The organism is Pantoea sp. ACRSC (assembly GCF_022346785.1).
Lineage (GTDB): Bacteria > Pseudomonadota > Gammaproteobacteria > Enterobacterales > Enterobacteriaceae > Pantoea > Pantoea alvi.
The window spans coordinates 1-54,642 of the sequence record NZ_JAKRNN010000004.1 but is presented as its reverse complement, the minus strand read 5'-3'; the positions used below and the strand labels follow the sequence as shown (position 1 = coordinate 54,642).

Sequence of the window (54,642 nt, the reverse complement as noted above, 5' to 3'; positions counted from 1 at the left end):
TTGGCCGCGCCGAGCGTAAGGCGATGGCGATGGCGCTGGTGGATCGCGCGCTGCAAACCCGCGAGCACGACGAGCGCGTCACCAGCCCGGCGCAGGACGAGGAGTTTGTGCTGGCGCACGCCGATAACGTCGAGGCCGCCGGCTTCGTCTCTCACCTTAAACTGCCGCACTACGTCGATTTTCAGGCGGAGCTGGCGCTGCTGAAGCGCCTGCGTCAGGAGCACGAGGAGCGCAATCATGGCTGAACTGAGCGGCTATAACCCCGGCTATCTCGACGAGCAGACCAAGCGCACCATCCGCCGCGCCATCCTGAAAGCGGTGGCGATCCCCGGCTATCAGGTGCCGTTCGCCGGACGGGAGATGCCGATGCCCTACGGCTGGGGCACCGGCGGCATTCAGATCACCGCCAGCGTTATCGGCGACGCCGACGTGCTGAAGGTGATCGATCAGGGCGCGGACGACACCACCAACGCGGTGTCGATCCGCCGTTTCTTTCAGCGCGTCAGCGGCGCGGCGACCACCGAGCGCACCACCGACGCCACCCTGATCCAGACGCGCCACCGCATCCCGGAGACGCCGCTGGCGGAGGATCAGATCCTGATTTTCCAGGTGCCGATCCCTGAACCGCTGCGCTTTATTGAGCCGCGCGAAACGGAAACCCGCACCATGCACGCGCTGGAGGAGTATGGCGTGATGCAGGTGAAGCTCTATGAAGATATCGCGCGCTACGGCCATATCGCCACCACCTACGCCTATCCGGTCAAGGTTAACGATCGCTACGTGATGGACCCGTCGCCGATCCCGAAATTCGATAACCCGAAGATGCATATGATGCCCGCGCTGCAGCTGTTCGGCGCAGGCCGTGAAAAGCGTATCTATGCGCTGCCGCCCTATACCAAAGTCGAGAGCCTCGACTTCGAGGACCACCCCTTTACCGTGCAGCAGTGGGAGGAGCCCTGCGCCCTGTGCGGTTCGCGCCACAGCTATCTCGACGAAGTGGTGATGGATGATCGGGGCACGCGTCTTTTTGTCTGCTCCGACACCGACTTTTGCCATCAGCAGCAGGAACAGCAACATGCACAGTGAACAGCCGCTGCTTGCGGTTAATAACCTGACGCACCTCTACGCGCCGGGCAAAGGCTTCGAAGCCGTGAGTTTCGATCTCTATCCCGGCGAAGTGCTGGGCATCGTCGGCGAGTCCGGCTCCGGCAAAACCACGCTGCTGCGCAGCCTCTCCGCGCGCCTGACGCCGCAGCAGGGCAGCATTCTCTACCGCCAGCGCGACCTCTACGCACTGTCGGAGAGCGATCGCCGCCGCCTGCTGCGGACCGAATGGGGCGTGGTGCATCAGCACCCCCTTGACGGGCTGCGCCCCCAGGTCACCGCGGGCGGCAATATCGGCGAGCGGCTGATGGCGGTAGGCAACCGCCACTACGGCGATATCCGCGCCCAGGCGGGCCGCTGGCTGCAGGAGGTGGAGATCGCCGCCAGCCGCATCGACGATCTGCCCACCACCTTTTCCGGCGGCATGCAGCAGCGCCTGCAGATCGCCCGCAACTTGGTTACCCAGCCGAAGCTGGTGTTTATGGACGAGCCGGCCGGCGGGCTGGACGTGTCGGTGCAGGCGCGCCTGCTCGATCTGCTGCGCACCCTGGTGCGCGAGCTGAATCTGGCGGTGATTATTGTCACCCACGATCTCGGCGTGGCGCGCCTGCTGGCGCACCGGCTGCTGGTGATGAAGCAGGGCCGCGTGGTGGAGAGCGGCCTGACCGACCGCGTGCTGGACGATCCTCACCATCCCTATACCCAGCTGCTGGTTTCATCGGTGCTCAACTAATGACGGATAACCCCATGAACATACAACTGCGCGTCGAGAATCTGTGCAAAACCTTTGTGCTGCACAACCAGGGAGGGGCTGAACTGCCGGTTTTGCAAAACGCTTCGCTTGAGGTGGCTGCGGGGGAAGTGGTGGTGCTGCACGGCCGCTCCGGCAGCGGCAAATCGACGCTGCTGCGCGCGCTCTACGGCAACTATCAGGCCAACAGCGGCCATATCTGGCTGCGCCACGACGGCGCATGGATCGATATGGCGCACGCCCCGGCGCGTCAAATGCTGGCGATGCGCCGCGACACCCTCGGCTGGGTCAGTCAGTTTCTGCGCGTGATCCCGCGCGTCCCGACGCTGGAAATCGTGATGCAGCCGCTGCTGGAGCGCGGCGTGGCGCGCGCCTTTTGCGAGAAGCGCGCAAAAGAGTTGCTGACGCGGCTTAACGTGCCGTCGCGCCTCTGGTCGCTGGCCCCCTCGACCTTCTCCGGCGGTGAGCAGCAGCGCGTCAATATCGCGCGCGGCTTTATCGCCGACTATCCGGTGCTGCTGCTGGACGAGCCGACCGCCTCGCTGGATAAGACCAACAGCACAGCGGTGGTGGAGCTGATCGAGCAGGCGCGCGCGCGCGGCGCGGCGATTGTCGGCATTTTTCACGATGAAGCGGTGCGCGAACGGGTGGCGGATCGCCTGCACGTTATGCAGCCGGTTAACAGCGGAGCGGAAGCATGATTATCAACCATGTTCACCTGATTCTGGAAAATGAGCTGGTGGCGGGATCGCTGGAGATACGTGACGGCCTGATCGCCAGCTTTAGCGAAACCCCGAGCCGCCAGCCCGGCGCGCTGGACGGCGAGGGCGGCTATCTGCTGCCCGGCCTGGTGGAGCTGCACACCGACAATCTCGATAAGTTTTTCGCCCCGCGGCCGAAGGTGGACTGGCCCGCCCACTCGGCGATGAGCAGCCACGACGCACTCATGGTGGCCAGCGGCATCACCACGGTGCTGGACGCCATCGGCGTCGGCGACGTGCGCGACGGCGGCCATCGTCTCGATAACCTGAGCAAAATGATCAACGCCATCCGCGACAGCAACCGCAAAGGGTTGAACCGCGCCGAGCATCGGCTCCACCTGCGCTGCGAGCTGCCGCATCACGCCACGCTGCCGCTGTTCGAGGCGCTGATGAGCACCCCGGAGCTGTCGCTGGTGTCGCTGATGGATCACTCGCCGGGCCAGCGGCAGTACGCCTCGCTGGAGAAGTACCGCGAATATTACCAGGGCAAATACGCGCTCAACGACCAGCAGATGGATGCCTTTGAGCAGGAGCAGCTGACGCTGGCGGCACAGTGGTCGCAGCCGAACCGCGAGGGGATCGCCGCGCTCTGCCGCGCGCGCAATATCGCCATTGCCAGCCACGACGACGCCACCGAGGCGCACGTTGAGGAGTCGCACGGCGTCGGCAGCGCCATCGCCGAGTTTCCGACCACGCTGGCGGCGGCGCGCGCCTCGCGCGCCAGAGGGATGCAGATCCTGATGGGCGCGCCCAATATCGTGCGCGGCGGCTCTCACTCCGGCAACGTCGCCGCCTGGGCGCTGGCGGCGGAGGGGCTGCTCGATATTCTCTCCTCCGACTACTATCCGGCATCGCTGCTCGACGCGGCGTTCCGCCTCGCCGCCGACGAGCGTAATCCGCTTATGCTGCCGCAGGCGTTGGCGCTGGTGACGTGCAATCCGGCGCGCGCCCTCGGCCTGACGGATCGCGGCACGATCGCCGAAGGCCGCCGCGCCGATCTGGTGCTGGCGCATACCGACCACGGCCATCCGCATATTCGTCACGTCTGGTCGCAGGGCAGGCAGGTCTACTGATGGCGCGCCTGATCTGGCTTATCGGGCCGTCAGGCTCGGGCAAAGACAGCCTGCTCAACGCGCTGCGCGAAGCGCCGCCGCCCAATCTGCTGATCGCGCATCGCTATATCACGCGGGCGGCGGACGCGGGCGGCGAGAACCATATCGCCCTGACCGAAGCGGAGTTTACGCGCCGCGCGGCGCAGGGGCTGTTTGCCCTGCGCTGGACGGCGCACGGCCTGCACTACGGCCTCGGGCTGGAGATCGACCTCTGGCTGGCGCGCGGCCACCAGGTGCTGGTCAACGGCTCGCGCCACCATCTGCCGCAGGCGCAGGCGCGCTACGGCGCGCGGCTGCTGCCGCTCTGCCTGACGGTGGCGCCGGAGGTGCTGGCGGCGCGTCTGCGCCAGCGCGGGCGGGAGAGCGAGAGCGATATCGCGCGGCGGCTGGATCGCGCTGCGCACGCGCCGCCGGCGGGCTGCTACCTGCTGAACAACAACGGCGCGCTGTCGCAGACCCTGCTGCAGCTGCGCCAGCTGCTGGAGCCGCTGCCATGAAGCTGACCTTTCTTGGTACCGGCGGGGTGACCGCCGCGCCGCTTTTCGGCTGCGACTGCGCCGCCTGCATGCGGGCGCGCGCCGACGCCAAAAGGCGACGCGCCCCCTGCAGCGCGCTGATCGAGGTGGGCGGCGAGCGCATCCTGCTCGACGCCGGACTGCCGCTGCTGGCGGAGCGCTTCGCGCCCGGCGAGCTGTCGCGCATTTTGCTGACCCACTACCATATGGATCACGTACAGGGGCTGTTCGCGCTGCGCTGGGGGCTGGGGGCGGCGATCCCCGTCTGGGGGCCGCCGGACGAGCGGGGCTGCGACGATCTCTTTAAGCATCCCGGCCTGCTCGATTTTCGCCCGTCGCTGACGCCCTTTGTGCCGCATCTTTTCGGCGCGCTGCAGGTGACGCCGCTGCCGCTGCAGCACTCAAAGCTGACGCACGGCTACCTGTTTGACTGGCACGGCGCGCGGCTCGCCTGGCTGTGCGATACCTGCGGCCTGCCGCCCGACACCGACGATTTTCTCACCGGCCAGCGCATCGATGAGCTGGTGATCGACTGCAACGATCCGCCGTCGCCCGCTGCGCGCAACCATAACGATCTGACGCGCGCGCTGGCGATTGTCGAGCGGCTTGCGCCGCGGCGCGCCTGGCTGACGCATCTGTCGCATCAGATGGATAACTGGTTTGCAAACAATCCTTTGCCTCCGTCTCTCTTCGCGGCTGCCGACGGCCTAACGCTGTCGCTGAGCGCGGACGACCCTGTCACCGTTTGATCATCTCGCTGTCATCAGAGAGTCATCACGCCGGGCCGTAATAGGCGTCAACTTACACCTTGTCAACGCATACGGAGTGAATCATGGCACAGGCACTGTTAAGAACCGTGGTGGACAACAGCAGCGCGCCCCTTAGCCCGCCAGCAGAGAAGGTGCTGTCGGTGCAGGGGCTGGGCAAGCGCTGGGGCGAGAACCGCGTGCTGGACAATGTCAGTTTTGATCTGCATGCGGGAGAAATGGTCGCCGTAATCGGCCGCTCGGGCGCAGGCAAATCGACGCTGCTGCATATGCTTAACGGCACCATCGACGCCTCTGAAGGGGCGGTTTACAGCCTGCGCAACGGCGAAGCCGAGCGCAACCTGCTGACCCTCAGCAGCCGTCAGCTGCGGCAGTGGCGCAGCGAATGCGGCATGATTTTTCAGGACTTCTGCCTGGTGCCGCGCCTCGATGTGCTGACCAACGTGCTGCTGGGCCGTCTTAGCCAGACCTCAACGCTGAAATCCTTTTTTAAAGTCTTCTCTGACAGCGACCGCGCCCATGCTATCGAACTGCTGCAGTGGATGAATATGCTGCCGCAGGCGCTGCAGCGCGCCGAGAACCTGTCGGGCGGGCAGATGCAGCGCGTGGCCATCTGCCGCGCCCTGATGCAGAACCCGAAAATCCTGCTGGCCGACGAGCCGGTGGCGTCGCTCGATCCCAAAAATACCAAACGCATCATGGATGTGCTGCGCCAGGTCAGCGAGCAGGGCATCAGCGTGATGGTAAACCTCCATTCGGTTGAGCTGGTGAAAAGCTACTGCACGCGCGTCATCGGTATTCAGCGCGGCAAAGTGCTGTTCGACGGCCATCCGGCGCACCTGACCGACAGCCTGCTGCAACAGCTCTACGGCGATGAAATCAATCAGCTTCACTAACCTCCACGGCAAGAGACAAAACTCGAATGAAACTGACTTTATTAGCATTACTGACCAGCGTAGTGACCTTTGGCGTGAACGCAGCGGATGCACCGAAAGAGCTGAATCTGGGCATTCTCGGCGGGCAGAACGCCACCCAGCAGATTGGCGATAACCAGTGCGTGAAGGACTTTTTTGATAAGGAACTCAACGTCGACACGAAGCTGCGCAACTCCTCCGACTACGCCGGCGTTATTCAGGGACTGCTGGGCGGCAAGATCGATATGGTGCTGAGCATGTCGCCTGCCTCTTACGCCTCGGTCTACCTGCAGGATGCCAAAGCTGTGGATATCGTCGGCATTCTGGTGGATGACAAAGATGGCTCGAAAGGCTATCACTCGGTGGTGATTGTGAAAAACAGCAGCCCCTATAAGAAGCTGGAAGACCTGAAGGGCAAATCCTTTGGCATGGCCGACCCGGACTCCACCTCCGGCTTCCTGATGCCGAACCAGGCGTTTAAAAAGCAGTTCGGCGGCAGCGTGGATGACAAGTACAACGGCTTCTTCTCCAGCGTGACCTTTTCCGGCGGCCACGAGCAGGACATCCTCGGCGTGCTGAACAATCAGTTCGACGGCGCGGTGACCTGGAGTTCGCTGGTGGGCGACTATAACAGCGGCTACAGCGCTGGCGCCTTTGGTCGCCTGATCCGCATGGATCACCCCGATCTGATGAAGCAGATCCGCATTATCTGGCAGTCGCCGCTGATCCCCAACGGCCCGCTGCTGGTGAGCAATAAGTTGCCCGCCGATTTCAAACAGAAAGTGGTCGAGACGATTAAGAAGCTGGATAAAGAGCAGCACGCCTGCTTCGTGAAGGCCGTGGGCGGCGCGCAGCATATTGGCCCGGCGTCAGTGGCGGACTATCAGAATATTATCGATATGAAGCGCGATCTGGCGAAAGGGCAGCGCGGCTAAGGGCGTTACCCGGCGCTGATGCGGGTAACAGGGTGAGATCGCAAAGACGCAGGGGAGGGCATCCCTGCCGGCCAGGCCCGCGCGGATACGCACCTCATCCTTGAGGTGCGCCCGTTACCGGGCCAGCGCGCTGCGCTGTTCAACAACGCTCGCGGCGTTTTTGTCCCTGCGCGGGCCGCGTTGCTCTTCTCACCCTGTACCCCGCTGAGTAAGCCGATCTGCGGCCTGAGAATCTGCCTGTTGCACGCTCAAAATTCTTTTATTACGCAGGAATCTACTTTTGACTGACTTCGAACGCTACTACCAACGCATCCGCAGCCAGCAGAAACGCGACACGCTGCTCTGGTCGCTGGTGCTGGTGACGCTCTACCTCGTCGCAGGCAACCTGTCAGAGTTCAGCCTGACCACGCTGTGGCTATCGCTGCCGCACTTCTTCGACTACCTGTGGCAAACCCTGCCGGTGCTGCACGTCGCCACGCTGTTCGACGGCGTGAAGACCGAAGGATCGCTCGCTTACTGGGGCTACCGCCTCCATTTCCAGCTGCCGCTCATCTGGGAAACCCTGCAGCTGGCGCTGGCATCCACCGTTGTGGCGGTCTGTATCGCCGCCGTGCTGGCCTTTTTTGCCGCCGATAACACCCAAACCCCGCCTGGTTTGCGCGTTGCCATTCGCGCCTTTGTCGCCTTTTTGCGCACCATGCCGGAGCTGGCCTGGGCGGTGATGTTCGTGATGGCGTTCGGTATCGGCGCCATTCCCGGCTTCCTCGCGCTGGCGCTGCACACCATCGGCAGCCTGACCAAACTCTTCTACGAGGCGATTGAAAGCGCCTCCGATAAGCCAGTGCGCGGGCTGGCCGCCTGCGGCGCCAGCAAGCTGCAGCGCATGCGCTTCGCCTTCTGGCCACAGGTGAAGCCGATCTTTCTCTCCTACAGCTTTATGCGGCTGGAGATCAACTTTCGCTCATCAACCATTCTGGGGCTGGTGGGCGCGGGCGGCATCGGCCAGGAGCTGATGACCAATATCAAACTCGATCGTTACGATCAGGTCAGCATCACGCTGCTGCTGATTATCCTGGTGGTGTCGCTGCTGGACAGCTGTTCCGGCCGGCTGCGCCGCCGCGTCGTGGAGGGAGCATCATGATGTCGCTGGCGCCGGATATCGGCAAAATCAGACGGGAAAATGGCGCGCTGTTCGCCGCGCAGCCGCGCTATTTGCGGCGACTCGCGCTGGCGGCGGCGGCCATTCTGCTTTACTACCTCTACTTCTTTGAGTTTTACGGCATTGAGTGGAGCCGCGCCGCGCTGGGCGCCCAGCAGCTGGGACGCTATTTTCTGCGTATGTTCGTCTGGCACGATTTTGTTAACTGGCCGTTTGGCTACTATTTCTCACAAATCGGTATCACGCTGGCGATCGTTTTCGCCGGGACGCTGACCGCGTCCCTTATCGCGCTGCCGCTCTCGTTTTTCGCCGCGCGCAACGTGATGCACGACCGCGCCATGCGGCCCATCGCCTGGGCGGTGCGTCGCCTGCTCGATCTGCTGCGCGGCATCGATATGGCGATATGGGGGCTGATTTTTGTGCGCGCCGTCGGCATGGGGCCGCTGGCGGGCGTGCTGGCGATTGTGATGCAGGATGTCGGCCTGCTGGGCAAGCTCTACTCGGAAGGGCACGAGGCGGTAGAGCGCTCGCCGAGCCGCGGTCTGAGTGCGGTCGGCGCCAACAGCCTGCAGAAGCACCGCTTCGGCATCTTTACCCAGTCGTTTCCCCATTTCCTGGCGCTCAGCCTCTATCAGATCGAATCCAATACCCGCTCGGCGGCGGTGCTGGGCTTTGTCGGCGCGGGCGGCGTCGGGCTGGTCTACGCCGAGAATATGCGCCTGTGGAACTGGGACGTGGTGATGTTTTTAACCCTGATCCTCGTGGCGGTGGTGATGATTATGGATGCGCTCTCCAGCCGCCTGCGCAAGCGCTATATCAGCGGCAAGCCGGTGCCGCTCTGGCAGCCTGCCGCGCGCGACTGAGACGCTCGCTGCGCTGCCAGGCGCGCGCCAGCGCCTGCGCCAGCTGCGCGCTGCGCCAGGGTTTTGCCAGCCGCTCGCACAGCGGCAGCGCCACCGGCTGCAGGCGCAGATCCTGCCCGCTGATCAGCAGCGTCGCCAGCTGCGGCCACTGCTGCTGCGCCTGGCGGATCACCTCGGCGCCGTTCAGCCCGCCGGGCAGCATCAGATCGCTGATCAGCAGATCGATATCGGGGGTCTGGCGCAGCAGCGCCAGCGCCTCTTCGCCGCTGGCGCACTCCAGCGTCACGTAGCCAAGCTGGTGCAGATGCTCGCACAGCGTCTGGCGCACCGCCGGTTCGTCATCCAGCACCAGAATCAGCTTATCGCACGGGGCGGATGGCACCACCGGCGCGGCTGGCGCGGGGGCGACGGCGCTCTCTGGGGCGCGCGGCAGCAGCAGACGCACGGTGGTTCCCTGGCCGGGCGCGGTGTCGATCTCAATCTGGCCCCCTGACTGGCGCACAAAGCCATACACCATCGACAGCCCCAGCCCGCTGCCGCTGCCGGTCTCTTTGGTGGTGAAAAAGGGCTCGAACACCTGTGCCCGCACCTCTGGCGTCATGCCGCAGCCCTGGTCGATCACCTCAATCACTACGCGCTCGCCCTGTTCGCGCTGCTGGCTGGCGATGCGCAGGCGGATCTCGCCGCTTTTTTGCTGCATGGCGTCGCGCGCGTTCACCACCAGATTCATCAGTGCGTTCTCCAGCTGACTGGCGTCGATCCAGGCGAGCCAGCCGGGCCGCGGCGCCTCGACCGTCAGGCGCTGGCCGGGCAGCAGCGAGTGCTGCAGCAGGTTCTGCAGCTCCTCCACCAGCTGCGTCACCGACACGGCGCGCGGATGCAGCGCCTGCTTGCGCGAAAAGGCCAGTAGCCGCTGGGTGAGCAGGGCGGCGCGATCCGCTGCCTGACGGGCGCGGTCGATGCGGCTCGCCAGGCTGCCCGGCGGCAGCTGCCCCTGGGTCAGCGCCAGGCTGCCGATAATCACCGCCAGCAGGTTATTGAAGTCGTGTGCGATACCGCCGGTCAGCTGGCCAACCGCTTTCATCTTCTGGCTGTGTACCAGCGCCTCCTCCAGCGCCTTGCGCGCGGTGCGCTCCAGCACGGTATTGACGATGCCGCGACGCGGCACCGGGCTAAAGCGCAGCTCCAGCGTGCGGCCATCCGCCAGCCGCACCTCCTGCGGCTCGCCCGGATGCTGCAGATCCACGCCCACCCGCTTCAGCAGCTGGCGATAGTGCAGGCCGCGATGCAGCGCCTGCTCGGGCAGCCCCAGCAGCTGGGGATACTGCGCATTCCACACCACCAGCTGGCCGTGGTTATCAAACAGCGCAAAGCCGTCGCGCATCGCCAGAAAGGTGGACTCAAGCTGACTGCTCTTCTCTTTGAGCAGGCGGGAGGTGTGCGCCAGCGACGCGGTATTGCGGGCGAAAACGTTAAAGGCGCGCGCCAGATCGCCCAGTTCGTCGCGCCGCTGCAGACCCGGCACCGCAACGCGCTTCTCTCCCTGCGCCAGCCGCGTCATGGCGTCGGCGATGGCGGTCAGGCTGGAGCCGAGATTGCGGTAGATATAGATCCCGGCATAGCCGGTGATCGCCAGCGCCAGCAGGGCGAACAGCGCGATAAACAGGATCACCGAGTTGAGTTCGCGGTGGGTTTCCGCGCTGCGCATTTCGCTCTGCTGCGCCACCTGCTGCACGCAGGCGGTGATGTCGTCGTTGAGCGCCGCCACCAGCGCTTTGATGCGGTAGGTGGAATAGGCGATAGCCAGATCGTTCTCCGCCAGCCGATCCGCCAGCGGCCGCAGCGACTGCTGGGTCGCGATCAGGCGGGCGATTTTCTCATCCAGCACCACCTCGCCCGCCTCTGGCCGCCAGGCTGCCATCACCTGCTGCAGCTGATCGACCACCGCAACCGGGGACGGGGTGCGGATCGCCGCCGCCAGCAAGCGCTCGGTCTGCTGGCGCAGCGCCGCCGGAGGGCCGCGCCGCACCGCGAGCTGGTTAATATGGTCAAGCAGCAGCTGCGACTGCCACAGGCCGCTGAGCAGGGCGTTGCGCTGCAGGTGGCGCTGATGGCCGTTGATCAGCAGCTGCGTGATGGTCTGCTCCAGCATCAGGCTGCGCGCGCGAATGCGCGCCACCCGCGCCGTCTGACGCGCGGCAAGCGGCGCCGAGGCAAGCAGCGACAGCGACTGCTGCAGCGCCTGTTGCGTCTGCTGCAGTCGCTGCGATTCGCTCTGATACTCAAGCGCGCCCACCACCTGCGACAGGCGCACCGCCGCCGTGGCGACGCTGGCGGTATCGCGCGCCAGCGCCAGGCTGGCGCTCATATCGCTCAGGGTTTGCGCCTGCGCCTGCTCCTGAATGCGCCCGGCGTGGCGAAAGCCGAGTATCGCTACCGCACTCACCATCAGCGTGACGCACACCACCAGCAGGTTAAACAGCAGCAGGCGGCCGCGCGCGCCCGCCTGCCAGAGATGTTGATGCCGCATATCGCGCCTCCGCCCGCCCTCAGTGAGGCGAGTATAGGGCGCGGCCCGGGCGCATTTATGACAAATATGAACGGCCGCTGACATTTTCCATTTATCTGGCGTTGCTTTACTCAGCCCTAACCACGGTTATCTGGAGCGGCCCATGACAGCCACACCGATTCTGCAAATGCGCGAAATCACGCGGCGCTTCGGCCAGTTTTATGCGCTTAAGGGCGTCGATCTGACGGTCTATGCTGGCGAAATCCACGCGCTGATGGGGGAGAACGGCGCAGGCAAAAGTACCCTGATGAAGATCCTCGCCGGCGCCTACAGCGCCACCAGCGGTGAGATCCTGATCGACGGTCGCCCCTGTGTGATCAGAGGGCCGAAAGAGGCGCTGGCGGCAGGCATTACCCTGATTTATCAGGAGATCAATCTGGCCCCCAACCTCACGGTGGCGGAGAACATCTTTCTCGGCAGCGAAATCACGCGCGGCGGGCTGATTCGGCGTCGCCAGATGGCCGAGGAGGCGCAGCAGGTGATCGATCGGCTCGGCGCGCAGTTTAGCGCCACCGACCGCGTCAGCCGCCTCAGCATTGCCGAACAGCAGCAGGTTGAGATCGCCCGCGCGCTGCACCGCCACAGCCGCATTCTGGTGATGGATGAACCCACCGCCGCGCTGAGCAACCGCGAAACCGAGCAGCTGTTCGCGCTCATCAAGCGCCTGCGCGCGGAAGGCATGGCGATTATCTATATCAGCCATCGTATGGCGGAGGTCTATGAGCTCTCCGATCGCGTCAGCGTGCTGCGCGACGGGCAGTATGTCGGCAGCCTGACCCGCGACACGCTTAACGCCAGCGAGCTGGTGCGCATGATGGTGGGCCGTCCGCTCAGCGATCTCTTTAACAAGGATCGCACCATCCCGTTCGGCGATATTCGCCTGGCGGTCAATCACCTCACCGACGGCGGCAAGGTGCGGCCGAGCAGCCTGGCGGTGCGCGCCGGCGAGATCGTCGGGCTCGCCGGGCTGGTGGGTGCAGGACGCAGCGAGCTGGCGCAGCTGATTTTTGGCGTGCGTAAGCCGAGCGGCGGCGAGATCTGGATTGACGGGCAGCAGGTGACAATCCATTCGCCGCGCGACGCCATTGCGCGTGGCATCGGCTTTCTCACTGAAAACCGCAAAGAGCAGGGGCTGTTTCTGGAGATGGCGGCGCAGGAGAACATTGTGATGGCGACGCTGGAGCGCGACGCCAGCTACGGGCTGCTTAACCGACGCAAAGGCAGAAAGATCGCCGGCGACGCCATCGCCACGCTTAACATCCGCGTGCCGCATGCGCAGGTGCGGGCGGGGGGCCTCTCCGGCGGCAACCAGCAGAAGCTGCTGATTTCGCGCTGGGTATCGATTGGGCCGCGCATCCTGATCCTCGATGAGCCGACGCGCGGCGTCGACGTCGGCGCCAAAAGCGAAATCTACCGCATGATGAACCAGATGGCGCAGCAGGGGGTGGCGATCCTGATGATCTCCAGCGAGCTGCCGGAAGTGGTCGGCATGAGCGATCGGGTTTATGTGATGCGCGAAGGCACCATCGCCGGTGAGCTGGATAAAGAGCAGATCAGCCAGGAAAACATAATGACGCTGGCCACCGGGGCGCATACCGCCTCGCCGCTGGAAATATAAGGAGAAGAGAGCGATGACAGAAACCACGCGGGCGAAACCGCCCACCGTTAAGCGGGCGCTGATAGGCGACATGCTGCAAACCGTCGGCATTCTGCCGATTCTGGTGCTGATTGTGGTGGTGTTCGGCTTTGTCGCGCCGAACTTCTTCACCGAGGGCAATCTGCTCAATATTACCCGCCAGGCCTCGATTAATATCGTACTGGCGGCCGGTATGACCTTTGTGATCCTCACCGGCGGCATCGACCTTTCGGTGGGCTCAATGCTGGGCACCACGGCGGTGGTGGCGATGGTTGCCTCGCTCGATCCCATGCTCGCCGGCATGACTATCCCCATGGCGCTCGGCGCTGGCCTGGTGATGGGGCTGTTTAACGGCATACTGGTCGCCTGGGCCGGCTTGCCGCCTTTTATCGTTACCCTTGGCACCTATACGGCGCTGCGCGGCGCCGCCTATCTGCTGGCAAACGGCACCACGGTGATTAACTCCGATATCAGCTTTGAATGGATAGGCAACGGCTATCTCGGCCCGGTGCCCTGGCTGATCGTTATCGCCTTCGCGGTGATCGCCGTCTGCTGGTTTATCCTGCGCCGCACCACGCTGGGCGTTCATATCTACGCGGTGGGCGGCAATATGCAGGCGGCGCGTCTCACCGGGATTAAAGTCAGCGCGGTACTGCTGTTCGTTTACGCCATGAGCGGGCTGCTCTCCGGGCTAGGCGGGCTGATGTCGGCGTCGCGTCTCTATAGCGCCAACGGCAACCTCGGCGTCGGCTATGAACTGGACGCCATCGCCGCGGTGATCCTCGGCGGCACCAGCTTCGTCGGCGGCATCGGCACCATTACCGGCACCCTGATCGGCGCGCTGATTATCGCCACGCTCAACAACGGCATGACGCTGATGGGGGTCTCCTATTTCTGGCAGTTGGTGATCAAAGGCGCGGTGATCATTATTGCGGTGCTGATCGACAAATATCGCACCCGGCACCACGTCTCCTGAGCGCGGCGCCCTCTTTTTACCCTCCGCCATTCAGCCGTTGGCGATTCTAATAACAGCAGGAGAAGGTCTATGCGTTTTAATCCGATCGTAACCGGGCTGCTGGCGGCAACGCTGTTCAGCGCCTCCTTCGCCCAGGCGAAAGATCTTAAATCCATCGGCGTCACCGTCGGCGATCTCGCCAACCCGTTTTTCGTGCAGATTACCAAAGGCGCGGAGATGAAAGCGCGTGAGCTGGCGGGCGACAAGGTCAACGTGACGCTGGTCTCCAGCGGCTACGATCTGGGCCAGCAGGTGGCGCAGATCGATAACTTTATCGCGGCGAAAGTCGACATGATTATTCTGAACGCCGCCGATTCCAAAGGCATCGCGCCGGCGGTGAAACGCGCCCGCGACGCTGGCATCGTGGTGGTGGCGGTCGACGTGGCGGCTGACGGCGCCAACGCTACCATTACCTCAGACAACACCCAGGCGGGGGAGATGGCCTGTAAATATATCGCCGATCGCCTGAAGGAGAAGGGCAACGTATTGATTATCAATGGCCCGCCGGTTTCCGCCGTGCAGAACCGGGTTGAGGGCTGTATGACCGAGCTGAAACGCCATCCTGAGATCAAGCTGCTCTCCTGGAACCAGAACGCCAAGGGCAGCCGTGAAGGGGGGCTGGAAGTGATGACGGGTCTGCTGTCGGCCAATCCGAAGGTGGATGCGGTGTTCGCTATCAACGATCCCACGGCGATCGGTGCCGATCTGGCGGCGAAACAGGCACAGCGCAACGAATTCTTTATTGTCGGCGTCGACGGATCGCCCGACGGCGAAGAGGCGCTGAAGCGTAAGAACTCGCTGTTCGTCGCTACGCCGGCGCAGGATCCACAGGTGATGGCGGCAAAAGCGGTGGAGATCGGCTATGACATTCTGCAGGGCAAACCGGCACCCGATAAGCCGGTGCTGATCCCGGTTTCCCTGATCGATCGCGACAATGTGGGCAGCTACAAAGGCTGGACGGTGAAATAGCGCCGGGCGCGCGCCCGGCTGTTCGCCCCGTCAGGCGCTCAGCCGGACGGCTTCCGGACGCGTCACATCGGCGGAAAAGACATAGCCGAGGCCGCGAATAGTGCGGATCAAACTGGGCTGATGCGGATTCGTTTCGATTTTGCGCCGCAGCCGCATTATCAGCACGTCGATGGTGCGATCGAAAACGTCCAGGCTTTCGCCGTGGGTCAGCTCCAGCAGCTGATCGCGCGTCAGCACCTTGCGCGCGTGGCGCACCAGCGCGCGCAGCAGCGCATATTCGCCCTGCGTCAGCGGCACCGCTTCGCGCTGCGGATTGAGCAGCTGACAGCGCGCCTCATCCAGCTGCCAGCCGTTAAAGCGCCAGCCGCTCTCCACCGTCTCCGGCGATATCAGCCGTCCGCCGCGCCGCAGCGCCGCGCGCGCTCTCGCCACCACCACGCGCGGATTAAAAGGCTTGGCGATATAGTCATCCGCGCCCATCTCCAGCCCGACCACCATTTCCGCTTCGGAGCCCATGCCGGTCAGCATGATCACCAGCAGATCGGGGCGCTGGCGCTGCAGCTGTTGCAGCACCAGCAGGCCGTTGGTATCGGGCAGCATCATATCCAGCATCACCAGCGCGATATCGCCGTGCTGCGCCAGCAGCGCCGGCGCGTCCCGGCCATAGTGGCAGCAGTAAACGCTAAACTGTTGCGCATTCAGCACATCCTGCAGCAGTTCGCAGACGGCTTTATCATCATCGATAACCAGAATGGCGGGCTTCATGCAGGGCGACCTCAAGGTTAAAAAAAGGTTAACAAGAGTGTACACGGCGCGATTTGCGCCGCCCTGACAAGCGATGGAAACGTGAGCGATATCGCCCTCGGCTTTGCTGAAGCGTGCGTTGGCGCAGAATTTTGCGCAGCGCAGAGGGGGCGATGAAAACGATTGCGCGGAAGCGGGGCAATGCACCATAATCGCGCCTTGTTTTGGTTCAGATTTCTCTTAGAAAATGCCGGGCCTGGCGAGGTAAACGATTGCGTTTCCCGCTGGCATAGCGCTTGCTATGACTTCAGGCCTTATGGAGATTCAGGGCGTGACGACAGCGTCCGTCAGCATGCAGCGGCGCGTCGTGCGGTACCACAATAATCAGCATGTAACCCACACTGGCAAGTGAGAACGCGCATTCGTGCCGTCTCCGCTCTTGAGAGATGATGATGTTAGAAAAACTATTCAAGCTAAAAGCGCATAACACGACGGTTCGCACCGAAGTGGTCGCCGGGATCACCACCTTCCTGGCGATGGCCTATATCCTGTTTGTTAACCCCAGCATTTTGGGCGCAACCGGGATGGATAAAGGCGCGGTGTTCGTTGCCACCTGTCTGGCGGCGGCGATCGGATCGGTACTGATGGGGCTGATCGCCAACTACCCGATCGCGCTGGCGCCCGGCATGGGGCTGAACGCCTTCTTCACCTATACCGTCGTGCTGCATATGGGTTACACCTGGCAAATCGCGCTGGGCGCGGTGTTTTTGTCGGCGGTGATCTTCTTCGCACTGTCGATTTTTAAAATTCGCGAGTGGATTATCGCCAGCATTCCGCTGCCGCTGCGCGCCGGGATTGCGGCGGGCATCGGGCTGTTCCTGGCGCTGATCGCGCTGGAAGGCGCGGGCATCGTGGTGGATAACCCGGCAACGCTGGTTGGTCTGGGCGATCTCACGAAGCCGGGCCCGCTGCTGGCGCTGCTGGGCTTTGTGGTGATTGTGGTGCTGGAGGCACGTCGCGTCACCGGCGCGGTGCTGATTGGCATCCTGCTGATCACCTTTATTTCGATGGGCATCGGCCTGTCGCCCTTTGCTGGCATCTTCTCCGCGCCGCCCTCTATCGCGCCTACCTTTATGCAGCTGGATATCGCCGGCGCCTTTAACGTCGGCCTGGTTAGCGTGATTTTCGCCTTTCTGTTTGTCGACGTGTTCGACAATACCGGCACGCTGCTGGGAGTGACTAAACGCGCCGGGCTGGCGGACGAGCAGGGCAATATCCCGAAGATGGGGCGCGCGCTGGTGGCCGATAGCGCCGCGGCGCTGTTTGGCTCGCTGCTCGGTACCTCGACCACCACCAGCTATGTGGAATCTGCAGCTGGCGTGAGCGCGGGCGGACGCACCGGCTTAACGGCGGTCGTGGTCGCTATCCTGTTCCTGCTGGCGCTGTTTTTCTCGCCGCTGGCGGGCAGCGTTCCGGTCTACGCGACGGCGCCGGCGCTGCTGTTTGTCGCGGTGCTGATGACCTCCGGGCTGGCGGAGATTGACTGGAAAGATATTACTACCGCGGCGCCGGTCACCGTTACCGCGCTGACCATGCCGCTGACTTACTCCATCGCCAACGGCATCGCCTTCGGCTTTATCACCTGGACCGTGGTGAAGCTGCTGAGCGGCCGCACGAAAGAGATTAATGCGGCGCTGGTGATCCTTTCACTGCTGTTCGTGATCAAGCTGGGCTGGCTCAGCGCCTGATAGCGATCGCCGCGCCGGCGCAGGCTGGTGCGGTTTTATCCTTTTACTGCGCGCAAGACGTAAACCGTCTTGCGCGCATTTTTTTGTCCTGCTCCTGTATGTTTGCGTAGCGGCTTCCAGAATGGGTCAGAAAGGGTGTTAACTCTGCTGGCGCAGCGCTACCCTGCCAGCGCTAATTCGAGAGGCGCATCAATCGCCATTTATAACGGAATTAGCGGAACGGGGAATGTTTACTGGGCGGTAATCTGGTTAAATACCCAGCAGTCTGGGGACGCACCGGTGACGTGACTGTAAGGCGTAACAGGGAAAGGAGAGAATAGTATGGAACTGCCGTTAAGCCCTCTTCCGCGCAGGTTTGCCTGTCCCCTCATCCCTCTTCAGCAATCAGGAGGCGATCCTGTGGAGCGATTGACCAAACGCGTTGAGCGGCTTGAGCTGGATACGCAACAGATAAAAACAGACCTGGCGGTACTGACCGAACGTTCGCAACATTTCGCCACGAAAACGGATGTTGAAGGCCTGCGTACCGAACAGTTCAGGATGCGATGTGAAATGCTTGAAGGCTTCGCCCAGACGGCAGCCCAGTTTGCGCGTATTGATGAGAGGTTTGCGCGCGTCAGTGACTGGAGCGGGCAGGTCGACAATAATTTTGCCGCCATTGACAAGCACTTTGAGCGGATTCATCAACAGTTCGAACGCGTTGACAAAAAGTTTGAGCGTATTGATGAAAGGTTTGAGCGGGTCGACGAAAAGTTTGAACGTATGAACGAGAAGTTTGAGCGCCTGGACGGAAAGTTTGAGCGCGTCGACGAAAAGTTTGACCGCCTTAACGATCGCATTACCTGGACGCTGATGGTGCCAGCTGTGCTCGCCGTGCTCGGCTGGCTGGCGAGAGAATTCTGGATGAGGTAGAGAGACGAAACCTGCTGCGTCTCTCTACATCGGGTTAAGGCAGAGCACGAGCGGTGGTCCCCGTGCTCTGAACCATTAACGGAACGGCGGTTCGTTAAAGGTACGCAGCTTGCGTGAATGCAGCTTATCTCCTTCGGCGCGCAGCAGCTCTACCGCGCAAATGCCGATTTGCAGATGCTCTGAAATCGCCCCTTCATAAAAGCGGTTTGCCTGCCCTGGCAGCTTGATTTCGCCATGCAGCGGCTTATCCGAGACGCAGAGCAGCGTGCCGTAAGGGACGCGGAACCGATAGCCCTGTGCTGCAATCGTGGCGCTCTCCATATCCACCGCCACCGCGCGGCTCAGGTTAAAGCGCAGCGCCGAGGCGGAGTAGCGCAGCTCCCAGTTGCGATCGTCCGTCGTTACCACGGTGCCGGTGCGCAGACGCTGCTTAACCTCTTCTCCCGGCATATTGCTCACTGCTTTGGTAGCGTCATAGAGCGCGCGCTGCACTTCCGCGATGCTTGGCACCGGAATATCGGGCGGTAAGACGCTGTCGAGCACGTGGTCGTCGCGCAGGTAGGCGTGCGCCAGCACATAGTCGCCGATGCGCTGGCTTTCGCGCAGGCCGCCGCAGTGGCCGATCATCAGCCAGGCGTGCGGTCGCATTACCGCAAGGTGATCGCAGATGGTTTTGGCATTGGACGGGCCGACGCCGATATTTACCAGCGTGATGCCGCGGCGGCCAGGCGAGGTGAGATGCCAGGCGGGCATCTGATGCTTTTTCCACGCCAGATCCAGCATCGCCGCATCGCTCTCCGCCGTCTCGGCGGTGATCACCGCGCCGCCCGCGCAGGCCAGGCTGTCATAGTCGCTGGCGGGATCGCGCACCTGCTCTGTTGCCCAGCGAACAAAGTCATCCACATAGCGCGTGTAGTTGGTGAACAGCACAAACGGCTGGAAATGCTCTACCGAGGTACCGGTGTAGTGGCGCAGGCGTGCCAGAGAGAAGTCGGTGCGCAGCGCATCGAAGTGAGACAAAGGGAAAACCGCGTCTGGATTAAACAGGCCGTCGGCGGTTTCATCGCCGATCTGTGACAGCTCAGTGGTCGGGAAGTGACGCGCGATAGTGGCGCTCATGGTGCGGTCCAGCGACAGATCGGAACCGTCGATGACGTAAGGATAGGGGATCTCCTGGCTGGACGGGCCGACCTGAATCTCAACCTCATACTCTTTTTCCAGCATCGCCAGCTGTTCGCTGAGATAGTGACGCAGCAGCGCCGGACGCGTGATGGTGGTGCTGTAGCTGCCGGTATGGGTAAAGCGTCCCCAGGCGCGCGTGCGGTTTTGCTGCGGCCCTTCGCCGCGCCAGGTAATGCGCAGCTCGGGGTAGACAAAGAGTCCCTGGCGACGCGCTTCCGCCTCGGGGAGCGTGCCCTGTTCGGTATAGGTTTTTATCGCCGCGCGCAGCGCGTTCACCGCGTTGTCGTACAGACGCTCCAGTTCATCCAGCGCCTGCTGGCGGGTAAGGCCGTTCCGTTGTGTAGGCATAAGCTCTCCTGATATTAAGCGATCCTTCCCCACAGCTTAGCGGGTTTGCCGCCGCCGCAAAGCAAGAATCTGTGATCGACCGCATTATGCACCAACAGGGTGCTGGCGTGTTGCCAAACCCCGCCTACGTTTAAATGAATCAGAAGGTGACGTCGTGCGCTGTCGCTGGCGTTGCCACCTTCCTTTGGCGAAATCCCGCCGCCCGATTGGTTCTGGCGAGATTCTTGCTTGCGATTAATAGCGGCCTTCAGCGCCGCGCGTAGCATTCCCGAACCGAATTAAAAAACATTCACCGCTCCTGCGCCGTGGTCTGGCGAACGCAAACTAACTGTGTCGAGGATAGACAGCATGTCTCAGAAACTGATCAAGTTGTCGTTAAACGTCGTAATTGCAGGTTGTTTCGGCGCTGCGCTGAGTGCGCAGGCCGATATAAAAATCGGCGTCGCCGGGCCGTTCTCTGGCCCCAACGCCACCTATGGCGCGCAGTACTGGAAAGGGGCGACGCAGGCAGCGGAGGATATCAACGCGGCGGGCGGCATCAACGGCGAGAAAATCGTGCTGGTGCAGGGAGACGACGCCTGCGAACCCAAACAGGCGGTTGCGGTGGCGAACCGACTTGTCGATCAGGATAAGGTGATGGCGGTCGTCGGCCATTTTTGCTCCTCCAGCACCATGCCCGCCTCGGAGGTCTACGACGACGCCGGCGTGCTGTCGATTACGCCGGGATCCACTAATCCGCAGATCACCGAGCGCGGCATGAAAACCCTGTTTCGCATGTGCGGGCGCGACGACCAGCAGGGCGCCATCGCCGCCACTTTTATGCTCGATAAGCTAAAAGCGAAAAAGGTCGCGATTATCCATGACAAAGATACCTATGGGCAGGGGCTGGCCGACGCCACGAAAGCGGCGCTGGAGAAGCGCGGCGTAAAAGAGGTGATGTATGAGGGCCTGTCGCGCGGCGAGAAAGATTTTAACGCGCTGGTGACCAAAATCGCCCAGGCGAATCCCGACGTGGTCTATTTCGGCGGCTGCCACCCCGAGGCGGGCCCGCTGGTGCGCCAGATGCGCGAGCAGGGCGTTAAAGCTAACTTCTTCTCCGGCGACTGCATCGTGACGCAGGAGCTGGTCACCGCCGCGGGCGGGCCGCAGTACACCAACGGCATCTATATGACCTTCGGCAACGATCCGCGTCAGATCGCCGACGGCAAAGCGGTGATTGAGACATTCCGCAAAGGGGGCTTTGAACCGGAAGGCTATACCCTCTACGCCTACGCCTCTGTTCAGGCGCTGGCTGCCGCCTATAAAGGCGCGGGCAAAGACAATGAGAAAGCCAGCGAATGGCTGAAATCTCACGATGTGCCCACCGTTATGGGTAATAAAGCCTGGGACGGCAAGGGCGATCTGAAAGTGTCCGATTATGTCGTTTATCAGTGGGACGACAAGGGTAAATATCACCAGCTGTAAGCCTGAGCCCGCCCTGCACAGCGCAGGGCGTTTCCTGTCCGGACCGCCCGGTTGCGCGGTCCGCTTTGCGCAGAGACTTCGTTATGGACGCCTTTTTACTTCAGCAACTGATCAACGGGCTGACGCTGGGCGCGGTATATGGCCTGATCGCGATCGGCTACACCATGGTGTACGGCATTATCGGCATGATTAACTTTGCGCACGGCGAGGTCTATATGATCTCCGCCTATCTTTGCGCCATCGGCCTGGCGCTGCTCTCTTTTTTTGGCGTGCACTCTTTTCCGCTGCTGATTTTCGGCACGCTGCTGTTTACCGTGGTGGTGACGGCGGTTTACGGCTGGACCATCGAGCGTATCGCCTACCGGCCGCTGCGCCACTCGACGCACCTCGCGCCGCTCATCTCCGCCATCGGCATGTCGCTTATCTTGCAAAACTACGTGCAGCTGAGCCAGGGACCGAATCAGCAGGGCGTGCCGACGCTGCTCACCGGCGTGCTGCGCTTCGAGTTTGACGGCGGGCTGGTGCAGATCACCTGGACCAAGCTCTTTATTCTCGCCGCCGCCTTCTGCGGCATGGCGCTGCTCACCTGGATTATCCAGTACACCCGCCTCGGCCGTATCTGCCGCGCGGTGCAGCAGGACCGGCGCATGGCGGCTATTCTCGGCATCAATACCGATCGCGTTATCTCGCTGGTCTTCGTGATCGGCGCGGCGATGGCCGGGCTGGCCGGGGTGCTGGTGACGATGAACTACGGCACCTTCGACTTTTACGCCGGGTTTATCATCGGCATCAAGGCGTTCACCGCGGCGGTGCTGGGTGGTATCGGATCGCTGCCTGGCGCGATGCTGGGCGGGCTGCTGCTCGGCGTGGCGGAGGCGCAGTTCGCCGGGCTGGTGAACTCAGACTACAAAGACGTTTTCTCCTTCGCGCTGCTGGTGGTGATCCTTATCTTCCGCCCGCAGGGGCTGCTTGGCCGTCCGCTGGTGGCGAAAGTGTGAGGGCGCAATGATGAGTCGATCTATCAGTGTGTCTCAGGCGCTGCGTGAAACCCTGCTGGCCGGGCTGATTGCGGTGGTGGTGTTCGGACCTGTCGTCGGCGTGGTGCTGAAAGGGTACGCCTTTACGCTCGCCCCCATGCGCGTGGCGCTGCTGGTGGCGGTGGTGATGGCGGGACGGCTACTGCTCAGCCTCTTTTTGCAGACCGGGCGCGGGCGGGCGCTGCTGCGACGCTTCGAAGGTGCGGACGACGGCGTCTACGTGCGCGAACCGGGCTACCGCTCGCGGCTGCGCTGGATCCTGCCGCTGCTGCTGGCGGTGGCGCTGCTGTTTCCCTTTCTCTCCAGCAAATACTTGCTGACCGTGGCGATCCTCGGGCTGATCTACGTGCTGCTGGGACTGGGGCTAAATATCGTGGTGGGGCTGGCGGGGCTGCTCGATCTCGGGTACGTCGCCTTTTACGCCATCGGCGCTTACGGGCTGGCACTCGGCTATCAGTATCTCGGGCTGGGATTCTGGAGCATGCTGCCGCTGGCCGCGCTGCTGGCCGCCTTCGCCGGGGCGCTGCTCGGCTTTCCGGTGCTGCGCATGCACGGCGACTACCTGGCTATCGTTACCCTGGGGTTCGGCGAGATCATCCGCCTGGTGCTGACCAACTGGCTGAGCTTCACCGGCGGGCCGAACGGCGTCTCCGTGCCGTCGCCAACCTTTCTCGGCCTGGAGTTTGGTCGGCGCGCGCGCGAAGGCGGCGTACCTTTTCATGCGTTCTTTCACCTCGACTACAACCCCAATATGAAATTTATCTTTCTCTACGTGGTGCTGGTTCTGGTAGTGACGCTGGTGCTGTTTATCAAGCACCGCCTGACGCGTATGCCGGTCGGACGCGCGTGGGAGGCGCTGCGTGAAGATGAGATCGCCTGTCGCGCGATGGGGTTAAATCATGTGCTGGTGAAGCTGTCGGCCTTTATGCTCGGCGCCTCGACGGCGGGCATCGCGGGCGTCTTTTTCGCCAGCTATCAGGGATTCGTCAATCCGACCTCGTTTACCTTCTTCGAGTCGGCGCTGATCCTCGCCATTGTGGTGCTGGGCGGTATGGGATCGACGCTCGGCGTGGTGCTGGCGGCCTTTGTGCTGACGGTGGCGCCAGAGCTGCTGCGCAGCTTTGCCGAATACCGCGTGCTGCTGTTCGGTATGCTGATGGTGGTGATGATGATCTGGCGGCCGCGCGGACTGGTGCGCACCAGCCGCGTCGGCGTCGCGCCGCGCAAAGGAGTTCGCCATGAGTGACGCTATCCTTCAGGTCGATCATCTGATGATGCGCTTCGGCGGCATCAGGGCGCTTAACGACGTCAGCCTGCGCGTGCAGCGCGGTTCGGTTACCTCGCTAATCGGCCCCAACGGCGCGGGCAAAACCACGGTCTTTAACTGCCTGACCGGCTTCTACCGCGCCAGCGGCGGCCGCATTTTGCTGAACGCCCAGTCGCGCAGCACCGATGTGATTCAAATTCTCGGCCAGAAAATCGAGCCGCAGGACTGGCTGCGGCCGACGCAGCTGGGTTCACGGCTCTGGTACAAGATGTTCGGCGGCGCACACCTGGTGAACCGCGCCGGGCTGGCGCGCACCTTTCAGAATATCCGCCTGTTTCGCGAAATGTCAGTGATTGAGAACCTGCTGGTGGCGCAGCATATGCTGGCGAACCGCAATTTGCTGGCGGGCATTTTCAATACCCGCGGCTATCGCGAGGCGGAGAGCCGCGCGCTCGATCGCGCCTTCTACTGGCTGGAAACGGTGGATCTGACGCAGACGGCCAACCGGCTGGCCGGCACGCTCTCCTATGGCCAGCAGCGGCGGCTGGAGATTGCGCGCGCCATGTGTACCCAGCCGGAGCTTATCTGCCTCGACGAGCCGGCGGCGGGACTCAATCCCGTGGAGACCGAGGCGCTGAGCGCAATTCTGCACCGTCTGCGCGCTGACCACCGTATCAGCGTGCTGCTGATCGAGCACGACATGCCGATGGTAATGGCAATCTCTGACCATATCGTGGTGCTCGACCACGGCGACGTTATCGCCCAGGGCGCGCCGCGACAGATCCAGCAGGACCCGCGCGTGATTGCCGCCTATCTTGGCGCAGAAGAGGAGGATGTTGATGGCTGAACCGATGCTGAAGTTTGACGCGGTCGATCTCTATTACGGCCCGGTGCAGGCGCTGAAAAAGGTGTCGCTCAGCGTGCAGCCCGGCGAGACCGTGGCGCTGATCGGCGCCAACGGCGCCGGCAAATCGACGCTGCTGATGTCGATTTTCGGCCAGCCGCGCATCGCACAGGGTGAAATCTACTTTCAGGGAGAACCTGTCAGCCAGCGCTCGACCCATTTTATCGCCGCCCGCGGCATCGCCCAGGCGCCGGAAGGGCGGCGGATTTTTGCCGATATGACGGTTGAGGAGAATCTGCAGATGGGCACCATCGCCATCGGCAGCGCGCATCAGAAAAGCGATCTGGCGCGGATGTATGAGCTCTTTCCGCGCCTGCTGGAGCGGCGCAGGCAGCGGGCGATGACCCTTTCCGGCGGCGAGCAGCAGATGCTGGCGATCGCCCGCGCGCTGATGAGCCGGCCGAAGCTGCTGCTGCTCGACGAGCCGAGCCTCGGGCTGGCGCCGATTGTGGTTAAGCAGATCTTCGCGATTCTGCGCGAGCTGACGCAGCAGGGCATGACGCTGTTTCTGGTCGAGCAAAATGCCCGTCATGCGTTAGCTATCGCCGATCGCGGCTATGTGATGGCTAACGGCGAGATCCGCCTCAGCGGCAGCGGCCGGGAGCTGCTCAATAATGAAGAGGTGCGCAGCGCCTATCTGGGCGGCGCGGCAGCCGCTGCGGTAAACGACGAGAAAAGAGTGTAATAATGATTGAAAAATCAGGGAAACGCTTTGCATAAATAGATAAGCGGACTCATCATTAGAACTCCTGTCCAATCTGTTCTGATTTGGTTATTCCCTTGCAAAATCCTGGCGTAGCAGTGATGCAGGCGATAAAGCGCACCGCGTGGTATCCCAAACGACGCTTTTATCGCACGCTGTTCTGGCGTGAGATCACGCCACTGGCGGTGCCCATTTTCATCGAAAACCTGTGCGTGATGCTGATGGGGGTATTAAGCACATTTCTGGTGAGCTGGCTGGGCAAAGAGGCGATGGCGGGCGTTGGGCTGGCGGACAGCTTCAACATCATCATTATCTCTTTCTTTGCCGCCATCGATCTCGGCACGACGGTGGTAGTCGCCTTTAGCCTGGCGAAGCGCAACGGCAAGCGCGCCCGCGCGGCTACGCGTCAGTCGCTGGCGCTGATGACGGTGCTGTCGCTGGTGCTGGTGTTCGCCATCGAGCTGTGGGGGCATCTGATCATCGATCTGATCGCCGGCGGCGCGGAGCCAAAAGTCAAAGAGCTGGCGCTGAGCTATCTGCAGACCTCGGCGTGGAGCTATCCGGCGGCGGCGATTGCGCTGATCGGCAGCGGCGCGCTGCGCGGCGCGGGGAATACCAAAATCCCGATGCTGATCAACGGCGGGATGAATATCCTGAATATCGCCATCAGCAGCGTCTTGATCTACGGCGCCTTCTCCTGGGAAGGGCTGGGCTTTGTCGGCGCCGGGCTGGGGTTGACCATCTCGCGCTATATCGGCGCTATCGGCGTAATTTACGTGCTGATGATCGGTTTTAACGCCTCGCTGAAGATCAGCCTGCCGAGCTATTTCCGCCGCTGGGATTCGAAAATCCTGATGGAGGTGCTGGGTATCGGCGTCCCGGCGAGTATCGAATCGGTGCTGTTTAACGGCGGCAAGCTGCTGACCCAGGTGTTTGTGGCGGGCATGGGCACCGACGCTATCGCCGGCAACTTTATCGCCTTCTCTATCGCCTCGCTGATCAACCTGCCGGGCAACGCGCTGGGATCCGCCTCGACCATCATCACCGGCACTCGGCTGGGGCGCAATCAGGTCTATCAGGCGGAGCGGCAGATCAGGCATGTCTTCTGGCTGGCGAGCCTCTGTCTCTGCGTGCTGGCGTTTATGACCGTGCCGCTCTCCGGCGTGCTGGCGCGCTTCTATACCCGCGACCCGGACGTAATCAGCGTGACCCAGCATCTCATCTGGCTGAACGCCGCCTTTATGCCAATTTGGGCCGCCTCCTGGGTGCTGCCTGCCGGGCTGAAGGGGGCGCGCGACGCCCGTTACACCATGTACGTCTCGATGTTCAGCATGTGGGGGGCGCGCGTGGTGGTCGGCTACGTGCTGGGCATTATGCTCGGCATGGGGGTGGTCGGCGTCTGGCTCGGCATGTTCCTCGACTGGGCGGTGCGCGGCGTCTGCTTCTGGTGGCGGCTGAAGAGCGGCAAGTGGCTGGATAATTACCGCAAGATGGCGGCGAAGCAGCCGTAGCGCCAGGCTGACCGGCGCGGTCCACCGTTATCTGTTTTTCAGCAATAAAGCGCAGAAATTGATGGTTCAGTTACGGCTGCGCAGAGGGTTTACTGAATGCCTGACTGACGGAGGCTGAACCCGATGAAAACATTACTGCAGCTGTGGAAACAGCGCGTCGATGCCTGGCTGGCACCCCAGCACGACGCGCGCGTCGAGAGTGAGTTAAGCCTGGAGCAGGAGCTGTTGCTTCCCATTAGCCAGCTTTACGGCTTTGAATATTTTCCCTCGGTGCATCGCTACCATGAAAAATAGCGATCCCTGTTGTCGCTACCGGCGCTAAAGCCCGCTCCTACCCAGCGGGCTTTTTTTCGTCTGGGGTTCAGCCGCAGCGGCTATGGTTAAAAGGGCAGCATGCCTTTTATCCTGGAGAAGCGAATGAGCGATAAAGAGAGTGCCGCGTTGATTAGCACGCGGCTGGCACTGACCGCGCAGCAGCGTGCGCAGACCCGCGCCGCGCTGGCGCAGGGCGTAACGGCGGAGCCGGATCGCGGCCGCGCGCAGCGCTACGCCTTTCAGCAGCACGTGCGTCAGGAGGTGATTGTCGGCGGCAGCAACGATCTGCTGCCGATCGCTTTTTTAGCGCAGGGCCTGGCCTGCGCACGCGGCGTAGCGCTGCTGCGTGAAGATGGCGTGCCCGTCGGCAGCGCGTTTTTAACCCACGGCGGCCTGCTGGTCACCTGTCATCATCTGCTGCCGGCACCCCCTGCGTCGGGCCGCATTACCCTGCAGTTCGGCTGGCGGCGCACGGAAGCGGGCGAACTGGTGGACGGCGTCACCTTTGGCATCGATGCAGCGCGTTTTTTCCTCACCAGCCCCACCGATGAGCTGGACTGCACCCTGATTGCGCTGGGTGAGGTGATTGAGGGAGGCGGCGACGCGCCGCAGCCGCTGGCGCTTAACGATCGCAACGACAAGCATGCGCTGGGCATCAGCCTCAACCTTATCCACCATCCGGGCGGCGCGCCGCAGCAGATCACCTTGCGCAACAACGCGCTGCTGGCGCGTCACCAGCAGCTGCTGCACTATGCGGCCGACACCGACGGCGGCTCTTCCGGCGCACCGGTGTTCAACGACAGCTGGCAGCTGGTGGCGCTGCATCACGGCGGGGTCGAGAGCGACGACGGCTGGGTGAATGAAGGGATCCGCATCAGCGCTATTATCGACTGGCTGAAGGGCGAGCTGCCGCAGCTGCCTGCGCCGCAGCAGGCGCTGCTGATGCAGGCGCTCACCGGCAGCGACGGCGTGCCGCCGTATGCCACCGCCACCGCGCCGGAGAGCGGCTATGGCAACCGCGACGGTTTTCAGCCAGCGTTTCTTGAGGGCGCGCCGATCGATCTGGCGGCCATTATTGCGCCGCGCGCCGCCGAGGTGGCACCGCTGCGCGACGGCCGTCAGGGAGCGGAAGCGCAGCTCGACTATGAGCATTTTTCACTGCTGATGAACGCCGAGCGGCGGCTCGCCTTTTTTACCGCCACCAATATCGACGGCGCGCGCTATATCGCCATCGATCGCGGCAACGGCCAGCCATCGCTGCTGGAGGAGGGGGATCGCTGGGTGGAAGACAGCCGTATCGACAGCCGCTACGTCACCGGTCAGGCTTTTTACAGCGAGTTCAGCCGCTGGTTCGATCGCGGTCATCTCACGCGGCGCAGCGACCCCACATGGGGCACGGCGGCGGAAGCGGTGCGCGCTAACAAAGATACCTTTCACTTTACCAACTGTTCGCCGCAGCATTTTCGCTTCAACCAGAGCCTGCAGTACTGGCAGGGGGTAGAGCGCTATATCCTGGAGTCGGGCGTGCTGGAGTCGAAGCGGAAAATCAGCGTGCTGACCGGTCCGGTACTGAACGACCAGTGGCGGCAGTATGCTGAATGGCAGGTGCCGCTGATGTTCTGGAAGGTGGTGCTGCGCATTAACAGGGCAGGTCAGCCGCAGGCGACGGCGCTGCTGGTCAGCCAGGCGGATCTGCTGGATGAGCCGCGCCGCGTGCTGCCCCACGCCCAGACGGCGCCGCGCCCCAACGTCGATGAGTACCGCGTGACGGTCAGCGCGCTGGAGACGCTCACCGGGCTGAACTTCGCCGCTTTTCGCGACTGGGAGAGCTGGCAGCCGGATGAATCTCTGCTGGCGCAACCGCTGCCGGCGAAGCTGATTATGGACTGGGAAGATCTGCTGTAACCCTGCCTGCGAAAGCCCGCCCAGCCCCGGCTGTGCGGGCTTTTTTACGCCTCTTTTTTGATAAAATCGTTGTGCCTTCAAGCCGTTACGCTTAGCCATCGGACTTGCGATTCTGACATGGCTGCTACACTTAGGGCTCAAGGCTGATAACGATTCAGCTCCACTGACGAGCGTGAAAGAGTCGCTAAAAGGAGAGAAACTATGACAGATCGTCCCCAGAATCCTCATCAGGCGCAGCAGCAGACGTGGCCCGGCAGCTTCTTGAAAATGGACCCCAAACCCGATCATGGGGAAACCAGCTATCAGGGATCTGGCCGCCTGAAAGGTAAAACCGCCATTATTACCGGCGGCGACTCCGGCATCGGCCGCGCCGTTGCCATCGCCTACGCCCGGGAAGGCGCGGACGTGGTGATCTCCTATCTGGACGAGCATGAAGACGCAAAAGATACGGCGAAACTGGTTGAAGAGGCGGGTCAGCAGGCATTGCTGATCGCCGGCGACGTCACCGAAGCGGCACACTGCCGCAGCATCGTGGCGCAGACCGCCGAGCGCTTCGGCAAAATCGATATCGTCGTGAATAACGCCGCCTTCCAGATGACGCGCACCTCACTGGAGGAGATTGGCGATGACGAATTCGATCGCACCATGAAAACCAATCTCTACGCCATGTTCTATATCTGCAAGGCGGCGGTGCCCCATATGCCAGCTGGCGGATCCATTATTAATACCGCCTCGATCAATGCCGATCAGCCGAAGCCGAAGCTGCTGGCCTACTCCGCTACCAAAGCCGCTATCGTGAACTTTTCTGGCGGTCTGGCGGCGCTGCTGGCAGAGAAGGGCATTCGCGCCAACGCCGTGGCCCCTGGTCCTATCTGGACGCCGCTGATCCCTGCCACCATGCCGCCAGAGCAGGTGGAAAGCTTCGGCAGCGAAGTCCCGCTGGAGCGTATGGGACAGCCCGCCGAGCTGGCGCCAGCCTATGTGATGCTGGCCAGCGATGAAGGCAGCTATATTTCCGGTGCCACCATTGCGGTGACAGGCGGCGTCGCGGTTATCTGATTTCGTCCAGGAGGAGAGATGAACGCTTATCCTTTAAAACTGACTACGCCGCTCGCCACCCATATCTTTGGCGGCCAGCGTATCAGGGAGCAGTTGGGAAAAGCGGGGCTGCCTGAGACGCGCGTGGCGGAGAGCTGGGAAATCAGCGACGTGGACGGCATGATCGCCACCGTCACCAACGGCGAGCTGGCGGGCCAGACGCTGCGCCAGCTCACCGAACGCTACCCTGACGAGATGGTCGCCCCTGGCTGGCGCGGCCCCTTTTTTCCGCTGCTCAGCAAGTTTATCGACGGAACCGGCATGCTGCCGGTTCACCTGCACGCTAATGACGCGCTGGCGCAAAAGCTCGAGCAGCAGCCGAACGGCAAAAGCGAAGCCTGGCATATTCTCTGGGCCGCCCCTGACGCCACCTGCCTGCTGGGGGTGCGTGACAGCGTGGATAACGCCCGGCTAAAAGCTGCACTGCTGGCGCAGGATTACGATGCGGTAATGCATCGTGTACCGGTGAAGGCGGGCGACACCTTTTATGTGCCCGGTGGCATGCTGCACAGCTTCGGTCCCGATACGCTGATCTATGAGATTGAGCAGACCTCCAATATCCAGCAGCATGCGATGCCGTGGCGCATGGAGGATGGCTCGCGCCTCTCTCAGCAGGAGTGGGAGAAGAATATCGATGCGCTGCTGGAGGAGCTACGGCCAGCGCTGCGCTGCACGCCGCAGCCCGGACTGGCGCTGGAGGCCGCGGGGCTGACGCGGCTGTTCTGCTGCGCAGGCCCCTATTTTGCGCTGGAGCGCTGGCGCTTTAGCGAGCCGCAGCAGTTTAGCTTCGATAGCGCGCGGATTGTTTCCAACCTCGGCGAGCCGTTAACGGTCGAGGCGAATGGCGTCAGCGTCACGCTGGGCCGCGCTGAATCGCTGCTGCTGCCCGCCGCGCTGCAGGAGGTGAGGTTGCGCGACGCCGGGGAGCTGCTGATTGGCTATGTGCCGGATCTGGCGCGCGAGGTGGTTGCCCCGCTGCGTCAGGCGGGATATAGCGAGGCGGCGATTGCGCGGCTGGGCGACATTCACGGCACCATGATATAGGAGGTTCTATGCTGCCTTACAGCTTGCAGGGAGAGGGCGAGACGACATTTGTGCTGATGCATTATCTGGGTGGATCGCATCGCACCTGGTTTTCAGTGCTGCCCTGGCTGGACCGCGCCGCCCGCTGCGTAGCGCTGGATATGCCCGGCTTTGGTGAGGCGTCAGACCAGGATGGCTATGATGTGGCCGCTATGGCGGATCGGGTTGATGAAACCCTTCGCCAGCTGCAGCTGGAGAAGGTGATTCTTGTTGGCCACTCAATGACCGGCAAAGTGGCTCTGGCGCTTGCCGCCCGCCGGCCCGATTACCTTCAGCGGCTGGTGCTGGTGGCACCATCGCCGCCCGGGCCACAGCCGATGAGCGAGCAGGATCGCCAGGCGCAGGCCGCCTTTGATGGCTCGCGCCAGCAGGCGGAGGCCTTTGTCGACGGCGCCTGCTCCGCGCGCCTGCCGGACGTGCTGCGCGAGGTGGCGATAGCCGATGCACAACACGCCGCGCCAGCCGCTTTTCGCGCCTGGGCGCTGCACGGCAGCCGCGAAGATCTGCGCGAGCAGATTGGCCGTCTTGAGCTGCCCGCCATGATGGTTCTCGGCAGCGAGGATGGCAACGTGCCGGGCGTTGAGGATCAGCTTGAGGTGATGCGCACCCATCTGCCGCAGGGAGAGCTGGAGATTATCGACGGCGCCGGGCATCTGCTGCCGATGCAGACGCCCCAGGCGCTGGCGGAGCGGATGCTGGCGTTTGCACAGCGCGATCTCTGAGTCCGCAAGCCAGGCGTTAAAATCAAAAAGCCCGCTCAGGTTGCTCTGAGCGGGCTTTTTGCAAAGGGGGAAAAAAGCGTCGCCGCTGCGACTAGTCATCGTCGTCCGCAGCGGAAAGCAAAAAGCCTGCTCGTAAGCAGGCTTTTTAAATTTGGCTCCTCTGACTGGACTCGAACCAGTGACATACGGATTAACAGTCCGCCGTTCTACCGACTGAACTACAGAGGAATCGTTTCGATGGAGCGCATATTAATGGCCGCGCTCCGGCCTGTCAACAGCGAAAAACACATTAGCATTCAACTGGCTAGCTTTGCAGCAAAGCGATCGCGAATTAAGCGTCGCGGGATGAAAAACCGTCAAAACGCGGCAGCGGATGCTGACGATAAAACTGGCTCAGGTGGTGATACATCGCCGGGAAGCGCTCATAGAGCAGATCGGGCGCGGTGAAAAAGTATTCAGAGAGCACGGCGAAACACTCGGCGGGGTCGCTGGCGGCGTAGGGATCGATGGTGGCGGCCTGTTCGCCCACCAGCTCAACTTCATTTTCAATCTCATCCATGGCGGCGCGCAGATCTTTCTCCCACAGCGCCACATCGCGCAGCGCCATTACCGGTATACCGCTGGTATAGCCACGGCCGCGCGCGTCGAGCTTGTGCGCCACCTCATGGATCACCAGGTTGTAGCCAGAGAGATCGAACGCATCCTGCAGATCGAGCCAGTTAAGCACAATCGGTCCCTGCGTCCAGCTCTGCCCGGCATGGACGGCGGCGGCGTGATGCACCAGCCCCTGCTCATCTTCCCAGCTGTCGGCGACCTCGAAGGGTTCCGGGTAGATCAGCACGTCGTGAAAGCCATCGAGCCACTCCAGCCCCAGCTTCAGCACCGGCAGGCAGAACAGCAGGGCGAGGCGCGCGCTGTGCAGCGCGTCAAGCTCCACCTCCTGCAGCGGCACCAGCTTCTTCTGCTGCAGGAAACGCTGCGCCATGCCGATCAGCGCCTGCTGTTCATCCTCATCCAGCCAGCTGAACACCGGCTGCGCCAGCGCCTGTCGCCAGGGAAGATCGGCGACGGAGGTGCGGTTCTCGTTTTTCCACGGCCATTTAAACATCGCAATACTCGCTGACGAACTACCCGCGCTATCCTGACCGCCAGAAAAAATGCCAGCATCCAAAGCGGTCGCTGGCACCTTAATCTGACTGCAGGGATGAGAGCTGTCTATTCAACCACTTAGCATGCAATTTGTCTGTGATTCAGCGCGCAAAGCGCTTAATTGCGCGCGACGCGCTCAAATTCAATAACCCAGACCCAGGGATTTACTTCCCAGCTGGTGGCGCCGTACTGCTTCTGCCACGCCTTACGATAAGCCTCTTTAGGCGTCTCTGCATTCATATTCATGGTGAAGAAGTTATTGAGGAAGTGCGAATCGGTCTGCACGCCTTCCGCCATAATGTCATCGTCGCTGATATCCTGGATTTTTTCCGCGCGCACGGCGGTGATCTGCAGGTTGATACGGCTGGCCCAGCGCGGCATATGAATGGCGGTCTGCCAGCCGAACTGATCGGCTTCCGGGCCGCTCTGGGCGTGATGTCCCAGCTCGTTATTATCGGCGCGGTACTGGCAAAAGGCTGGCAGGCGGAACGGCGCCGGATCGCGCTCATACTCCGCCAGATCGCTTTCCGGCACGATAGGGCCGCGCCAGGTTTCACGCACCCACAGGATATCGCCCGGCTTGCCGTAAGGGCAGTGCTGGCTGATATCGGCCATCGACATCAGTTTATAGCCATGAAGATGGTTAGCGTTGACATCAAACGCGTGAACGCCCTCATGATGATCCTGACCGGGTCCGAAAGACTGGGTTTTCATGATGCGCCGGGTTTGGGTCTGCTGGCCAACCAACAGGGCGCGAACCCGCTGTTCGGAAAAAAGAATCGGCCGTTCTTTCATTGATTACCTCTGAATATAAATAGAACCCGGTGGACACACACTAAACCGCTGTCTTGCGCCTGCGTGCAGCTTTGATAATTTTACATCAATCTGCTTAACACTTTGTCGACTTACAGTAACGGCAACACAACGATTTGCCTTTAGGAAAAAGCGAAAATGCAAAAAACGCACCAGTCCGAGTCTACTAAGTGGTCCCTTACCTGGTATAACCCAGATACAGTACGTTATATCGGACGTTTTTGAAACCTTTTCAGATTCTTTAACCTTCACAAGGCGTAGATATCCTGATTGAGCCTGAGGGTTGAGACCGGCAGGCAGCCTCTCCGGGTTGGGGTATAGCGAGTCAGTTTTGCCGGATATTAATAAGTTTTGCTTAAGCTAAATGATATGGGGTAATGCTGAAAATTTGCGAAAGGCTGGGATAATGGTTGAATTAGCGCTATAACTCGATTTCGGTCCCATTTTTTCCGAATCATTTTTTATTACGGCGCATTTTACACCACCCTGTATCAAAAATTTGTCATCAACCAGTCGGTAAGATGACGTCCCACTGCGTAGGGTCCGCTGTTAAGACCGCTACCCAAACATTAACAGGGAGATAAGCCATGACGCTCTCACTCTGGCAAACGCGCTTCGAAAGCTGGTTTCAGATTAACTGGATTCACGATGACAAGGCGCACGATATTGCCCATTTGCGCCGCGTCTGGATGAGCGCACAGCGTATTATGGCAGGCAGCGACGCCAGCCCGCTGGTGGTGCTTACCGCCTGCTACTTTCACGATGTGGTCAACCTGCCGAAAAACCATCCTGAACGCCATCTCGCTTCAACCTACGCCGCCGAAGAGACGACGCGCATCCTGACGCAGGATTTCCCTGACTTTCCCGCCGCGCTGATCCCGGCGGTGGCGCACGCGGTGAAGGCACATAGCTTCAGCGCCGCCATCGCACCGGAAAGCCTGGAGGCGAAAATTGTGCAGGACGCCGATCGGCTTGAATCGCTGGGCGCTATCGGGCTGGCGCGCGTCTTCTATACGGCTGGCGCGCTCAACCGGCCGCTGTTTGATAATGAGGATCCGCTCGGCAAGATGCGCGAGCTTAACGACGTCAACTGGACGCTGGATCACTTTCAGAAGAAGCTGCTGCGGCTGCCCGATACCATGCAGACCGAGGCGGGCAGGGCGCTGGCGCAGCATAACGCGGACTTTCTGGTGCACTATATGGCCAAGCTATGCGCCGAGCTGCAGGGCAATCTCACCAGCTTTGACGAATCGGTGCTGCGCGATTTCAGCCCCTTACGCGCCTAATATTAAATTTTTATGACAGTCTGTTAAATGTTCGTTGCTTCCGCTACGTTGATGAAAATAAACGAAGGGAGTAAAGGAATGACTGAGACGGTAAATTTGACGATTAAGATTGATCCCGCGCTGAAAGAGCAGCTTAAACAGCTGGCGCAGGAGAATCAGATCTCAATGAGTCAGGAGATTGTTCAGCGTTTACAGGAGAGCCTGCTGCCACCCAGCGCATCGGCGGTAGACAACCAGGATACGGCGGAAACCGCGTCCAGTGCTTTTTCCGCCGACGAGGTCAAACAGCTCCGTGCTCTGCTAAAGAAACAGAGCAAGAAGAAGAAATAATCAGAACCCGTCGCGAGACGGGTTTTTTATGGGCGGCGCTCAGGCCTGACCGATGCGGAACTGTTGTACGCTTTGCGCCAGGCGCGCCGCCTGCTGCTGCAGCGCATCCGCCGCACGCTGCTGCTGCGCGCTGAGTCCGGCGCTGGCCTGCAGCGTCTCGTCCAGCTTGTGGATTTCGGCGGCAATATGGCTGACGCGCGTGCTTTGCGCCGTGGCGTTCTGCTGCAGCGCCTGCAGCTGCGCGGCGATAGCGGTAACCGCGCCGCTGATGGTCTGAAACAGCGCCTCCAGCACCTTGACCTTGCTAAAGCCCTGGGCAACATGCTGCTGCGTATGCTGGATCAAACCGTCGATGCGCTGCGTCGATCCGCTGCTCTGGCTGGAGAGCAGGCCAATCTCCTTCGCCACCACCGAGAAGCTGCGGCCGTAGACGCCGGCGTGTGCCGACTCAATCGCCGCGTTAAGCGCCAGCAGGCGCGTTTGCAGCGACAGGCTCTCCAGCATCTCGACGATGCCGGCGATATCCCCTGAGGCAGCGACAATCTGGCGCATCTGCGTCTCCATCTCATCCACCCGCGATACGCATTGCTGCATCAGCTGGTCGGCGTCATACGCCTGTTGGGTCGCCTGCTGCGACACCTGCGCGCTGCTCTCTACCTCATCCGCCACGCGACGCAGCCGCTGCGACAGATGGGTAAAGCTGGCGTTCTGCGCCTGATGCTGCTCGCTAACGCGCGCGTTGTGCTGCTGCATCTCGCCTGCGCCCGCCGCCACGCTGGCGGCAATGGTGTTGATCTCATAGACGATATGGCACAGCCCCTGGCGCATCTCCGCCATGGCGCTGAACAGCTGCTGCGTTTCACGCGGCTGCAGACGTCCGGCGGCAGGGGGCGGCTGCAGGTCGCCGGTGGCGATGCGCTGCAGCTGGCCGCTGGCGTGACGCAGCGGCGCGATGACGCCGCGCGCCAGCAGCACGCCGCCCACCAGCAGTAGCGCGAACAGCAGCGCGCTGACCAGCAGCGAGAGATTGCGGCTGTGGGTCATGCTCGCCAGCATACTGCGGTTGACTGCGCTAAGCTGCTGGTTCGCCGCGTCAATTTCCGCGAACCAGGCGTCGTTGAACTGCTGCTGCCAGGCCTGCATCGGCACCATAAAAAAGGCGTCGATCTGGTTATCCTTCAGCCCTTTCAGCTGCTCTTCCAGCCCCTGCGCCAGCAGCGTAAAGGCCTGTGCCAGTGCGCTTTTCTCATCGGCGCGGTAGCAGGCGAACAGCGTTTTCGCCTGCTGCAGCGAGGCGCTGGCGCTCTCTGCCAGGCTTTTCCAGCTATCAACCGAGCCGCTCTGCTGATCCTGCATCAGATAGATGCCCGCGCGGTGGCTGCTGTCGCTGGCGGTGAGCAGTTCGATGCGCGCCTTATCGAGCAGGGCCAGTCTTTCCCGTAGTTGCGCCGTTTGCGCCAGCGTACTCTGGGTATGACTGACCTGCGCCGCGAGCAGCGCGACGCCCAGCGCCTGCAGCAGGCAGAAAAGGATAACGAACAGGGTGAAGTTTCCGCGTAAACTCCTGAGCCAGCCGGGTAATCCCGGCATTCGCAGGCGAAAGCGGCGAGTAAAAAGAGTCATAGAAGCAATCGCGCAGCCTGAAAATAAAAAGCGAGTATTCGCCGGTTGCGTGACAGCATTGTGACAGCGGGCGCATTCGCAGCAAAACAGCATAATGCGCGCGACTAAGCTAAACTCTGGACCCGTTACGCCTGATTTATCTGCCTGATACAGGGCAGCAGCAGCTTCGCCACCGCGGCGAAAACCGGAACCACCACCGAATTGCCGAACTGCTTATAGGCCTGGGTATCGGAAACCGGAATGCGGAAGCGGCGCTCGCCCGGCGCTTCAAAGCCCATCAGGCGCGCGCACTCGCGCGGCGAGAGACGGCGCGGTCGGCGCGCCATATTGTCGGCGTTGCTAAAGTCCGCTTCGCCCAGCGCGCGATCCCATCCGCGGTCGATAAGGATTTCCGAGCCGTCTTTGTAGTAGCGCGCCGAGAGGGTGCGGACGCAGACGTCAGCCTGACGCGGATCGTTCAGCCCGAAGCCAAAGCCGTTGCCTTTCGCTTTATGTTTTCTGGCGTAGTCGTAGAGGTAGCGCCAGAGCTGGGCGGAGAGAATATATTTCTCCTCCGGCTCGGGCTCCAGCAGGCTCTGCAGGGTCGGCACCTGAGCCGGGTAGAGCTGCTGGATCTGGCGCAGCGACAGCGACTTGCTGAAGGGATAGTCGCGGCGGATACCGACCAGCACGATGCGTTCGCGGTGCTGCGGCAGAAAATGGCGCGCGTCGATGATTTTTGCGTCGGGCGCGGTGGCATCGGCGTCCGCCACGTCGTAGCCCAGCTCATCCAGCGTCGCCATAATCACGGCGAAGGTGCGGCCCTTATCGTGGCTTTTGAGATTTTTAACATTCTCCAGCACGAAGATCGGGGGCTTTTTGGCGGCGATGATGCGCGCCACGTCGAAAAACAGCGTGCCCTGCGCTTCGCACTCAAAGCCATGCGCGCGGCCCAGCGCGTTCTTTTTGCTGACGCCCGCCAGCGAAAAAGGCTGGCAGGGAAAGCCAGCCAGCAGCACCTGATGGTCAGGGATCGCCGCGTCAATATGGCGATAGATATCCGCCTCGTCGCGCAGGCCATCAGGCTGGGTAATCAGGCGGATATCGGTGTTGAAGCGGTGCTCTTGCGGATCGCTATAGTGATTCGCCTTGTAGGTGCGCACCGCCTCTTTGTTCCACTCGCTGGTAAAAACGCACTTTCCGCCGATGGCGTCGAAGCCGCGGCGGATGCCGCCAATGCCCGCGAAGAGATCGATAAAGCGAAACAGCGGATTGTCGTAGTGCGCCGGACGCGCCGGCAGCAGGCCGCGCAGCAGCGTTAATTCACCTTCGCTCAGCGGCGGCAGCGCGCTTTTGTTTTGCCGCAGACGGGTCAGCTGCTGCGGCGTCCAGTCGCGGAAGCCCGCCTGATGAAAGGCGGCGGCTAAATCGCGCGCGGCGTAAATCGCCAGCGCCTGGCGCATCAGGTCAGCCGTTTCGCTATCGGCAGAGAGCAGGGGAGAAGCGGGTTCCGTCATTGCGGTGGCGTCATCGGCAAGCATGCGTTTTTCCTTAACTGTGAACGGGCTATGCTAACACTCCTCTGGCTGCGAAGAAATTGGCGCACGATGCCTAAAGGCGGGTTGCAGGACGCTTCGCCGCAATTTTACCCGCGTCGCTAACTGCGACGCAGGCTTTCGCTTTTATTGAGTCAGGCTAAAGTTGTAAGAGAGGGCAAAAAGGAGACGCCATGGCCGATGTACACTCCAGCACGACGCGCAGCAAGAATATGCGTGCGATACGCCAGCAGGATACCGCCATCGAACTGCGGGTGGCGCAGCTGCTAAAGGATCGCGGTTTCGCTTACCGCGTTCAGGATAAGAACCTGCCGGGCCGTCCCGATTTCGTTCTGCTGGAGCAGCAGGCGATTATCTTTGTGCACGGCTGCTTCTGGCATCACCATCACTGCTATCTGTTTAAGGTACCGGCGACGCGCACCGAGTTTTGGGTCGGCAAGATCAACAGCAACGTCGAGCGCGATAACCGCTACGTGCGCCAGCTGCAGGAGAGCGGCTGGAAAGTTCTGATTATCTGGGAGTGCGCGCTGCGCAACAAGCTGCGGCTCAGCGACGCCGATCTGCAGGAGCGGCTGGAGGAGTGGCTGCTGGCGATGGACCAGAGCGCCGAGATCGATCACAACGGCATTCAGCATTATCGCCCGCGCTGAGGCCGCCTTGCGTTGTGGGCTGCGCCGGGTTAGATTTCGCCTTCCCTCGCGATCAGGAGTTGTGGATGAGCAGTATTAAACTGACGGTAAAACGCCTTTATCAGCTGCGCGACGAGCGCATGGTAAACGCCCATGCGACCGCACGCGTCTACATTGGCGACGCCCTGGTTGCGACGGAGGAGATTACCGGCATGACGGAAAGTCCGGTCAGCAAATACCTGCACGCAGGGGAGCTGTCCGGCGCGGTCCGCGTAGAGTGGGAGTGCGACGGCATCGCTGACATTACCGTCGCGACGCTGGAACGCTGTCCCTGTTGTCAACATAACGAACCGGAATAAGGAAGACATTTTGGCTGGATCCAGCTTACTGACTTTATTAGATGATATTGCAACACTTCTGGACGATATTTCCGTCATGGGCAAAGTGGCGGCAAAAAAAACCGCGGGCGTGCTGGGCGACGATCTCTCCCTTAATGCCCAGCAGGTGACGGGCGTCAAGGCCAATCGCGAGCTGCCGGTGGTGTGGGGCGTCGCCAAGGGATCCTTTCTTAATAAGCTGATTCTGGTGCCGCTGGCGCTGCTGATCTCCGCCTTTGCCCCCTGGCTTATTACGCCGCTGCTAATGATCGGCGGTGCCTACCTCTGCTATGAAGGGGTAGAAAAAGTGCTGCACAGCCTGCAGCACGATAAGCAGGAGAAAAGCCCGGAGGCGCGTCAGCAGCGGCTGGATAAGCTGTCGCAGCAGGATCCGCGCGCCTATGAAAAGAGCAAGGTCAAAGGTGCCGTGCGCACCGACTTTATTCTTTCCGCAGAGATCGTCGCCATTACCCTCGGCATCGTTTCTGACGCGCCGCTGCTTAACCAGGTGCTGATCCTTGCGGGCATCGCTATTCTGGTCACCATTGGCGTCTACGGCATCGTCGCCGCTATCGTTAAAATCGACGATCTCGGCTACTGGCTGAATGAGAAATCCTCGGCACTGGCGCAGGGCATCGGCCGTTTTCTGCTGGCGTTTGCCCCCTGGCTGATGAAGATTTTATCGGTGGTCGGCACGCTGGCGATGTTCCTAGTCGGCGGCGGCATTATCGTGCATGGCCTGACGCCGCTGCATCATCTGATCGAGTCGGTCACCGGCGATATGAGCGGTTTGGTGGCCAGTTTGCTCAGCAACGGCGCTAACCTGGTGCTCGGCTTTATCGTTGGGTCGATCGTGCTGTTAGCGGTGAATCTGATTGCTAAACTGCGCGGTAAATCGGTATAAAGCGCACTGCCATATGATGTGAAGCCAGAAGAGGAGAGGCCATGAACGACGATATGTTTGAATTTGATATTGATGCCCAGCTGGAGCAGGCCGAAGCCAAAGCGGCGGAAAAGGTCAATGAAGTGCCTGACGACTTAGGCGACGAAGCGGATTGCGAAGGCTGCAAAATCTGATTTCCACGCCAGCAGATATTAAAAGCGGATAAGCATTCTTATCCGCTTTTTTATTTTCAACATTTCTTACTGATTTATTCTGAATTTACGCTTTTTTTCCATGCCTTAACGGGCAGGGTGTCCAGATGGCTGCTATAGATAGAAAGGTTCTGTTAACGGTCAAAAGGAGGATGCGTCATGATCTTTGGTATTAGCGATGAAGTGCAGCACAAAGAGGGCGGGCCTGCCATGGTGGTCACCGGCTACGCCAGCGGAATGGTAGAGTGTCGCTGGTATGACGGCTACGCCGTGCGCCGCGAAGCCTTTCATCAGGATGAACTCAGCCACGCCATTCCCGACGCGCAGCTCGCCAGCTGAGCGTTAGTTAACGGGGATGCGCTGTTCATCCCCCGTGATTTCTGCCATTTTTAGATCCTCCTCGCCTGCTATACTCCCTTGATCCCAGTTATTCGGAGCACCGTTGCTGATGGCTGCTTTGCCGCATTCCGTTCGAAAATTACGTCCCGAACTGCGCGTACATCTCCTGTTTTTAGCGGTCTTTCTCTTCTCCTTTTTTCTGACCTGGCGCGAACTGCATGTTCTGAAAGCCAACTATGAGGATCGACAGCGCGCCGCGCTGGCGGATATGCAGAGCAGGCTGGAGAGTCAGTTTCAGGAGAGCATCGACGGGATGATCTACTACCGCCGTATGTTCACCTATGCGCTGGCGCATCCGCTCGACGCCCACCACGCGCGCCATGCGCTGGCGAAGTTTCAGCAGCTGCGCCCGCAGCCCGCCTGGCAGCTGCGGCTTAATATGCCGCGCAGCATGCCGATAAACGGCGTCGGCGACAGCGCGCTGGTGCAGGACGCGCTGCAGCAGCGCGCTGGTGCAGGACGCGCTGCTGCAGCGCGATCAGGCACGGCTTAATGATGAGATGCTCGCGGCGCTGGAGTTCAGCTTTATTATGCAGTTCAGCGATGCGGAAGCCGATTTCCACTCGCGCTTCTGGTACACCTCGCGCGCTGGCTACTTTATTACCTCGCGTCCGCCGCAAAGCCTCTCCGCCATCTCCGCCAGCTACGCCACTATGGTTTCGCGTCCCTGGTTCCGCGCCATGGCGACGCAGGTGACGCCTCAGCAGCTGAGCTGGTCCGGCGTCTATCAGGGCGCGGAGGCGGAGGGGGCGATGCTGACGGCCAGCACGCCCGTTTTCAATAACGGCTACTGGTATGGCGCGCTGTCGATGGATTTCACCCGGGAGCGTATCGCCAGCGAGCTGAGCACGATGCGCCACAGCGCGCTGCAGGGCAGCGTGGTGCTGCTCGATAAGCGACAGCAGCTGGTGGCCTCCCTTGACGCGACGGACAGCAGGCCGCTGAGCGACGGCGCGCAGCGGCGCCTCTACGCCCAGATTGCCCGACAGCCGCAGGGCGCGCTGCGGCTGGAAAATCAGTTCATCAGCTGGAGCAAGCTAAAAAACATGGACGGCTATCTGCTGAACCAGCAGACCCTGGGGCAGGGGCTGCGCCAGGATTTAGGGCGCGCCATGCTGTTTATGCTGCTGATGTGGCTGCTGTTCGTGCTGCTGTTGCTGCTGGCGGATCAGATTATTGTGCGCCTGGTGCGGCGGCTGAGCCAGCTCTCCGCCCGTCTGGTGTGGCGCGCCAGCTACGACGGCCTGACGCAGCTGCTTAACCGCAGCGCCTTTTTTGAGCGCTTTGAAGCCGAGGTGGCGCGCTGCCGGGCGCTTAACGCACCGCTGACGGTGATCCAGCTCGATATCGACCATTTTAAAAGGGTTAACGACACCTGGGGCCATCAGGCGGGCGATCAGGCGCTGGTGCGCGTCGCGGCGATCGTAAGTCAGGGGCTGCGGAAAAACGATCTGGCGGGCCGCGTCGGCGGTGAGGAGTTCTGCGTGGTGCTGCCGGAAACCGGGCTGGCGGATGCGGAAAAGGTAGCGGAGCGGATGCGCGAGCGGCTGGCGGCGAAAACCATTCTGGTTAACGCCAGCCAGAGCTTTAGCGTGACGCTCTCGGCGGGCGTTGCCAGCAGCGAAGAGCAGGGCGAGTATCAGGCGATTCGCTTACAGGCGGAAGCGGACCGCCGACTCTATCTGGCGAAGAGTCAGGGCCGCAACCGCGTGGTAGCCAGAGGTTAAACGTTGCCGGCGTTGTCCTCTTCCACCGCCTGATAGATACGCTGCAGGATATCGGGGAAGGCGGACTGGACGCGGCTCCAGCTGGGAATAAACGGCTTGTCGTTGGGACGTTCGATAAAGGCCTGTCCCGCTTCCAGAATCGACTGGGTGAACATCTCCACCGCCGCCTCTTCGATATGCTGATCGAACTTCAGGCCGTTCATTGCCGCTTCGTGGTTATAGATTTCCATCATATCGAGCGCGTTGCGGTAGTAGGTGGCCTTCAGCACGCGGAACGAGTCGCTGGTGAGCGGCACCCCCATGGTTGCCAGTTTACGCAGCAGCGACTGCACGATATCGCTGCTCATCCGCTTCAGGCCGCCGGTGCCGTCATCTTCCGCCAGCGGCTGATGTTTGTGGTCGTAGTTGTCGGCGATCTCAACCTGGCAGGTCTGACGCGTGGTGTAGTTGCGGTAGATTTCCGACAGCACGCCAATCTCCAGCCCCCAGTCGCCGGGAATCTTAATGCCGTTGAGCACGTGGGTGCGCATGGCGAATTCGCCCGACAGCGGGTAGCGGAAGCTGGCAAGATAGTCGAGATACTCGGAGTGGCCATACACCTTTTGCAGCGAGCGCAGCAGCGGGCCAACCAGCAGTCGGCCGACGCGGCCGTTCAGCTTGCCGTCGGCGACGCGCGCGTAAAAGCCTTTGCAGAACTCATACTGAAACGCCGGGTTCGCCAGCGGATAGAGCAGGCGCGCCAGCATACCGCGTTCGTAAGTAACGATATCGCAGTCGTGCAGCGCCACGCACTGGGTGCGGTCCGAGGCGAGGGTAAAGCCGGTGCAGAACCAGACGTTGCGCCCTTTGCCCGGCTGGGAAGGGGAAAGTCCCTCTTTATCCAGCTCGGCGTCAATCGCCTTCAGACGCGGGCCATCATTCCATAAAATGCGGTGGCGCTGCGGCAGGCGCGAAAAAAATTCGCGCGCGAAGAGAAACTGATCGCGGTCGGCGCGATCGAGGCCAATCACGATCTCGTCAAGATAGGGCACTTTAGCCAGCTCATCGACGATATTGCCCAGCGCCGGTCCTTCCAGTTCGGAGAAGAGCGACGGCAGAATCAGCCCCATTTTGCGTTTGCGCGCAAAGCGCACCATCTCTTTTTCCAGCGACTCAACGCTGCGGTTGGTCAGATTATGGAAATTGGTAATCACGCCATTCTGATAAAAATCACTCATCGCGCCATCCTGTTAATCATCAGTGGTTGCGGCTTAATCGGGTTGGGTCAGGAAATAGTCGAGTCCCTCTTTCCAGCCCTCGGGGCCGTAGTGCGCCGTATGGTAGATCCGGCTTGTATCCTGTCGGGTCAGCGAGACCGGCGTTTTGCTGTAGCCCTTAATCACCACGGCGTAGTCAACCGCATCCAGCATCGGCGCATCGTTGGGGCCGTCGCCGAGGCCGATAGTGGCGGGTGCGCTGTCATACTGGCCGAGCAGCCAGCGCAGCGCTTCGCCTTTGCCGCTGCCTGCGGGCATGACGTGCCAGAAACGGCCGCCCTGCGTCAGCTGCAGCTGATGCTGGGCCAGCGCGGTGCGAAACGCCTCCAGCTTCTCTTCGTCGTCGCGCCAGACGATCACTTCTGACGCCTCACGCTGGCGCGCCAGCGCCGAGTCGCTTTCAGTCAGGCCGGTCATTGCCGCCACTTCGGCATCGGTGAAGTGGCTGAAGCCCTGAAAGCGGAAGTTCCCCTGCAGCGTATCCAGCGTGCGGCAGAGCGCGTCCCAGGCGAGGCTATCCGGCGGGATCCGCTCGCGTCGCTGCGCTGACATCTGCACCACCGCGCCGTTTTCCGCAATAAAAGGCGTATTTGTCAGGCCGAGGCGCTTTTGCAGCGGCGCCATTTCGGCGGCGGTTTTACTGGAGCAAAGCACCACCGGCACCTGCTGACGCTGCAGTTCATCCAGCCAGGCGGCCGCGGCATCCCAGCGATAGGTGTGATGATCGAGCAGGGAACCATCCAGATCGGTAATGACTAACAGCGGCTGTTGCAAACTGGGCATAGCAGGCTCCTTGCGACATTAACCAACGGATTTTCAGTATTATAGTTGATGAACAATTGCGCCTGCTTTTCACCCGTCGCGCGCCACTTCCAGGATAATTCTTAAAACGCAACGGTAAAGCGAAGCGTAATGCACAGAAAATGCATGGCTGAAAGCGGGTGAAATCAGGCTGTTTCCGGTAACTTCAGCGGGTCTGATGCGGAAAGGTCAGCAGATTTGTGCATAGCCAGGACTTGTCTTAATGCCGGGCAGGCGTAATCTGCAGAGGTGTCAAGCATTTCCTGATGTAACGAATTTATGTGGTTCTTCACCCGGCGCTCCCTGCCGGGTTTTTTTTGCCGCGCGGTTAGCGGTTGAGTTCGTTGCAGCTACAGTCGCGAATATCCAGCTCATACTCGTCCGCCAGCTCAATACTCCCTCCCCAGGCTCTGCCGCCGGTTCTTAAATGGCGACTGCTATCTGCTTCGGGGAGGGTTTGCGCGCGCTCTGCGGTGCTGCGCGGCAGGCTGTTAAGCAGCGAGTCCACTTCGGGTTTTTCGCTGGCGGGCCGCTCAGGGGTTATTGGCGCCATCATCGCTCTCCTTTTGTCAAAAAAGGACACTTCACTTCACTCACGCCGGAGACTAAGGCGGATCGATTAAGTATAGACGGCAGGAAAAAACGCAGGCAAAAAAAAGCCCGCGCTGCGCGGGCAAAATCCTTGTTACTTTTAGGTTGACTACCCCTTAGGGGTGGGGCAGTAAGAGAAGTGTAAAAGGTTGCCGTGTCAGAAGTCTTGTTGTGAAACGTTAAGAAAGTGAAAAAGCGTCCGCTTACGTAAATTTACCTCTTTTTTCCTTTGTTATCAGAAGCATCGTCTATAGTTACAGACGGAATGACAACTGACGCGACAAGGAGAGACCATGGATCTGTTACGCATTATTATCGCCATTATTTTGCCGCCGCTGGGCGTATTTATGCAGGTCGGTTTCGGCGGCGCCTTCTGGCTAAATATCTTACTGACGCTGTGCGGCTATATTCCCGGTATCATTCATGCGGTTTGGGTGATTGCGCGTCGCTGAGGCGGACGTTTACACTGATGCACAGGAAAATCATCAGGAGCAACCCCCATGAAGGTCAATGACCGCGTCACCGTAAAGACCGATGGCGGCCCGCGCCGCCTCGGCACCATCCTTGCCGTAGAGCCGTTTAACGAAGGCGTTATGTATCTGGTGGCGCTGGAAGATTATCCGCTCGGCATCTGGTTCTTTAATGAGAGCGATGATCCAGAAGGGGTATTCGTGGAGCCTTATCAGGCGGAATAAACGCGAAGCGGCCGGAGTGGGCGCGCGACCGAGCTTTTATTCTCTTAATATCGCAAAATAATAAGGCGCCTGACGGCGCCTTATTTTATGGCTGATCGGCAATAAGCAAACGCCGACGCGCCTCGGTTTTTGCTCCGGCTCAGAAGGTTTCCCAGTTGTCATTGCCGGAGGTCGCCAGCGCCGGACGCGGCATGACCCGCGGCGACGTCAGCGCCGGCGCGGCAGAGGCGGCGGCCGCAGCGGGCAGCGCGGGACTCTCCTGCAGGCGGAAGGCGGCGACAGCCCTGGTCAGCTTGCCAGCCTGATCTTCCAGCGACGCGGCCGCTGCCGACGCCTCTTCAACCAGCGAGGCGTTCTGCTGCGTAACGTTATCCATCTCGGTGACCGCCTGGCTGACCTGCTGGATGCCGCGGCTCTGTTCATCTGACGCGGCGGCGATCTCCGCCATAATATCGGTCACGCGGCGTACCGCCTCGACGATTTCGCCCATGGTGTCGCCCGCTTCGCCTACCTGATGCGACCCCTCTTTAATCAAGCTGACCGATTCGGCAATCAGCGACTCAATCTCTTTGGCCGCCTGGGCGCTGCGCTGCGCCAGGCTGCGCACCTCGCTGGCCACCACCGCAAAGCCGCGACCCTGTTCGCCGGCGCGCGCCGCTTCCACCGCGGCATTGAGCGCCAGAATATTGGTCTGGAAGGCGATGCTGTTGATGACGTTGGTGATCTCGGCGATCTTCTTCGAGCTGCCGGAGATATTGGTCATGGTTTTCACCACGCCGCTCACCAGCTCGCCGCCGTTGCGGGCTTTGCCGGAAGCGTCTGCCGCCAGCTGGCTGGCGTGATGAGCGTTCTCCGCGTTCTGCTTCACCGTCGCGGTCAGCTGCTCCATGCTGGCGGCGGTTTGCTCCAGCGCGGCGGCCTGCTGCTCGGTACGGGAAGAGAGATCGGTGTTGCCGGCGGAGATCTCGCCGGATCCCTGATAAATCGCCACCGCGCCTTCGCGCACCGTGCCAACGGTTTTCACCAGCGAATCCTGCATCAGCTGCAGGTTATGCAGCAGCGTGCCAATTTCGCTGCGGCCGTGCGGCTCCGGCGGGGCGGTGAGGTCGCCCTGCGCGATGCGCTCAATACGCGCCACCGACAGACGCAGCGGGCTGATCACCACGCGACGCAGAAAGACAAAGGTCATCAGCGTCAGCAGTAAAGCAGCGACGAAGGCGGCCGCCATGGCGATAAAGCCGATGCGCGACTCGTGCTCCGCCGTCGCGTTGATCGACTCGGCGCGCTGGGTGCGCAGTTTAATCGCCTGCAGCAGCACCTCGTTATAGGCATTGTCGAGTTTGCGCGTGACGTCGGTCTCCTGCGCGATAATACCCTCGAAGCTCCCCTGCTTGCCGGCGTGGATCATCGGCTTCAGGCCTTTCTCAATATAGTCGTTGAAGCGCGCCGTCAGCGGGGCGTCAAGGGCGATATCCTGCGGGGTTTTGACCTTGCGATCCTGATAAACCTTAAAGCCTTCCTGTGCCTGCTGGATACGCTTTTCGGAGGCGGCGATGTTGGCTTTGAACTCATCCATCTCGCCGATGCGAGCGGCGGCACCGGCCTGAATAATAGAGAGACGCGCGGTGCGCAGGTGGTTTGAACTGTTAGAGAGCCCCATGCGCACCTGGATCTCGTCAGTGGCATCCTTAAGAGACTGGTTGCTCTGAATCAGAAAATAGCTGGCCAGGGCGATACAGAGGGCGAACAGCAGCAGAATACCGCCGAAAATCATACTAAAGAGCGGCACCAGGCGCAGGTTGCGCCAAAGGCCAGCCTTAAACGGTGTAGAAGAGTCCAGTGGTGTGTTCATATCCTTGATCTCATGTCGGGGTTATGAAACTAACATCGGCAGAGAAGGGGAAAGGGTTAGGTGAGGGAGTGCGATCTGGCTCGCAAAAATGGCGAAAAAAAAACCGGCCAGGGGGCCGGTTCTTTCGCGAGTTGATTATCTCACATTGACATAGATACCTGACGTCACATTGTCAGTTAAACGCACTACATGGTAGATAACCTGTTTGTTATGGGTTTTGATCTTGCGTTTAATATTGCCTTTGTGTGACGAAACGGTCTTGGCTTTAATTTGCATCTTGTCTGAGATCTGAATGGTGTCATGGCCTGACATCCACATTTTCAGCATATTTGACTCCGTCTGGCTTAATGTCAGAGGGTGTACATCCAGACCTGAAGAAATACGAGTTGATGCGTTAAGCTTTTTCTGTAAATAAGTGCTGAGTAATGAGTCCAGTGTCGTCGTTTTTATCGATTTTGACGTAATAATCAAGTTCTTACGAACGTAGAGGTATTCCTCAAAATGGATATTAGAAATGGCCATGAAGATAAAAAACAGCGTTTCCGGGTGCTGCATAATAATATTTCGGATGCGGTCGCTGGAATCCGCTTCGTGGATAAAACACTCTTCGTTAATAAACACTACGCCAGGTTTTAGCTGTTCGCAGCGCTGCTGTAATTGCTCAATATCGGAGACAGAAAAAATGTTTTTCTTTTTGACTCCTTTACAGGACATGTAGTCCGATAATCCCAGGCGTGTGTAGTTGCATGAATCCATAATAATCGTTGGCATGTTTAGCGACCCTCACCAATTTGTTATCCGTTTAAATCAACGATGAATTACGCGTTGCTGTACGAGAGAGATTTCTAAGACACTTTTTTATTCTGCTCAGCAGTCTGGCGACAGGCCATACGCCCGCCAAAAGTATTCTTCCCTGACCCGTTTCTGCAAAGTTATTTTTTGTGTTGCCTCGACGTCACTTAACTCGCCAGTGATAGCGGGAATCGCTGGCGATTTGCAATAAGCGTGCATAACACCCTGTTTTGAGAGCCTCGTCACTATCGCGCATAACACAGTCAATGCTGATAGGACAATTCTTAAAAACATTTGATTCGCGAAAGTGTGACGTTTTAGCGAGTGTTGACAATGCCGGAAAAAAAAGGTTCTGACAAGAAAAATCGTTAAAGGATTTTTTTTGTTCCAAAACAAGCTGTTGCCGATTTTGTCAACGATTCCACCGAGTTAGCTGCAGCGGGAATCTGAGAAATAAAATACTTGAAGCGCGGTTTAATAAGAATAATTTTCAGAGTTACTTCTCACTTATCAGAATTTCCTTAGTTGATTTCTGAGAAAACTGGTTTGAAAAATGCACAGAATGTTTTGGGTGGCTTAAGTATCACTTTAGAAAGATAGTGAGATACTTAATCATCAGGGGTGAGACAGTTCCGATATAAACTGAGCGAGCAAATCAAAGACTTCGCTGAACAGATGCTCACAGAAGGGCGCAACCAGAGGCATCATCAACCCCATGGTCAAAATTCCCACTGTTAAGGTAATTGGAAAGCCAATCGCGAAAATGGATAGTTGAGGTGTAACACGGTTTAACAAACCCAGGACCAGGTTTATCAGAAGCAGTAAAACGATTAAGGGTAGCGCTAACATCATGCCATTAAGGAAAATTAAACCGCCCGCTTTGACCAGTGCATTAAAGGCGTTGGCGTTTAACGGCTGCCCGCCAATCGGCAACGTATGAAAACTGTCCGCCAGCAGGGAGATCAGCCACAGGTGCCCGTTGAAGGTCAGGAACAGCAACATCGCCAGCATATCGAGAAAACGGGCCAGAACCGGCATATTCAAGCGACTGCCTGGATCGAAAAACGTGGCGAAAGAGAGGCCCATCTGTAAACCGATCACCTCGCCCGAGAGGCGCACCGCAGCAAATGCCAGCTGCATCGTGAACCCCAGCCCGATACCGATCAGCATCTGCTGAAGCAGCAGCCAGAAGCCGGCGGGCGAGAAGAGCGTGACGTCAACCGGAGGCAGCGTTGGTATCATTATCCAGGTGATCAGCGCCGCCAGACCGATTTTCACGCGTTTGCTGATAGCACGCTCGCTCAGCAGCGGCGCAGTGGCAAACAGCGCCAGCATGCGCGCCAGCGGCCAGAAAAACTGACTGACCCAGTGAACCAGCTGGCCGCTGTCGAGAGTAATCATCAGCCGATCATATAGGGCAGGTTGGTGAAGAGGGTGCGGATATAGTCCAGCACCAGATTCAGCATCCATGGCCCGGCAATCACGCCCGTCGCCGCGACGGCCAGCACCTTCGGTATAAAGGAAAGTGTCTGTTCGTTCACCTGAGTCGCCGCCTGCAGCAGGCTGATAATCAGGCCGCTGACCAGCGCCGCCAGCAGCATCGGCGCTGCGAGCATTAACGCCAGGCGCATCGCTTCCTGGCCCATTACCATAACGGATTCTGGCGTCATTAGTCTCTCCGGGAAATCGGAATAATCAGGAATAGAAGCTTTGTGCCAGCGAACCGACCAGCAGCTGCCAGCCATCCACCAGTACAAACAGCATCAGTTTGAAGGGCAGCGAGATGGTTGCCGGCGGCACCATCATCATCCCCAGCGCCATCAGCACGCTGGCGACCACCAGGTCGATAATCAGAAACGGGATAAAAACGGTAAAACCAATCTGGAAGGCGGTTTTCAGCTCGCTGGTAACGTAAGCGGGCAGCAGAATGCGCATCGGCACCGCTTCCGGCCCCTGGATAGGCGGCGTGTTCGCCAGGCGGGCAAACAGCGCCAGGTCCGCTTCGCGCGTCTGGCGCAGCATAAAGTCGCGCAGCGGCTGCGCACCTTTCTCCAGCGCCACCTCCATGCTGATCTTATCCTGGCTAAAGGGCAGATAGGCGTCGTCGTAAATTTTGTCGAAGGTCGGCGCCATAATAAAGAAGGTCAGAAAGAGCGCCAGGCCGAGCATCACCTGATTCGGCGGCGCGGACGGCGTGCCGAGGGCGTTGCGCAGCAGGCCGAACACGATGATGATGCGGGTAAAGCTGGTCATCATCAGCAGCACGGCGGGAATAAAGGTCAGCGAGGTGATAAAAACCAGCGTCTGTACCGGCAGCGACCAGCTTTGTCCTCCATTGGGCAACGCATGGCTTACCAGTCCCGGCAGCTGAGCATGAGCAGCCGGTGCCAGCAGCAGCAGCGGCAGAAAGGGAAGCAGTCGACGCATCATTGGGGTTTTCCGGGACGTTTAACCAGGTTCTGTAACAGCTGACGAAAATCCTGCGGCGCGGCGGCGGGCGGACGGGCATCCGGCGCGACCGGCGGCAGCGTGTGCAGATGGGTAATCTGCGCCGCCGTGACGCCCAGCACCAGGCGCGCCTCGGCGGTATCCACAATCACCACGCGCTCGCGCTGGCCGACCTGCACGCTGGCGCTCACCTTCAGCGCCTGGCTGCTTACCGTCTTCGGCGCAAAACCGAGGCGGCGCGCCAGCCAGGCGCAGGCGAGGATCAGCAGTACAATCACGGCCAGCACGCTGCTGACCTGAGTCACGACGGAACCGCCGGAGATTGCCGGCGCCGCAGGCTGCAGCGCGTGGGACTGGGTATTCATCATATTTAGCGGCTCAGACGACGCATACGTTCAGACGGAGTGATAATGTCGGTGATGCGCACGCCATATTTATCGTTAACCACCACCACCTCGCCCTGGGCGATCAGGTAGCCGTTAATCAGGATATCCAGCGGCTCGCCCGCCAGGCCGTCCAGCGCCACAACGGAACCCTGCGTCAGGCGCAGCAGCTCTTTAATGGTCATTTTGGTGCGGCCCAGTTCAACGGTAAGCTTGACCGGGATATCCATAATCAGATCGATATCCTGCAGCGAACCGGCAGCGGCGCTGGTTTCGAACGTCCTGAAGACGTCATCGGCCTGCGGCGCGCTGGTTGCGGTCTGCTCATTCATCGCCTCAGCCCACAGATCGTCCGCAGAGATGTCGTCGGACGGTTTATTGCTGTCACTCATTGGGCTGTTCCTCATTCAGCGAATTCAAAATCGGGTTAATCAAATGCTCGACGCGCAGGGCATACTGGCCGTGCATGGTGCCGTACTGACTGGTCAGCACCGGTACGCCGTCAACGTGCGCGATAATGCGCTCGGGTTTCTCGATCGGCAGCACATCGCCGGGCTTCAGCTGCAAAATGCGCGACAGCCGCAGCGAGGTTTCCGCAAAGTGAGCGATCAGCTCCAGCTCCGAGTGCTGCACCTGTTTCACCAGGTTCTCGCGCCAGTGGTTATCCTCGGTGCGGGAGTTCTCCAGCGGCGGGTTAACCAGCAGTTCGCGCAGCGGCTCGATCATCGAGAACGGAATACAGATGTTGAACTCGCCCACCAGGTTGCCAATCTCGACCTGGAACGGCGTGTTGACCACGATATCGTTCGGCGAGGTGGTGATATTGGTGAACTTCACCTGCATTTCGGAGCGGACATATTCCACCTCGAGCGGGTAGATCGCCTTCCACGCGTCGCTGTAGCCTTCCAGCGCCAGCTTCAGCATGCGGCGGATCACGCGCTGCTCGGTGTGGGTGAACTCCCGGCCTTCCACCTTGGTGGGGAAGCGGCCGTCGCCGCCGAACAGGTTATCCACGGCGATAAACACCAGGCTCGGCGAAAACACCACCAGCGCCGTTCCGCGCAGCGGTTTCAGGTGGATAAGATTCAGGTTGGTCGGCACCGGCAGGTTGCGGGCAAACTCATGATACGGCTGAATCTTGATCGCACCGACGCTGATATCCGGGCTGCGGCGCAGCAGGTTAAACAGCGCCATACGGAAATGTCGGGCGAAACGCTCGTTAATAATCTCCAGCGCCTGAAGGCGCTCGCGCACGACGCGACGCTGGGTATTAGGGTCGTAAGGACGAATGTCGCCTTCCGGCCCGCTTTGACTCTTTTCATCTACCGCGCTGTCGCTGTCGCCGTTAAGTAAGGCGTCAATTTCAGCCTGGGAGAGAATGCTATCGCCCATTGGTTTACCTCAAAATGAAGGCGGTAAACAGTACGTCATTTACCGCCTGCGCAGGCTGTCCTTTCACCAGCGGAGGTGACAGCACCTGCTTAATCTGTTCAATCAGCGCTTGCTTGCCCTGCTCCGACGCCAGCGCGGCGGCGCTCTGACGAGAGAGCAGCAGCAGCAGACGGCTACGCACTTCCGGCAGATAATCATTCATCCGACGACGCGTATCTTCGTCCGGCAGACGCAGGGTAAAGCCTACGTACAGCACACGGTCCGGATCGTTGTCGGGATTGACCAGGTTGACGGTAAAGGTGTCAAGCGCAAAAAAGACGGGAGCGGGCGGCGGTTCTACTTTCGCAGCTTCCGGGGTACCGCTCTCGTGTTTATTCATCATTCGCCAGACTGCATAACCTGCCACGCTACAAGCGGCCAGCGTTACAATCAGCAACACCGGAATTAAGAGCGAACGTTTGCGGCCTTTTGCTTTCGCGTTATCAGACATTTTTGCAGTAACTTCCTGTGAATTATGGGCAAACCTCTCGGTTTGCCTGGACAGATTATCCCGCGTCTTAAGTCAAACAATGGGAAGAAAAGACGCGGGTTTTACGCTTACCTTCAGCGTTTGTCGCTGTCAGGCAAAAGTATCGACAGCGCCGGTACCGAGGATGCGCGCCTGAAGGGCGGCAGGAACGGCGATCGGCGTTATCTCGCTATCGTCATCCTGGGAGAGAGAGAAGGTGCCGTGCTGTCCGTCGCGGCGCGTCTCCTGCTGCTGTTGCTGCTGGAAGCCCTGGCTCTGCGCGAAGCTGTCACTGCTTACCTGACTCTGTCCCAGGTTAATGCCGCTTTCCGCCAGCGCGGTACGCAGCTGGGGAAGGGCGGCTTCCAGCGCGGCCCTGACGTGGCTGTGGCTGGAGGCCATATTGATCTGCGCCTGGTCGTTATCCAGCTTCAGGCTAATCTGGATGGCGCCCAGATCCGCCGGATGCAGCCGCAGCTCGGCGTTTTGCTGGCCGTTGCGGCTGAACATCACAATCTGCTGGCTCAGGGCCTGCTGCCATTCGTCGCTGCCCAGCTGCGCGTTGAGCATCGGCGTCGACGGGGTGCTGGTCGTGGCCGACGCGGTCTGCGTCATCAGCGGTGCCGCGCTGCTGCTGACCGGCGCGCTGGTCAGCGTGGTGCTGTCCGTCTGCGTCAGCGGCGCGCTTTTCTCATCCTGGCGGCTGAGGCTGCTCAGCGCCTGCTGAAAGCTGGCGTCCAGCGTCAGCGGCGCGGTGGCAGTAGCGCTCGCCGTGGTGCCTGCTGAGGCGCCGGACGGGGTGTTCTGCAGCGTCGGGCCCGCTTTCGCCTCGCCGTGCGTCGGCGCGCTGGTGGCTGATGACGCACTTTGCGTCAGCGAACCGTTCAGCGCCTGGCTCAGCGCAGAGAGCGCGCTGCCGCCGGCTCGGGCCGCGGCGCGACTCGGCGG

General features: G+C 60.7%; 58 protein-coding genes and 1 tRNA gene (1 of these 59 only partly in view). 38 read left to right on the top strand and 21 right to left on the bottom strand.

Translation table 11 applies throughout. From position 1 onward, the window contains the following. The 11 genes from MHZ97_RS06420 to phnE (MHZ97_RS06370) all read left to right on the top strand — a co-directional run. Window positions 1–245 carry the final stretch of a carbon-phosphorus lyase complex subunit PhnI gene (locus MHZ97_RS06420; protein WP_239314101.1) on the top strand. Its footprint begins 832 nt before the window's first position, so only the last 245 of its 1,077 coding nucleotides appear in the window; its start codon lies off the left edge, out of view; it ends in the stop codon at window positions 243–245. Continuing rightward, window positions 238–1,086: an alpha-D-ribose 1-methylphosphonate 5-phosphate C-P-lyase PhnJ gene (locus MHZ97_RS06415; RefSeq protein ID WP_239314102.1), complete on the top strand. Its 849-nt coding sequence runs from the start codon at window positions 238–240 to the stop codon at window positions 1,084–1,086. Before MHZ97_RS06420 ends, MHZ97_RS06415 begins: the two co-directional genes overlap by 8 nt. Then, on the top strand, window positions 1,076–1,837 hold the full coding sequence (gene phnK / locus MHZ97_RS06410; RefSeq protein WP_239314103.1) for a phosphonate C-P lyase system protein PhnK: 762 nt from the start codon (window positions 1,076–1,078) through the stop codon (window positions 1,835–1,837). Before MHZ97_RS06415 ends, phnK begins: the two co-directional genes overlap by 11 nt. Window positions 1,838–1,851: 14 nt before the next feature. Further along, complete coding sequence (gene phnL, locus MHZ97_RS06405) at window positions 1,852–2,556, top strand: phosphonate C-P lyase system protein PhnL (protein ID WP_239314105.1); 705 nt, start codon at window positions 1,852–1,854, stop codon at window positions 2,554–2,556. Next, on the top strand, window positions 2,553–3,689 hold the full coding sequence (gene phnM / locus MHZ97_RS06400; protein ID WP_239314107.1) for an alpha-D-ribose 1-methylphosphonate 5-triphosphate diphosphatase: 1,137 nt from the start codon (window positions 2,553–2,555) through the stop codon (window positions 3,687–3,689). Before phnL ends, phnM begins: the two co-directional genes overlap by 4 nt. After that, the gene (phnN, locus tag MHZ97_RS06395; protein WP_239314108.1) at window positions 3,689–4,225 is read left to right on the top strand and encodes a ribose 1,5-bisphosphokinase; all 537 of its coding nucleotides are present in this window, start codon (window positions 3,689–3,691) and stop codon (window positions 4,223–4,225) included. The genes phnM and phnN overlap by 1 nt, the downstream gene beginning before the upstream one ends. After that, window positions 4,222–4,992, top strand: coding sequence for a phosphonate metabolism protein PhnP (phnP, locus tag MHZ97_RS06390; RefSeq protein WP_239314112.1), 771 nt, complete (start codon window positions 4,222–4,224; stop codon window positions 4,990–4,992). The genes phnN and phnP overlap by 4 nt, the downstream gene beginning before the upstream one ends. Window positions 4,993–5,075: 83 nt before the next feature. Then, window positions 5,076–5,906 (top strand): phosphonate ABC transporter ATP-binding protein, encoded by an 831-nt coding sequence (gene phnC, locus MHZ97_RS06385; RefSeq protein WP_239314113.1) that lies wholly within the window; start codon window positions 5,076–5,078, stop codon window positions 5,904–5,906. A gap of 26 nt (window positions 5,907–5,932) precedes the next feature. Continuing rightward, window positions 5,933–6,859 carry a phosphonate ABC transporter substrate-binding protein gene (phnD, locus tag MHZ97_RS06380; protein ID WP_103796882.1) on the top strand — a complete coding sequence of 309 codons (927 nt, stop codon included), beginning with the start codon at window positions 5,933–5,935 and terminating at the stop codon, window positions 6,857–6,859. A 280-nt stretch (window positions 6,860–7,139) separates the two neighbouring features. Continuing rightward, entirely contained in the window at window positions 7,140–8,000 is an 861-nt protein-coding gene (phnE, locus tag MHZ97_RS06375) for a phosphonate ABC transporter, permease protein PhnE (protein ID WP_103796883.1), read from the top strand. Further along, complete coding sequence (gene phnE, locus MHZ97_RS06370; RefSeq protein ID WP_103796884.1) at window positions 7,997–8,881, top strand: phosphonate ABC transporter, permease protein PhnE; 885 nt, start codon at window positions 7,997–7,999, stop codon at window positions 8,879–8,881. The genes phnE (MHZ97_RS06375) and phnE (MHZ97_RS06370) overlap by 4 nt, the downstream gene beginning before the upstream one ends. Here the strand turns inward: phnE (MHZ97_RS06370) and MHZ97_RS06365 are convergent. After that, the gene (locus MHZ97_RS06365) at window positions 8,835–11,411 is read right to left on the bottom strand and encodes an ATP-binding protein (RefSeq protein WP_239314114.1); all 2,577 of its coding nucleotides are present in this window, start codon (window positions 11,409–11,411) and stop codon (window positions 8,835–8,837) included. The two genes, phnE (MHZ97_RS06370) and MHZ97_RS06365, sit on opposite strands and share 47 nt — an antisense overlap. Window positions 11,412–11,553: 142 nt before the next feature. Between MHZ97_RS06365 and MHZ97_RS06360 the strand changes: the two genes are divergently transcribed. From MHZ97_RS06360 to MHZ97_RS06350, 3 genes are all read left to right on the top strand, one after another. Beyond that, complete coding sequence (locus tag MHZ97_RS06360) at window positions 11,554–13,068, top strand: sugar ABC transporter ATP-binding protein (RefSeq protein ID WP_224481712.1); 1,515 nt, start codon at window positions 11,554–11,556, stop codon at window positions 13,066–13,068. Between the two features lie 13 nt (window positions 13,069–13,081). Beyond that, window positions 13,082–14,062: a ribose ABC transporter permease gene (locus MHZ97_RS06355; protein ID WP_103796887.1), complete on the top strand. Its 981-nt coding sequence runs from the start codon at window positions 13,082–13,084 to the stop codon at window positions 14,060–14,062. A 69-nt stretch (window positions 14,063–14,131) separates the two neighbouring features. Beyond that, window positions 14,132–15,070, top strand: a complete 939-nt coding sequence (locus MHZ97_RS06350; RefSeq protein ID WP_103796888.1) for an ABC transporter substrate-binding protein — start codon at window positions 14,132–14,134, stop codon at window positions 15,068–15,070. 30 nt (window positions 15,071–15,100) lie between these two features. On the opposite strand, the gene MHZ97_RS06345 is transcribed toward MHZ97_RS06350, so the two are convergent. Further along, window positions 15,101–15,835, bottom strand: coding sequence for a winged helix-turn-helix domain-containing protein (locus MHZ97_RS06345; RefSeq protein WP_103796889.1), 735 nt, complete (start codon window positions 15,833–15,835; stop codon window positions 15,101–15,103). A gap of 428 nt (window positions 15,836–16,263) precedes the next feature. Here MHZ97_RS06345 and MHZ97_RS06340 point away from each other — a divergent pair, with 428 nt between their 5' ends. After that, on the top strand, window positions 16,264–17,562 hold the full coding sequence (locus tag MHZ97_RS06340) for an NCS2 family permease (protein WP_239314116.1): 1,299 nt from the start codon (window positions 16,264–16,266) through the stop codon (window positions 17,560–17,562). A 321-nt stretch (window positions 17,563–17,883) separates the two neighbouring features. Continuing rightward, a complete protein-coding gene (locus MHZ97_RS06335; protein ID WP_239314118.1) occupies window positions 17,884–18,474 on the top strand; it encodes a hypothetical protein in 591 nt (196 codons plus the stop codon). A 75-nt stretch (window positions 18,475–18,549) separates the two neighbouring features. Here the strand turns inward: MHZ97_RS06335 and MHZ97_RS06330 are convergent, their stop codons facing one another. Next, window positions 18,550–20,004, bottom strand: coding sequence for an AMP nucleosidase (locus MHZ97_RS06330; protein WP_239314120.1), 1,455 nt, complete (start codon window positions 20,002–20,004; stop codon window positions 18,550–18,552). 348 nt (window positions 20,005–20,352) lie between these two features. Here MHZ97_RS06330 and MHZ97_RS06325 point away from each other — a divergent pair, with 348 nt between their 5' ends. The 11 genes from MHZ97_RS06325 (at window position 20,353) to MHZ97_RS06275 (ending at window position 32,013) form a co-directional block, all read left to right on the top strand. Further along, window positions 20,353–21,468: a branched-chain amino acid ABC transporter substrate-binding protein gene (locus MHZ97_RS06325; protein WP_239314122.1), complete on the top strand. Its 1,116-nt coding sequence runs from the start codon at window positions 20,353–20,355 to the stop codon at window positions 21,466–21,468. Between the two features lie 83 nt (window positions 21,469–21,551). Next, a complete protein-coding gene (locus tag MHZ97_RS06320; protein ID WP_239314124.1) occupies window positions 21,552–22,466 on the top strand; it encodes a branched-chain amino acid ABC transporter permease LivH in 915 nt (304 codons plus the stop codon). Window positions 22,467–22,476: 10 nt separating this feature from the next. Continuing rightward, window positions 22,477–23,751, top strand: coding sequence for a high-affinity branched-chain amino acid ABC transporter permease LivM (livM, locus tag MHZ97_RS06315; protein ID WP_375337764.1), 1,275 nt, complete (start codon window positions 22,477–22,479; stop codon window positions 23,749–23,751). Continuing rightward, on the top strand, window positions 23,744–24,619 hold the full coding sequence (locus tag MHZ97_RS06310) for an ABC transporter ATP-binding protein (RefSeq protein WP_239314131.1): 876 nt from the start codon (window positions 23,744–23,746) through the stop codon (window positions 24,617–24,619). The genes livM and MHZ97_RS06310 overlap by 8 nt, the downstream gene beginning before the upstream one ends. Further along, window positions 24,612–25,361 carry an ABC transporter ATP-binding protein gene (locus MHZ97_RS06305; protein WP_239314133.1) on the top strand — a complete coding sequence of 250 codons (750 nt, stop codon included), beginning with the start codon at window positions 24,612–24,614 and terminating at the stop codon, window positions 25,359–25,361. Before MHZ97_RS06310 ends, MHZ97_RS06305 begins: the two co-directional genes overlap by 8 nt. A 119-nt stretch (window positions 25,362–25,480) precedes the next feature. After that, a complete protein-coding gene (locus MHZ97_RS06300) occupies window positions 25,481–26,890 on the top strand; it encodes an EmmdR/YeeO family multidrug/toxin efflux MATE transporter (protein WP_103796898.1) in 1,410 nt (469 codons plus the stop codon). 123 nt (window positions 26,891–27,013) lie between these two features. Then, window positions 27,014–27,184 carry a hypothetical protein gene (locus tag MHZ97_RS06295; protein WP_239314135.1) on the top strand — a complete coding sequence of 57 codons (171 nt, stop codon included), beginning with the start codon at window positions 27,014–27,016 and terminating at the stop codon, window positions 27,182–27,184. Between the two features lie 123 nt (window positions 27,185–27,307). After that, window positions 27,308–29,110 carry a DNA/RNA non-specific endonuclease gene (locus MHZ97_RS06290; protein ID WP_239314141.1) on the top strand — a complete coding sequence of 601 codons (1,803 nt, stop codon included), beginning with the start codon at window positions 27,308–27,310 and terminating at the stop codon, window positions 29,108–29,110. Window positions 29,111–29,311: 201 nt separating this feature from the next. Further along, window positions 29,312–30,169: a glucose 1-dehydrogenase gene (locus tag MHZ97_RS06285; protein ID WP_103796900.1), complete on the top strand. Its 858-nt coding sequence runs from the start codon at window positions 29,312–29,314 to the stop codon at window positions 30,167–30,169. Window positions 30,170–30,187: 18 nt separating this feature from the next. Further along, entirely contained in the window at window positions 30,188–31,252 is a 1,065-nt protein-coding gene (locus MHZ97_RS06280; protein ID WP_239314142.1) for a class I mannose-6-phosphate isomerase, read from the top strand. Between the two features lie 8 nt (window positions 31,253–31,260). Next, window positions 31,261–32,013, top strand: a complete 753-nt coding sequence (locus MHZ97_RS06275) for an alpha/beta fold hydrolase (RefSeq protein ID WP_239314143.1) — start codon at window positions 31,261–31,263, stop codon at window positions 32,011–32,013. Between the two features lie 152 nt (window positions 32,014–32,165). Here the strand turns inward: MHZ97_RS06275 and MHZ97_RS06270 are convergent. The 3 genes from MHZ97_RS06270 to MHZ97_RS06260 form a co-directional block, all read right to left on the bottom strand. After that, window positions 32,166–32,241, bottom strand: a tRNA-Asn gene (locus MHZ97_RS06270). 103 nt (window positions 32,242–32,344) lie between these two features. After that, on the bottom strand, window positions 32,345–33,121 hold the full coding sequence (mtfA, locus tag MHZ97_RS06265) for a DgsA anti-repressor MtfA (RefSeq protein WP_103796903.1): 777 nt from the start codon (window positions 33,119–33,121) through the stop codon (window positions 32,345–32,347). Window positions 33,122–33,279: 158 nt separating this feature from the next. Then, entirely contained in the window at window positions 33,280–33,957 is a 678-nt protein-coding gene (locus MHZ97_RS06260; RefSeq protein ID WP_103796904.1) for a hypothetical protein, read from the bottom strand. Window positions 33,958–34,562: 605 nt separating this feature from the next. Here MHZ97_RS06260 and MHZ97_RS06255 point away from each other — a divergent pair. Next, window positions 34,563–35,261, top strand: coding sequence for a phosphohydrolase (locus tag MHZ97_RS06255; RefSeq protein WP_103796905.1), 699 nt, complete (start codon window positions 34,563–34,565; stop codon window positions 35,259–35,261). A 78-nt stretch (window positions 35,262–35,339) separates the two neighbouring features. Further along, window positions 35,340–35,591, top strand: a complete 252-nt coding sequence (locus tag MHZ97_RS06250; RefSeq protein WP_103796906.1) for an Arc family DNA-binding protein — start codon at window positions 35,340–35,342, stop codon at window positions 35,589–35,591. A gap of 39 nt (window positions 35,592–35,630) precedes the next feature. Here the strand turns inward: MHZ97_RS06250 and MHZ97_RS06245 are convergent, their stop codons facing one another. Next, window positions 35,631–37,214: a methyl-accepting chemotaxis protein gene (locus MHZ97_RS06245; RefSeq protein WP_239314152.1), complete on the bottom strand. Its 1,584-nt coding sequence runs from the start codon at window positions 37,212–37,214 to the stop codon at window positions 35,631–35,633. A 125-nt stretch (window positions 37,215–37,339) separates the two neighbouring features. Continuing rightward, the gene (gene dcm, locus MHZ97_RS06240; RefSeq protein WP_239314153.1) at window positions 37,340–38,734 is read right to left on the bottom strand and encodes a DNA (cytosine-5-)-methyltransferase; all 1,395 of its coding nucleotides are present in this window, start codon (window positions 38,732–38,734) and stop codon (window positions 37,340–37,342) included. Between the two features lie 188 nt (window positions 38,735–38,922). Here dcm and MHZ97_RS06235 point away from each other — a divergent pair, with 188 nt between their 5' ends. From MHZ97_RS06235 to MHZ97_RS06210, 7 genes are all read left to right on the top strand, one after another. Next, window positions 38,923–39,399, top strand: a complete 477-nt coding sequence (locus tag MHZ97_RS06235) for a very short patch repair endonuclease (RefSeq protein WP_103796908.1) — start codon at window positions 38,923–38,925, stop codon at window positions 39,397–39,399. Between the two features lie 65 nt (window positions 39,400–39,464). Beyond that, the gene (locus MHZ97_RS06230; protein WP_103796909.1) at window positions 39,465–39,737 is read left to right on the top strand and encodes a hypothetical protein; all 273 of its coding nucleotides are present in this window, start codon (window positions 39,465–39,467) and stop codon (window positions 39,735–39,737) included. 10 nt (window positions 39,738–39,747) lie between these two features. Next, complete coding sequence (locus MHZ97_RS06225; RefSeq protein ID WP_103796910.1) at window positions 39,748–40,659, top strand: DUF808 domain-containing protein; 912 nt, start codon at window positions 39,748–39,750, stop codon at window positions 40,657–40,659. Between the two features lie 41 nt (window positions 40,660–40,700). Further along, on the top strand, window positions 40,701–40,832 hold the full coding sequence (locus MHZ97_RS22290) for a hypothetical protein (protein WP_255351574.1): 132 nt from the start codon (window positions 40,701–40,703) through the stop codon (window positions 40,830–40,832). Between the two features lie 177 nt (window positions 40,833–41,009). Then, complete coding sequence (locus MHZ97_RS06220) at window positions 41,010–41,189, top strand: YodC family protein (RefSeq protein WP_103796911.1); 180 nt, start codon at window positions 41,010–41,012, stop codon at window positions 41,187–41,189. A 109-nt stretch (window positions 41,190–41,298) separates the two neighbouring features. After that, window positions 41,299–41,742 carry a hypothetical protein gene (locus MHZ97_RS06215; protein WP_239323711.1) on the top strand — a complete coding sequence of 148 codons (444 nt, stop codon included), beginning with the start codon at window positions 41,299–41,301 and terminating at the stop codon, window positions 41,740–41,742. Then, window positions 41,702–42,976, top strand: a complete 1,275-nt coding sequence (locus tag MHZ97_RS06210; RefSeq protein WP_239323709.1) for a diguanylate cyclase — start codon at window positions 41,702–41,704, stop codon at window positions 42,974–42,976. The genes MHZ97_RS06215 and MHZ97_RS06210 overlap by 41 nt, the downstream gene beginning before the upstream one ends. On the opposite strand, the gene MHZ97_RS06205 is transcribed toward MHZ97_RS06210, so the two are convergent. The 3 genes from MHZ97_RS06205 to MHZ97_RS06195 all read right to left on the bottom strand — a co-directional run bounded on the left by MHZ97_RS06205 (window position 42,973) and on the right by MHZ97_RS06195 (window position 45,586). Next, on the bottom strand, window positions 42,973–44,193 hold the full coding sequence (locus MHZ97_RS06205) for a glycosyl transferase (protein WP_033749838.1): 1,221 nt from the start codon (window positions 44,191–44,193) through the stop codon (window positions 42,973–42,975). The genes MHZ97_RS06210 and MHZ97_RS06205 overlap by 4 nt on opposite strands. Before the next feature lie 33 nt (window positions 44,194–44,226). Further along, complete coding sequence (locus MHZ97_RS06200) at window positions 44,227–45,015, bottom strand: mannosyl-3-phosphoglycerate phosphatase-related protein (protein WP_103796913.1); 789 nt, start codon at window positions 45,013–45,015, stop codon at window positions 44,227–44,229. A gap of 346 nt (window positions 45,016–45,361) precedes the next feature. Continuing rightward, window positions 45,362–45,586: a DUF2525 domain-containing protein gene (locus tag MHZ97_RS06195; RefSeq protein WP_158253398.1), complete on the bottom strand. Its 225-nt coding sequence runs from the start codon at window positions 45,584–45,586 to the stop codon at window positions 45,362–45,364. Between the two features lie 331 nt (window positions 45,587–45,917). Between MHZ97_RS06195 and MHZ97_RS06190 the strand changes: the two genes are divergently transcribed. Further along, on the top strand, window positions 45,918–46,076 hold the full coding sequence (locus tag MHZ97_RS06190; RefSeq protein WP_033749833.1) for a YqaE/Pmp3 family membrane protein: 159 nt from the start codon (window positions 45,918–45,920) through the stop codon (window positions 46,074–46,076). Window positions 46,077–46,124: 48 nt separating this feature from the next. Next, window positions 46,125–46,319 (top strand): protein DsrB, encoded by a 195-nt coding sequence (dsrB, locus tag MHZ97_RS06185; RefSeq protein ID WP_239314155.1) that lies wholly within the window; start codon window positions 46,125–46,127, stop codon window positions 46,317–46,319. A gap of 139 nt (window positions 46,320–46,458) precedes the next feature. Here the strand turns inward: dsrB and MHZ97_RS06180 are convergent, their stop codons facing one another. The 10 genes from MHZ97_RS06180 to MHZ97_RS06135 form a co-directional block, all read right to left on the bottom strand. After that, entirely contained in the window at window positions 46,459–48,171 is a 1,713-nt protein-coding gene (locus tag MHZ97_RS06180) for a methyl-accepting chemotaxis protein (protein ID WP_239314157.1), read from the bottom strand. A gap of 135 nt (window positions 48,172–48,306) precedes the next feature. After that, window positions 48,307–48,942, bottom strand: coding sequence for a transcriptional regulator RcsA (rcsA, locus tag MHZ97_RS06175; RefSeq protein ID WP_239314158.1), 636 nt, complete (start codon window positions 48,940–48,942; stop codon window positions 48,307–48,309). Window positions 48,943–49,578: 636 nt separating this feature from the next. Beyond that, window positions 49,579–50,364, bottom strand: coding sequence for a flagellar biosynthetic protein FliR (fliR, locus tag MHZ97_RS06170; RefSeq protein ID WP_103797682.1), 786 nt, complete (start codon window positions 50,362–50,364; stop codon window positions 49,579–49,581). Beyond that, complete coding sequence (fliQ, locus tag MHZ97_RS06165) at window positions 50,364–50,633, bottom strand: flagellar biosynthesis protein FliQ (protein ID WP_103797683.1); 270 nt, start codon at window positions 50,631–50,633, stop codon at window positions 50,364–50,366. Before fliQ ends, fliR begins: the two co-directional genes overlap by 1 nt. Before the next feature lie 25 nt (window positions 50,634–50,658). Next, on the bottom strand, window positions 50,659–51,390 hold the full coding sequence (gene fliP, locus MHZ97_RS06160) for a flagellar type III secretion system pore protein FliP (protein WP_239314203.1): 732 nt from the start codon (window positions 51,388–51,390) through the stop codon (window positions 50,659–50,661). After that, window positions 51,390–51,776 (bottom strand): flagellar biosynthetic protein FliO, encoded by a 387-nt coding sequence (gene fliO, locus MHZ97_RS06155; RefSeq protein ID WP_033791415.1) that lies wholly within the window; start codon window positions 51,774–51,776, stop codon window positions 51,390–51,392. Before fliO ends, fliP begins: the two co-directional genes overlap by 1 nt. A 5-nt stretch (window positions 51,777–51,781) precedes the next feature. Further along, complete coding sequence (fliN, locus tag MHZ97_RS06150; RefSeq protein ID WP_103797684.1) at window positions 51,782–52,186, bottom strand: flagellar motor switch protein FliN; 405 nt, start codon at window positions 52,184–52,186, stop codon at window positions 51,782–51,784. Next, entirely contained in the window at window positions 52,179–53,186 is a 1,008-nt protein-coding gene (gene fliM / locus MHZ97_RS06145) for a flagellar motor switch protein FliM (RefSeq protein WP_103797685.1), read from the bottom strand. The genes fliN and fliM overlap by 8 nt, the downstream gene beginning before the upstream one ends. A 4-nt stretch (window positions 53,187–53,190) precedes the next feature. Further along, window positions 53,191–53,676, bottom strand: coding sequence for a flagellar basal body-associated protein FliL (fliL, locus tag MHZ97_RS06140; protein WP_103797686.1), 486 nt, complete (start codon window positions 53,674–53,676; stop codon window positions 53,191–53,193). 129 nt (window positions 53,677–53,805) lie between these two features. Further along, window positions 53,806–54,642: flagellar hook-length control protein FliK (locus MHZ97_RS06135; RefSeq protein WP_239323706.1), on the bottom strand; the 837-nt coding region annotated here is incomplete at its 5' end.

Coding starts and splice junctions, on each gene's coding strand:
- MHZ97_RS06415 (WP_239314102.1), top strand. CDS start 238: ATGGCTGAACTGAGCGGCTATAACCCCGGCTATCTCGACGAGCAGACC.
- phnK (WP_239314103.1), top strand. CDS start 1,076: ATGCACAGTGAACAGCCGCTGCTTGCGGTTAATAACCTGACGCACCTC.
- phnL (WP_239314105.1), top strand. CDS start 1,852: ATGAACATACAACTGCGCGTCGAGAATCTGTGCAAAACCTTTGTGCTG.
- phnM (WP_239314107.1), top strand. CDS start 2,553: ATGATTATCAACCATGTTCACCTGATTCTGGAAAATGAGCTGGTGGCG.
- phnN (WP_239314108.1), top strand. CDS start 3,689: ATGGCGCGCCTGATCTGGCTTATCGGGCCGTCAGGCTCGGGCAAAGAC.
- phnP (WP_239314112.1), top strand. CDS start 4,222: ATGAAGCTGACCTTTCTTGGTACCGGCGGGGTGACCGCCGCGCCGCTT.
- phnC (WP_239314113.1), top strand. CDS start 5,076: ATGGCACAGGCACTGTTAAGAACCGTGGTGGACAACAGCAGCGCGCCC.
- phnD (WP_103796882.1), top strand. CDS start 5,933: ATGAAACTGACTTTATTAGCATTACTGACCAGCGTAGTGACCTTTGGC.
- phnE (WP_103796884.1), top strand. CDS start 7,997: ATGATGTCGCTGGCGCCGGATATCGGCAAAATCAGACGGGAAAATGGC.
- MHZ97_RS06365 (WP_239314114.1), bottom strand. CDS start 11,411: ATGCGGCATCAACATCTCTGGCAGGCGGGCGCGCGCGGCCGCCTGCTG.
- MHZ97_RS06360 (WP_224481712.1), top strand. CDS start 11,554: ATGACAGCCACACCGATTCTGCAAATGCGCGAAATCACGCGGCGCTTC.
- MHZ97_RS06355 (WP_103796887.1), top strand. CDS start 13,082: ATGACAGAAACCACGCGGGCGAAACCGCCCACCGTTAAGCGGGCGCTG.
- MHZ97_RS06350 (WP_103796888.1), top strand. CDS start 14,132: ATGCGTTTTAATCCGATCGTAACCGGGCTGCTGGCGGCAACGCTGTTC.
- MHZ97_RS06345 (WP_103796889.1), bottom strand. CDS start 15,835: ATGAAGCCCGCCATTCTGGTTATCGATGATGATAAAGCCGTCTGCGAA.
- MHZ97_RS06340 (WP_239314116.1), top strand. CDS start 16,264: ATGATGTTAGAAAAACTATTCAAGCTAAAAGCGCATAACACGACGGTT.
- MHZ97_RS06335 (WP_239314118.1), top strand. CDS start 17,884: ATGGAACTGCCGTTAAGCCCTCTTCCGCGCAGGTTTGCCTGTCCCCTC.
- MHZ97_RS06330 (WP_239314120.1), bottom strand. CDS start 20,004: ATGCCTACACAACGGAACGGCCTTACCCGCCAGCAGGCGCTGGATGAA.
- MHZ97_RS06325 (WP_239314122.1), top strand. CDS start 20,353: ATGTCTCAGAAACTGATCAAGTTGTCGTTAAACGTCGTAATTGCAGGT.
- MHZ97_RS06320 (WP_239314124.1), top strand. CDS start 21,552: ATGGACGCCTTTTTACTTCAGCAACTGATCAACGGGCTGACGCTGGGC.
- livM (WP_375337764.1), top strand. CDS start 22,477: ATGAGTCGATCTATCAGTGTGTCTCAGGCGCTGCGTGAAACCCTGCTG.
- MHZ97_RS06310 (WP_239314131.1), top strand. CDS start 23,744: ATGAGTGACGCTATCCTTCAGGTCGATCATCTGATGATGCGCTTCGGC.
- MHZ97_RS06305 (WP_239314133.1), top strand. CDS start 24,612: ATGGCTGAACCGATGCTGAAGTTTGACGCGGTCGATCTCTATTACGGC.
- MHZ97_RS06300 (WP_103796898.1), top strand. CDS start 25,481: ATGCAGGCGATAAAGCGCACCGCGTGGTATCCCAAACGACGCTTTTAT.
- MHZ97_RS06295 (WP_239314135.1), top strand. CDS start 27,014: ATGAAAACATTACTGCAGCTGTGGAAACAGCGCGTCGATGCCTGGCTG.
- MHZ97_RS06290 (WP_239314141.1), top strand. CDS start 27,308: ATGAGCGATAAAGAGAGTGCCGCGTTGATTAGCACGCGGCTGGCACTG.
- MHZ97_RS06285 (WP_103796900.1), top strand. CDS start 29,312: ATGACAGATCGTCCCCAGAATCCTCATCAGGCGCAGCAGCAGACGTGG.
- MHZ97_RS06280 (WP_239314142.1), top strand. CDS start 30,188: ATGAACGCTTATCCTTTAAAACTGACTACGCCGCTCGCCACCCATATC.
- MHZ97_RS06275 (WP_239314143.1), top strand. CDS start 31,261: ATGCTGCCTTACAGCTTGCAGGGAGAGGGCGAGACGACATTTGTGCTG.
- mtfA (WP_103796903.1), bottom strand. CDS start 33,121: ATGTTTAAATGGCCGTGGAAAAACGAGAACCGCACCTCCGTCGCCGAT.
- MHZ97_RS06260 (WP_103796904.1), bottom strand. CDS start 33,957: ATGAAAGAACGGCCGATTCTTTTTTCCGAACAGCGGGTTCGCGCCCTG.
- MHZ97_RS06255 (WP_103796905.1), top strand. CDS start 34,563: ATGACGCTCTCACTCTGGCAAACGCGCTTCGAAAGCTGGTTTCAGATT.
- MHZ97_RS06250 (WP_103796906.1), top strand. CDS start 35,340: ATGACTGAGACGGTAAATTTGACGATTAAGATTGATCCCGCGCTGAAA.
- MHZ97_RS06245 (WP_239314152.1), bottom strand. CDS start 37,214: ATGACTCTTTTTACTCGCCGCTTTCGCCTGCGAATGCCGGGATTACCC.
- dcm (WP_239314153.1), bottom strand. CDS start 38,734: ATGCTTGCCGATGACGCCACCGCAATGACGGAACCCGCTTCTCCCCTG.
- MHZ97_RS06235 (WP_103796908.1), top strand. CDS start 38,923: ATGGCCGATGTACACTCCAGCACGACGCGCAGCAAGAATATGCGTGCG.
- MHZ97_RS06230 (WP_103796909.1), top strand. CDS start 39,465: ATGAGCAGTATTAAACTGACGGTAAAACGCCTTTATCAGCTGCGCGAC.
- MHZ97_RS22290 (WP_255351574.1), top strand. CDS start 40,701: ATGAACGACGATATGTTTGAATTTGATATTGATGCCCAGCTGGAGCAG.
- MHZ97_RS06220 (WP_103796911.1), top strand. CDS start 41,010: ATGATCTTTGGTATTAGCGATGAAGTGCAGCACAAAGAGGGCGGGCCT.
- MHZ97_RS06215 (WP_239323711.1), top strand. CDS start 41,299: ATGGCTGCTTTGCCGCATTCCGTTCGAAAATTACGTCCCGAACTGCGC.
- MHZ97_RS06205 (WP_033749838.1), bottom strand. CDS start 44,193: ATGAGTGATTTTTATCAGAATGGCGTGATTACCAATTTCCATAATCTG.
- MHZ97_RS06200 (WP_103796913.1), bottom strand. CDS start 45,015: ATGCCCAGTTTGCAACAGCCGCTGTTAGTCATTACCGATCTGGATGGT.
- MHZ97_RS06195 (WP_158253398.1), bottom strand. CDS start 45,586: ATGGCGCCAATAACCCCTGAGCGGCCCGCCAGCGAAAAACCCGAAGTG.
- MHZ97_RS06190 (WP_033749833.1), top strand. CDS start 45,918: ATGGATCTGTTACGCATTATTATCGCCATTATTTTGCCGCCGCTGGGC.
- dsrB (WP_239314155.1), top strand. CDS start 46,125: ATGAAGGTCAATGACCGCGTCACCGTAAAGACCGATGGCGGCCCGCGC.
- MHZ97_RS06180 (WP_239314157.1), bottom strand. CDS start 48,171: ATGAACACACCACTGGACTCTTCTACACCGTTTAAGGCTGGCCTTTGG.
- rcsA (WP_239314158.1), bottom strand. CDS start 48,942: ATGCCAACGATTATTATGGATTCATGCAACTACACACGCCTGGGATTA.
- fliR (WP_103797682.1), bottom strand. CDS start 50,364: ATGATTACTCTCGACAGCGGCCAGCTGGTTCACTGGGTCAGTCAGTTT.
- fliQ (WP_103797683.1), bottom strand. CDS start 50,633: ATGACGCCAGAATCCGTTATGGTAATGGGCCAGGAAGCGATGCGCCTG.
- fliP (WP_239314203.1), bottom strand. CDS start 51,390: ATGCGTCGACTGCTTCCCTTTCTGCCGCTGCTGCTGCTGGCACCGGCT.
- fliO (WP_033791415.1), bottom strand. CDS start 51,776: ATGAATACCCAGTCCCACGCGCTGCAGCCTGCGGCGCCGGCAATCTCC.
- fliN (WP_103797684.1), bottom strand. CDS start 52,186: ATGAGTGACAGCAATAAACCGTCCGACGACATCTCTGCGGACGATCTG.
- fliM (WP_103797685.1), bottom strand. CDS start 53,186: ATGGGCGATAGCATTCTCTCCCAGGCTGAAATTGACGCCTTACTTAAC.
- fliL (WP_103797686.1), bottom strand. CDS start 53,676: ATGTCTGATAACGCGAAAGCAAAAGGCCGCAAACGTTCGCTCTTAATT.